The sequence below is a fragment of the Bacillus sp. AFS029637 genome, from assembly GCF_002584985.1.
Classification (GTDB): domain Bacteria; phylum Bacillota; class Bacilli; order Bacillales; family Bacillaceae_G; genus Bacillus_A.
In genome coordinates this window covers 1-57,671 of the sequence record NZ_NUPZ01000004.1, presented here as the reverse complement: position 1 = coordinate 57,671, position 57,671 = coordinate 1, and the positions used below count along the sequence as shown (strand labels likewise).

The following is a 57,671-nucleotide window of genomic DNA, read 5'->3' as shown; positions in this document are numbered from 1 at the left end:
CGGCATACCAGCATTTCCGTAAACAATTAAATTATACAAACTCCAGACTGTTAAACTAATCGCTAAAAACAACCCTACATATTTAAACGCTTTATCTGACTGAAATCTCTCAAACTCATCCTGCATTTTTCGTCCCTCCTATCGCTATGCTCGTTTTCCTGCCATTTTCTATCCCTTTACTCCAGCGTAAAGATTTCCTCCACCTTCATCCCAAAATATTTGGCGATTTTTAAGGATAGCTCTAGACTCGGATTGTAATGGTGATTTTCAATCGCCACGATCGTCTGCCGCGTTACTTGCATCACCTTTGCCATTTCCACTTGCGTTATATGATGTTGCTTTCTTAATTCTTTAATTTTATTTTTCACACCCATAGGATCCACCTTCAAAAGTAAAGATATCTTTACTTGAATTATAAATATTTTCCAATTACAAGTAAAGATATCTTTACAAAAAAATGTAAAAAAAGAGACATCTAATAAGATGCCTCTTTGCTACTACATAAATCCTAATCCCCATACGAGAACATAACCAAGAACCGATAGACAAACCGAGCCAATCAAACCTGCCACGAATGCTTTACTTCCTAATTTACGGAACGTTTTAAACTCTACATTTAAACCAAGCCCTGCCATCGCCATTGCGATTAGCATATAAGCGATCACTACAATGTATCCCGCAACAACTTCTGGAATCACGCCAAGCGAATGCACCGCGCTCATTGCTAAAAATCCGAAGATGAACCATGGAATCGGAAGGTCGCGCCACGATCCTTTTTCTTTGCTTCCTTCACTCTTACCAAACCATAATCCGATTAAAATCGCTACTGGCACGAGCATCGCAACGCGCGTTAATTTCACGATAACCGCAATGTCTACAGCCGTGCTACCACCTGGCGCTGCAGCCGCGATAACATGAGCGATTTCGTGCAACGTCGCACCCGAAAATACGCCGTAACCGTACGGAGAAAAGCCAAGCACTGGGTATAATAGCGTATAAATAAGTGTAAATATTGTACCTAAAATTGCAATGATCGCTGCCCCAACTGCCGTTTCCTCATCCTTCGCTTTCACTTGCGGTGCAATTGCCACGACCGCTGCCGCTCCGCAAATTGCCGTCCCGCACGCCGTTAAAATCCCAAGTTTCTTGTCCACTTTAAATACTTTCGTGAGTCCATATACAACGAAAATCGTAAATGTAATAACAACCGCTGCGATGACCAATACTTTTGGCCCCGCCTTCACAATATCAACAAGATTTAATCGCATTCCAAGTAAGATAATCCCCAAGCGAAGCAACTTCTTACTCGCGAAATTCGTTCCAGCTATCGCTTCTTGCGGAACTCCAATAGCCGCTCGCCAAACCATCCCAATTAGAATAGCAATTACTAATTGTCCCATAATATTTAAAAATGGAAGCTCTGCTAAATATTTCGCGACAATGGCGATTAATAACGTAATCCCAATTCCTTGCGAAAATCCAAAGCCCTTCTTCTTTTGTATAACAAGTGTTTGTTCCACTTTGTACCACCCCAATAATCGTATTGGAACATGCATGTTCTTTCTAATTACATTATAAGAGAGTTTCTATAATAAGTTTAATACCAATACCAAATCTCTATCATCAGAAATACTTATGATAAAATGAAAGAAAAACGAAAGGAGCTTTGCAAATGAACGTAGACATTTTAAAGATTTTTGTTACGGTCGTTGAACAGAAACACTTCTCTCGTGCAGCGGAATTATTAAATCTTTCACAGCCTGGCGTAAGTATGCACATTCGCAACTTAGAAAACGAATTTGGAACTACACTCATTCAGCGCTCCCCGAAACATGTCCAAGTTACGGAAGCTGGAAACATTCTATACATACATGCGAAGCAAATGCTCTCTCTTTACGAAGATGCGAAGCAAGAAATTAACGAATTACATAACGTTGTAACAGGAACACTTCGCATCGGCGCTAGTTTTACAATTGGCGAATACTTACTTCCAAAAATACTCGCTAATTATGCCAATGAAAATCCACGTGTCGAGGTTCATACTTTTATCTCAAATACAGAAGAAGTTTTGCAAAGTCTTCGCTCCAATCAAATTGATATCGGCTTAGTGGAAGGGCAAGTCGTATACGCTGACGTAGATGTTGAAACATTTATGCAAGATGAAATGAAGCTCGTCGTTCCGCCAAATCATCCACTGCTCCATGCCGAGGAAATAAATGAGAGCACACTCCAAGACCAAGTATGGGTATTAAGAGAAAGTGGTTCTGGTACACGTGCTTATAGTGATCGCTTTATTCATCAACACCATTTAAAAATGAAGCGATTCTTTACATTTAGTAGTATCCAAAGTGTAAAGGAAGCAGTCGCTGCCGGGCTTGGCATCGCTATACTTTCCGATTGGACTGTACGAAAAGAGCTACTAGCAAAAGAGCTATTTCACGTCGAGATTCCGAATGAAAGGCTATTCCGCCCATTCTCCATCGTGCGCGGCAAATATTTTATTCCATCTAAAGCTATTCAAGTGTTTTTAAATCATGTAAATTCTTTCGCGAAAAAACAGAGTTGACCTTCACATTAGTGTGAAGGTTTACAATACATGTAAAAGGAGTGAAACACATTGCGAATCGGGGAGTTATCAAAAGAAACTGGCGTTAGCGAAAGATCACTAAGACATTACGAAGAAAAGGGGTTACTTCCTTCGAAGCGCCTCGCAAATGGCTACCGTGATTTTGATGAAAGTGCTATTGAAAAAGTAGAACTCATTCAAATGTACTTACAAATTGGTTTAAATTTAGAAGAGACGGCAAGGATGCTGCGCTGCCTTGAAATCGAGCCGCACCTGTACGAAAATCCTTGCAGCAGTATCCTTGCACTTTATGAAGATAAACTCAATGAAGTAACAAAGCAAATCTCCTTACTTTCCAGCATTCAAACGAATTTGCAAAAACACGTTTCACTCCTAAAACAAGCAAAAGAAAAGGGATGATTACATGTTTGTTATACATGGCAGTTCTAGACAAAACGGAAATACAGAAACTCTAACACATACGATGATTCATGGGATTGAAACAGAACAAATTTACTTACGAGACTATACAGTCCATCCTATTACAGATCAACGTCATGATGCAGAAGGATTTCAACCTGTAAACGATGACTACGAGCAGTTAACCAAACGCATGCTAGAGCACGACACGATTATCTTCGCTACACCGCTATACTGGTACGGAATGAGCGGTCATATGAAAAACTTCGTTGATCGCTGGTCACAAAGCTTGCGTGATACATCTCTTCATTTCAAAGAGAAAATGAAAGAGAAAAAGATGTACGTTGTCATCGTTGGCGGAGACAATCCGAAACTGAAAGCATTGCCACTTATTGCTCAGTTCCAATATATCTTTGATTTTGTTGGTTCATCATTTGAAGGGTATATTATTGGGGATGCGAATGGATTAGATGAAATCAAAAATGATGCTGAAGCACTAGCAAAGGCACAAATTTATAATAACGAATTCAAAAATTACAAACAGAAATAAGTTTGACAATCTCATTTGTATGCGCATACAATAAAAGTAATATTATGAAAGGAAGGTACTTTGACCAATGAAGTTCTAATTCTCTTATTTATTTCATCCATCACAAATAGTGAACAAAAATGATGAAAACTAGCAGGGGATTAGTCTGTCCATTAGTCGATACTTTCTTTCGAAGCGATCATGTAAAAAATCGTTTATTTATGTACGATTTTTACATGTAAGGACGACGTTTATCCTCTCTAGTGAAACTAGGGAGGTTTTTTTATGACTATTTTATTTGCACGTAATATCGAAAAGAGCTTTGGTGATCGCACACTATTTACGTTACCATCACTAGAAATTCGAGCGCAGGATCGTATAGGAATTGTCGGAGTCAACGGAGCTGGAAAATCTACGTTACTACAAATATTAAGTAAAGAAATAGAAGCTGACGAAGGTATAGTAACTCATCATAGTTCTATCGCCATCATTCCTCAGCTTAGCGAAGAACTACCGGAAACCGCTTCTTCTCTCGCAAAAGGAAAATGGAGCATTTCAAACGTTACAGATTCAATGAGCGGCGGTGAACGCATGCGCCTAAAAATTGCCCACGCTCTCGAACAGGATGCAGGCATTTTATTTGCTGATGAACCGACTAGCCACTTAGATATGTTCGGTACAGAGCAATTAGAAAAGACACTTTTATCTTATAAAGGGGCCATTGTTTTAATATCACATGATCGTGATTTTTTAGATGCGATATGTACAAAAATCATTGAAATCGAAGACGGTACGATTCAAGAATATAAAGGGAATTATTCCAACTATCGAAAGCAAAAAGAACGTGAGCGAATACAAAAACAAGCGGAATATGAGCAATATGTACAAGAAAAAAATCGTTTAGAACAGTCCATTTTACAAAAAAAGCAACGTGCTTCTAGCATGACAAAAATCCCAACACGGTTCAGTTCATCTGAATCTAAACTTTATAAGTTAAGTGGGGCTCATGGCCAAGAACAGGTTAGCAAAGCAGCGAAAGCATTAGAGACACGTCTCGAAAAATTAGAAAAGAAAGAAAAGCCAAAGGATCTTTCTCAAGCTCAGTTTGACGTGCAATACCATACTCCTATTCATAGTAAAGTGGTGATGCAGTTCAATAAAGCCACAAAAAAAATAGGTGACCGCACACTATTTAAAAATATGAATGGAACTATTGCACCTGGTGCAAAACTTGCTATTTTAGGGGCAAACGGAAGTGGAAAAACAACTCTGTTCAACATGCTTCTCGCAAAAGAGCGCGGCATTCAGCTTTCGAAAAGTTGTAAGATTGGGTACTTTGAACAAACACTATCTATTTTAAAAACAGATCAAACAATTTTAGAAAATGTTCTAGAAGAAACAAACTATACGGAATCGTTCGTTCGAACAATACTTGCACGGCTTCTATTCCGCCGTGAAGATGTTCATAAACCTGTGCACGTTCTAAGCGGGGGTGAGCGAATGAAGGTTGCACTCGCAAAAGTATTTTTAGGAAACTATAATATGCTTCTGCTTGATGAACCGACAAACTATTTAGACTTAGCAACGCAAGAAGAATTAGAAAGCATGTTACAAGAATATCCGGGCACTATACTTTTCATTAGCCATGACCGCGCCTTTATTCGTTCTGTTGCAGACCATATTCTACAAGTGGATGAAAACGAGCCAAGAATATTCCATGGCAATTACGAGCAATACACAAAACGAACAACCGGGGATTCTGTAAACGTTACTGAACAAGAATTATTACGGTTACAAACAAAATTAACTGAAATCATCGGCCGAATTTCTATACCCAATCATCACGATGACATCACATCTCTCAACCAAGAATACGAAACATTATTAGTTCAAATCCGGAAATGTAAAGAATCGCTCTAATGTCTTCCCTATATATCGACGGGACCTTCCACATTTCCCAAGAAATATCGAGGCTTCGACATAGCATAGCATCAATAACAGCAAAAAGCCGTGCATCAGCACGGCTTTTCACTTTATATACGGACAGCAGTCCCGCTCACCGCAACCATTAGCATCCCTTCGCGAACGACTTCGTAGTCCACGTCAATACCGACAATTGCGTTCGCATTTTTTTGTCTTGCGAGAGTTTTCATCTCTTCCATCGCGATATCGCGCGCTTCTTTTAATTTACTTTCATAAGCGCCAGAACGACCGCCGACTACATCACGGACAGAAGCGAAAAGGTCACGAACGATATTCGCACCCATAATCGCTTCACCATTCACGATATCGACATACTCAATAATTTCTTTTCCTTGAATTGTAGACGTTGTTGTTATAATCATACTCTTTAGCCTCCCATATAAGATTTCCATCTACTTATATGGTGTGCTAATTCAGCAGAAATTATATTTACGAACTAAACTGTGCTTCGTATAACCTGCTATATCCTCCGCCACGCTCAATTAATTCATCATGTGAACCTTGCTCTGCAATACCGTCTTTATTTACAACGACGATACGATCTGCATTTTTAATCGTTGCAAGTCTATGTGCAATTACTAATGTTGTACGACCAACGGCTAATTCTGCAAGTGATTTTTGAATCGCAAGTTCCGTCTCTGTATCTAACGCAGAAGTTGCTTCATCTAAAATTAAAATTGGCGGGTTTTTCAAGAACATACGGGCAATCGCTAGACGTTGCTTCTGTCCACCGGAAAGTTTCACGCCGCGCTCACCGATAACTGTATCTAAACCGTCCGGCTGCGAGTAAATTAAATCTTCTAACTGCGCTCTCTTTACTGCCTGCCAAATATCAGCTTCTGACGCTTTTAAATTTCCGTAAGCAATATTTTCACGAATCGTTCCTGAGAATAAGAACACATCTTGTTGCACAATTCCGATTTGCTTACGAAGTGATGATAATGTCATCTCTTTCGTATCAATACCATCAATTTGAATGGAACCAGATGATTGCTCATAAAAACGTGGTAGTAAACTACATAACGTTGTTTTTCCAGCCCCTGATGGACCAACGAACGCAACTGTTTCACCTGCATGTATTTTCAAACTAATATCATGTAAAATCGGTTCTTTATTTTCATATCCGAACGTAATGTTGTTATATTGAATATCACCATGTACATGTTTTACTTCTATCGCATCTTTAGAATCTACAATATCAGGCTCTGTTTCAAGAAGTTCTACATATCTTTTAAAACCTGCGATTCCTTTCGGATAACTTTCAATAACCGCGTTAATTTTCTCAATTGGACGGAAGAAAATATTCGTTAATAAGACGAAGCCAATAAATCCACCGTACGTTAATTCACCTTGCAGAACAAACCATGTGCCGCATATTAATACGAAGAGCGTTACGAGACGCATAAGCATATAACTAATTGACGAATTTAGCGCCATAATTTTATACGCCATTAATTTCGTTGTACGAAAACGAGCGTTGTTTACAGCGAACTGATCTTTCTCAAACTTTTCATTTCCGAATGCTTGTACAACGCGAATACCACCGACGTTATTTTCAATACATGCATTGAAATCAGCAACGTCTGAGAATAACCGTCTAAACGTACCTGTCATTTTTTTGTTGAAGTAAAGTGCCAACCATAATAAGAATGGAATGACGAAGAATGTTAACAGCGCTAACTTCCAGTTAATCATCATCATAAATGAAAACGCCCCGACTAAAGTCATAACAGCGATGAATAAATCTTCTGGCCCGTGGTGGGCAATTTCTCCAATTTCCATTAAATCGTTCGTAAGGCGTGAAATTAAATGACCTGTTTTATTATTGTCAAAAAATCTGAATGATAGCTTTTGAATGTGATCAAATAATTTCTGCCTCATATCTGTTTCAATGTTAACACCAAGCATATGTCCCCAATATGTAACGACATATTGCAGGCCTGCGTTTAACATATACACTGCAAGTAAACCGAAACAAGCCCATAAAATAAGCGTCCAGTTTTGCCCTGGCAATAACTTATCGATAAATTGGTTTACGATAAGCGGGAAGCCAAGTTCTAGCAATCCTGCGACAACTGCGCAAGAAAAGTCGAGTATAAATAAACCTTTGTACGGTTTATAGTACGAAAAAAATTTACGTAACATATCTTCCCTCCATTTTCCAAAATTAAAAAGACTCCCTAAATGATAACCATTATCAAATGAATATTCAAGTTATCCGTCTATGAAACTATAAATAAGGTTTGCGATAGTTATCGTTTTTTGCCGGAAAGTCGATATATTCGGATAATCGCCGATATAAATTTCATGTACTAACTACCCTCCCCCAAAAACAAAAAAGGTACCACCACAAGGTGATACCTCACTTCTATTATATAGCTTCCGAATCCCACTCATGATCCTGCTGAACAAACACAACACCTAATTCGTGATGTCCCCCAGCATATAATGCTGTTTGAGCAAGGCGAAGCTCACCGTTTGTATCTATTACTTCTAATTTACAAAACGCTCCTGTCGTCTTCGTTTGAAGCGCATCATAAAATTCCTCGGCACTTCTTGGAACGACTCCATTTACTTTCGTAATAACTTCGCCAGGTAGTAAGTTTAGCTCTGCCCCAATTGTATTTGGAATTGTATCTAATACAACTAGTCCCTCACTACGTGCAGCAAAATAGGCTTGTCTTGTCTCATCTACAATTTTTTCTTGCATCGAGATTGTAAAACGACCAAGTATTGCAACTCCCATCGCGATAATTGCCAGTACGTGCCACCAGTAACTTGCGATTCCTAAAACAAGCACAAGTCCTGCTAATCCGTAGACACGTCTTCCTGTAAATAATAGAGCTTCCGTCGGTTCATAACTTCTAATCTGTCTCATAAATCCAATTAAAAATGGAACGAGGAATAGAGAATATGTATTTGAACCTATTGAAACGACAGGCCACCATGAAATGAACTGCGTTACCGCATCACCTGGTACAAGAATAAAAATAGGAATGATCCATAAACGCTTCGATTCGTGTAAACCGATCTTTAACCCACGTTTTCCCTTCCTAATTTTTGGTGTAGAATATCCCACCGCATTTTTAGAAATCAATAAGCCTTCTACAATAAGCATGACGCCTAGTAAAATAGCAAGAGATACAATCGTACCCTCTTCCCCTTCTCTAAGCTGTAAGAAGGAAACTGGTAGCTTAGAAGATAGTAGAACACATACAATCGCAATACTAAACGTATAAGCCGCCGATAAATATCGATACATAGCAGTTAATCCAAATAGCAGCGTCCAAAGTAAAATTACCCATAAACTCGCTTTCGAAACAACAAGTCCAAGTCCAATCGTAATAACAGATACGATTAATCCGTATCCAATCCCTGCAAATAGAGATGTTCGCAGTTCAAACCAAATATCATAAACTTTAAAAGAAAAATCTTTTCTCTCTCGTAATATACGTAAGTATCCAACGAAGATACTACTTATTAAAAATACATAGACAGCAGGGTGTAAGAAAAAACGTCCAACTGCCCGCATTATTTCAAAAATCCATGCTTCCACGAACTCACTCACCACCATTTATATCATTCTTTCTTTTTATCTTATCATAACTGGAGAAACGTGTGTTTAACACAAAAAAATACAGGCAATAAAATGCCTGTATTTCTTCTTATTTTGCCATTAATTTTAATGCTGATTGTAATTGCAAATCATTTTCTCCAGAACGGATTTTTTCAATGATTTTCGTTTGGATTGCTTCAGCTGTCTTTTTATCAAGCTGTCCTGTCGCTTCCATCTCATTTGCATTTTGGAATGCTTTCAGCGCTGATTCTGTCTCTTTACTAAAGTATCCATCTTCACGACCCGGTACATATCCTAAGCTTTTTAGCATTTCTTGTGCATGCTTTACTTGCACATCATTTGAATTGTATGAAAGTGTCTTTTCAATTTGAATTGGCGTCGCATGGTAGTAATCTGGTTGTTTCACTTCTACAGTTGGCTTGATTCCTTTTTTATGAATCCAATTTCCATCTGGAGTTAACCATTTAAACATCGTTAATTTAATGTTACTTCCATCTTTAAATGGAACCGCTTGTTGAACAGTTCCTTTACCAAATGTTGTTTCACCAATTAAATCGTAACCTTCTCCTTCTTGCAGTGCACCAGCTAAAATTTCTGAAGCAGAAGCACTTCCTTTATCAATTAACACTGAAATTGGATATGGTTTTCTCTCTTTTCGTTCTGTGGAGAATTTCTTTTTCTCCCCATTTCGTTGCTCTACTTGTAGCATCGGTTTTTTATTTGTCATAATTTCTCCTAGTATATCTTCTACACTATTCAAATAGCCACCAGGATTACCACGCACGTCAATAACTAAACCTTGTATGTTTTTCTTCTCTAACTCTTTTAACTGATCCTTAAATTCTTTCGCCGTATTTTCAGCAAACGAAGTAATTTGCATATAACCGATATCTTTTCCGCTTTCTTGCTTCACAGAACTAAACACCGTGAAAATCGGAATTTTTTCACGCTTAATTTTAAATACAATCGGATCAGCCACTCCTGCACGTTTAATTTCAATCGCGACAGTCGTTCCTTTTTTACCACGAATTTTTAGCACTGCTTCTTCACGTGATAAGTCTTTCACACTGTTTCCATCTACAGATAAGATTTGGTCATTCGGTTTAATTCCTATCTTTTCTGCTGGTGAACCTTTAATTGGAGATACGATAATAAGCTTACCGTCCGTCTTGTTCACCTCAGCCCCAATCCCCTCTAACTCTGGATCAAGCGATTCACTAAACTGTTTGGCTGTTTCTTTATCCATATACGTGGAATAAGGGTCCTTCAGCGTAGACAACATACCTTGTATTGCACCTTCGACTAACTTGTCATCTTTCACGTCTTCCACATAACGTGAATCAATTAGTGCATACGCCTCATTAATTTTTGCCAAATTCCCTTGCGTTGTGCTAGCGTTTCCACTCGAAATTGTTTGCGTTACTTCTGCTGGGTTAACCCCAAATACAGACATTCCTGCAAACATTCCGCCAGCACCAATTAAAAATGCAACAACCATTCCAATAATCGCAACTCTACGTTTCAATGCGGAATTCCCCTTTCCAAAACACACAGGTGGTGTAGCAAAAGGCATCACACAGCGTGTGATGCCTTTACCTATTTCTACTATATGATAAGCTTGTACGAATTATGTTTGCAACTTTTTACACTTTTAAGAAGCGACGAATTGACATTACACTTCCCCACATACCGATTAATGCACCGATTAACACTAATAAACCAGCTAATTGGAATACGAATGGGTTGTATGGTAGAAGCTCGAAAATTGTTCCGCCAAGTTTTTCATTAAACACACCTTGTAATGAATTATACATAACTAAGATTATGCCAATTGGAATAATTGATCCTAATACTCCTAGGAATAATCCTTCTAACAAGAATGGCCAACGAATAAACCAGTTTGTTGCACCTACAAGTTTCATAATTTCAATCTCAGTACTACGAGCATAAATTGTAATTTTAATTGTGTTAGAGATTAAGAACATCGCTGTGAATAGAAGACCAGCAATTAACAGAATCCCGATGTTACGACCAGTTTTTACAGTATCAAATAACTTTTCAACTTGACCTTTACCGTATTGAACGGTACTTACAAACTGCATCTTTTCAATCTTTTTCGCAATTACTGCTGTATCTGTTGGCTCTTTCGCCTTTACAACGAATACGTCTTTCAGTGGGTTATCTTGCTCAAATAACTCGAACGTTTTTCCACTATCGCCTAAACTTTTAATTAAACGTTTCAATTCTTCTTCTTTAGAAGAATATTTAATAGAATCTACTTTCGCAATCTTGCTCATATCTTCTTCTAATTTCTTTTGATCAGCTTCTTTTGCTGCTGGATCAATATGCACACGAATTTCCACATCTTGCTCTACTTTCGTCGCAAAATGATTCATATTCATAATCGCTGTTAAAAAGACACCTACAAGTAGTAATGTAACCGTTACTGCACTTACAGAAGCAAATGTCATCCATCCGTTACGGGATAGATTTTTTACACCTTCTCGCAAATGTCGACTAAGGGTTTTAGTCTTCATATCCGTATCCTCCCTCAATCTCGTCTCGAACAATTTTTCCGCCTTCAATCGCGATTACACGATGACGAATTGTATTTACGATATCTGCGTTATGCGTCGCCATAACAATCGTTGTACCACGCTCATTAATGCGTTTGAAAATCTTCATAATATCAAGAGCCGTTTCAATATCTAAGTTACCTGTTGGCTCATCGGCAATTACAACCTTTGGTCTATTTACAATTGCTCTTGCAATCGCAACACGTTGTTGCTCTCCACCTGAAAGTTCACCTGGAAGTGCATCTGCACGATCTTCTAGACCTACAAGACCTAACACTTCTGTCACACGTTCACGAATTGCTTCTGGCTCTTCTTCAATTACTTCTAGAGCAAACGCAACATTCTCATATACCGTTAATTTAGGTAGCAATTTAAAATCTTGGAAAATTACGCCTAATTGACGGCGGAAATATGGAACATCTCTTTCTGCCAATGTTTCAATTACAAGTCCATTTACGTTAATAGATCCTGTAGATGGTTTTTCTTCACGATACATCATTTTAATAAATGTAGATTTTCCGGCTCCACTCGGTCCAACTACATATACGAATTCACCTTGTTTAATGGTAACTGTGAGACCAGCAATGGCTTTCATACCATTCGGGTACTCCTTATAAACATTCGTCATTTTTATCATTATTTATCACCCAATACTTAATGATTTTTTTCGAAATACTTTTCTGTACATTTGAAAATAAAAGTTAGCCTCTTACTCCCATGTAACAACTCTTGTTGAAGGTAGTTTACTGACACTCTTTGTATAAACTACTCTATGTAATATATTTCAGCAAAATTCTACAAACCTCATTGTAACATCAAACGGTTTCCAATTCGGATACAGTTTTGTTACAGTTATGTTACATCCCCGAAAAAGGGAAACGAGCTGCTGTAATTTATTAACCCGAAATGCTTTTTGGGCAACTTATACACTCAGCTCGTTTATTAAACATTTTCTTATTTATGTTCCGCTAACCATTCAGCTACTTTTTTCGCGTCCTCACCTTGAATAAGTCCTGGTGACATTGAACCGCGGCCCTTTTTAATAATTTCTTCGATATCTGCAGCATCATACTTACCGCCTACTTTTCTTAAATCAGGTCCAGTTGCCCCCGATAAATCTGTCGCGTGACATCCAGCACAACTTCTTTGGAAAATTTGTTCCGCGCTATCTGTGCTTGCAGATTGTTTCGAAGATTTACTCTCTTCTTTATTTCCGCACGCCCCTAAAGCAAAAACGACTGATGTCCCTAACGCAATAGCCAACAATTTCTTTTTCACTTCTATCGCTCCCCATCGTTGATATTCTTTTCATTTCTAACACACTCATTTTCATTATAAACATTATCTTTATATAGAAAAACTCAGGTATATTTCATCTTCTTCAAAAATGTAGTGAGAACCCTGATAGAACAAAGATTTCCTAAGTTGTTTCAATTATGTGAACATCGTAGAAACTTCAGCAAAGTACCTTTTTCCAAAAATCAAACTAGAAAAACTCCGTATAAAGTCCTACTCTATTACCGCTCTATTTTACTATTCTCTACTTTTTACAAAACAATATACACCATTGTATTCTACATATACTCCCATCAAAAAGAGAAGTTGTCGTTTCCAACTTCTCTTCCTCGGCACTTCATCCATATAAATAAAGTAATACTCTTTATATCCTCTATGCCCCCATTATGTGCCGACAATTTTGTTGGCCTTTTTTCTTATCCCGCAGTAGCGGGCAGTAAGATCCCCACCTCAAAATTCAGCGAGAGCTGAGAAGTTAGGTGGGGAATGCTCCCCACTGATTAAAGTTTCACTTTATTAGATACGAGAACGTAAGTAAGCATCAATAAATGGATCAATTTCTCCATCCATAACAGCTTGCACGTTACCAACCTCTGTATTTGTGCGGTGATCTTTTACAAGAGAATATGGGTGGAATACGTACGAACGGATTTGGCTACCCCATCCGATTTCTTTTTGCTCCCCGCGGATTTCATCTAACTCCGCTTGTTGCTCTTCTAGTTTCTTTTGATATAATTTCGCTTTTAACATTTTCATCGCATGCTCACGGTTTTTAATTTGAGAACGCTCTGATTGACATGTTACAACCGTATTTGTCGGTGTATGTGTAATACGAACTGCTGAATCCGTCGTATTAATGTGCTGTCCACCAGCTCCACTTGCACGGTACGTATCAATTTTCAAGTCTTCTGTACGCACTTCAATTTCAACTTCATCATTAAACTCCGGTACAACTTCACAAGATACGAACGATGTATGACGGCGACCTGAAGAATCGAATGGTGAAATACGTACAAGACGATGTACGCCTTTTTCTGCTTTTAAGTAACCGTAAGCGTTATGACCTTTAATTAATAAAGTAACGCTCTTAATACCAGCTTCATCACCTGGTAAGTAGTCAACAGTCTCTACTTTAAATCCACGTTTTTCAGCCCAGCGTGTATACATACGTAATAGCATAGAGCCCCAGTCTTGTGACTCTGTTCCACCTGCACCTGGGTGTAATTCTAAAATCGCATTATTTTTATCATAAGGATCACTTAATAGTAACTGAAGCTCATACTCATTCATTTCTTGAATTAAGCCTTTTACTTCTGATTCTAATTCCTCATGTAAATCTTCATCATACTCTTCTTTTAAAAGCTCATGCGTTATTTCTAAATTTTCGAATGTCTCATCTAACTTACGGAACTTTCCAACCATATCTTTTAACGCATTTGCTTCGTTAATGACAACTTGTGCGCCTTGTTGGTCATCCCAAAATCCTGCAGCCATCATTTTTTCTTCTAATTCTGCAATTTGTTTCTCCTTAGTAGGGAGGTCAAAGAGACCCCCTAAAAGCCGCTAATCTCTTAGCCATTTTCTCTAATTCCTGTCTAATTTCTACTAATTCCATTTCCTTCACCTCTATGTAATTGCTGTTACTTTCGTATGAAAACAAGGGAAACTCTCTCCACTTATTACGGAGAGAGTCCAGTCCTTCTTAATTATACATTTTTAATGTAAAAGTTTGCAAAACAGTCTAGGCTACCGACTTTTATTACTTCCCAATACCACAACAGTTTTTATACTTTTTACCACTACCACACTTACATAAATCATTGCGGCCCACTTGGTCACCTTTTACAACTGGCTTTTTCTTCGCTTCTTCGCCATCGCTAGATGGATGAATAGCTTCACCTTGAGCAACTTCTTGACGTTCTAAGTTTTGTTCAATTTCAGCTTTCATAATGTAACGAGAAATTTCTTCTTCAATAGAAGCAATCATTGACTCGAACATTGCGAATCCTTCCATTTGATACTCACGAAGTGGATCGATTTGACCGTAAGCACGTAAATGAATACCTTCACGAAGGTGATCCATCGCATCAATGTGCTCTGTCCATTTCGTATCTACAACACGGAATACAACAACTTTTTCGAACTCACGCATTTGCTCTTCTGGCATAAGCTTTTCTTTGTCGTTATAACGCTCTAATAATTGTGCAATGATTGGTTCGCTCATTTCTTCTGGAGCAAGGCGACGTAACTCTTCCTCTTTTACATCTCCTTCTTGCAGAAGGTTTGTATTTAAGTAGTCAACAAGACCTTTAATGTTCCAATCCTCTTCAATTTCCTCTTGTGTATGAAGCGCAACTGCACGCTCTACTGTAGATTTCATCATACCTTCAATAATGCCGCGTAAGTTCTCAGACTCCATTACTTCTTGACGCTGTTTATAAATAACTTCACGTTGCTGACGAAGTACATCATCGTATTGTAGTAACTGCTTACGCGCGTCATAGTTATTTCCTTCTACACGTTTTTGCGCAGATTCTACCGCACGAGAAACCATTTTACTTTCGATTGGCTGTGAATCATCCATACCAAGACGATCCATCATAGATTTCATATTATCTGAACCGAAGCGGCGCATTAATTCATCTTCCATTGATAAGTAGAACTGCGTAACACCAGGATCCCCTTGACGACCAGCACGACCACGTAACTGATTATCAATACGACGGCTTTCATGACGCTCTGTACCGATAACTGCAAGACCAACGTTTTTAATATCGTCCCCAAGCTTAATATCCGTACCACGACCAGCCATGTTTGTCGCAATCGTTACAGCACCTTTAATACCAGCTTCTGCAATGATATCTGCTTCACGCGCATGGTTTTTTGCGTTTAAGATGTTATGACGTACACCTTTACGTGTTAACATTTTTGAAATAAGCTCTGACGTTTCAATTGCAACTGTACCAACAAGAATTGGTTGCCCTTGTTTATGACGATTTACAATATCCTCAACAACTGCATTGAATTTACCTTCCATTGATTTGAAGATTAAATCCGCACGGTCATCACGAATAATATCTTTATTTGTTGGAATTACGATAACATTCATATTGTAAATACTACGGAATTCTTCTTCTTCCGTTTTCGCTGTACCAGTCATACCAGATAACTTTTCGTACATACGGAAGTAGTTCTGGAACGTAATTGTTGCAAGCGTCATACTTTCATTTTGAATTTCTACGCCTTCTTTTGCTTCAATAGCTTGGTGTAAACCTTCGCTATAACGACGACCTTTCATAAGACGACCAGTGAATTGGTCTACAATTACAATTTCGCCTTCTTGTACAACATAATCTGTATCAAGGTGCATAACAACGTGCGCACGAAGTGCCTGATTAATATGGTGAAGAAGTGCTACATGTTTTAAATCGAATAAATTTTCAATATGGAAAGCTTTCTCCGCTTTCGTAATACCATCTTCTGTTAACATTACATTTTTCGTCTTCACATCAAATGAATACTCTTTTTCATTTTCTAACGTACGAACGAATGCATTTGCAAACATGTATAACTCTGCTGATTTTTGAGCTTGTCCAGAAATAATAAGTGGCGTACGTGCTTCATCGACTAAAATAGAATCGACTTCATCGATAATAGCAAAATGAAGTGGACGTTGAACGCGCTGCTCTTTATATAACACCATGTTGTCACGTAAGTAATCGAATCCAAGTTCATTATTTGTGCTGTACGTAATATCAGCAGCATAAGCTTCTTGTTTCTCTTCGCGTGACATACTGTTTAAGTTAATTCCTACTGTTAAGCCTAGGAACTCATGAAGTTGTCCCATTTCGCTCGCATCACGTTGCGCTAAGTATTCATTGACTGTAACAACGTGAACACCTTTTCCTGTTAAAGCATTTAAATATACAGGTAATGTCGATGTTAACGTTTTACCTTCACCCGTTTTCATCTCAGAGATATTCCCTTCATGCAGGGCAATACCACCCATTAACTGCACACCATACGGACGCATTCCAAGAACACGAGTCGCAGCTTCACGAACAACCGCAAAAGCTTCAGGTAGTAGATCATCTACTGTCTCACCTTTTGTTAGACGTTCTTTAAATTCAAGCGTCTTTCCTTTTAATTGTTCATCAGTTAAAGGCTTAATAGATGATTCTAATGCATCAATTTGCTCAACTGTCTTCTGCATACGTTTAATTTGGCGTTGATTTACATCAAATACCTTTTTTAAAATACCGATCATAGGAAATACGCTCCTCTTTTTATTAAAATAAAACTTCCGATTGTTTTTCTTTTTCTCTATTACAATCAGTCGTTATAAAAATCAAATATATGTTATGCCAATTTTTCTCCTAATTAAAAAAACTAAAATGTATATACCTAATGATAATTGTAACACTTGTCTTATAACTATGACAACAATCGGCGGAATGTCGAGTTCTAAATTAGGAAAAGTTTTTTAAAAATCTATTTGTAGCAAAAAAAGCGCAGCCTCTTTCGGCTGCGCTTTCGAATTATTATTTAGTTTCGATTAAACCGTATTTCCCATCTTTACGGCCATATACAACATTAGTTTCATTTGTATCAGCATTTGTGAAGACGAAGAAATTATGTCCTAGCATATCCATTTGTAGGATTGCTTCTTCAACGTCCATCGGTTTTAAATCGAATCGTTTTGTACGTACAAGTTCTAATTCATCCTCTTCTACCTCATCCAAAACAGCTACTGCTTGTGGAAGGATAAAGTTCGTTTTCACAGAACCTTTCTCACGTAATTTACGATTTACTTTTGTTTTATGTTTACGAATTTGTCGCTCAATTTTATCAACTACTAAATCGATAGCAGCGTACATATCGCTATTAGATTCTTCTGCACGAAGTAATAAATCAGTAAACGGAATTGTTACCTCGACACGTTGCTTGTCAGAGTATACTTTTAAATTAACTTTAATCTCTGGAAATGTATCAAAATAACGCTCTAACTTACTTAATTTTTTCTCTACATATTCCTTTAATGCTGGAGTTACTTCAATATTTTCACCACGAATGTTGAATTTCATAGATGAATTCCTCCTTTCAAGCCTATGTACTATAATTTCGACACTGGCTTAAAAACTCCTTCTAACTTTTTTAAAAAAATTAGTGGAATTGCGATTTTTTTATCGTTTTTTGTTGAAATGAAAAGATGCATCGTTTCTATCTTTATTTTATCCTATTTACATCGTGAATAACGAATATAACTGTGGACAATTCGTTACAGAAATGAAACAACTTTTTGACAACGCTACTCATAACAAAAACCCCTTGCGAAGAACAAGAGGTTCTACTATATATAACGTTGCCACAAACGCAGCTTTCTCTTCCCAAAAACAATATCCCTACAGTTTTACAACATTAGCTGCTTGTGGTCCGCGTGCTCCATCTACAATGTCAAACTCGACTTGTTGCCCTTCTTCTAACGACTTATATCCATCTTGTTGAATAGCAGAAAAATGAACAAACACATCATCACCATCTTCACGCTCAATAAACCCAAATCCCTTTTCTGCATTGAACCATTTCACTCTTCCTTGCATGTTCATTCCATTCCCTTCACTCTAAAAATCAGGGCATTTGCCCCATAATTTGACTATAACGAATGACAACATATGAAGTCAAAGAAGACTTATCGTCTTTTTATTATCTCTTTCGACAGTTACAGATTAACTTCTACAGAGCGTCAAACTAGAAACTTCTCTCGCTCCTCTATCGTATAAAAGCCTCCCAATTTGTCTAACGGTAATTCCTGTCGTATATACATCATCAACGAGTAAAATATGTTGTCCATGAAACATCTCTTCTCCCTGAAAATAAAAAGGATTACTTCCCGACACCCTTTCTTTACGCGTCTTTTTACTTTGCTTCTCTGTTTCTATTCTGCTTAACGATGTATGAGACACACTAACAGGTAAACAAGCTGCCAATAACTCTGCTTGATTAAAACCACGCTCATATTCTCGTTCCCTACTAAGTGGAACAACCATAACAACTGAAACATGTATAAAGTACTTTTGAAAAAGACTACGAAAAGGTTGATAAAACATATGAAATAACTCAGCGTCACCACGAAACTTAAACTGTGCTAGTATACGTTTCATCTCATCATCGTACACGTACAACGAGCGATTTTTAAACGGACGATATCCCTCCTCATTTATCCACCTTACACAATCCATGCAAATGTCATTTTCTTTATATCGAGTAGGCAAGTCATTTAAAGGACGACCACAATCCATGCAAATGTCTCCTATAATATAGGAAAGTTTCCGCTCACATCTATCACACATATGTTTTCTATGAAACTTTACAAAAAAAGTGTACCAACTAACTGTTTCTACAATACGCTCATCACAAAGTAGACAATGCATTAATCGATCAACCCTTGTTCTTTCGCATTTTTGTTCATACTTTGAATATGCTTTTTCGCACGTACCATCGCCTCTGTCTTACCGTAATGAAAATAAACGACCTCGCCATACGGTTCCTCAAAACTTCGACCTACCCGGCCTGCAATTTGTACGAGCGCACTTTCTGAAAATATTTCTTCTTCCGCCCCTAAAACCGCAACTTGTAAATTCTTCACAGTTACTCCTCTCTCTAAAATTGTCGTTGTAACTAATAACGGAATTTCTCCCTTTCTGAACGCTGCGACTTTCTCTTTTCTCATCGAATCTTCTGCATGTACACCTTCAACTTTATTGTGCAACGATTTCAATAACGAGCTTATTTCTTCTATATATCGTACATGGGGAACGAATAAAAAAACGGGATACTTTTTGTTTAAGTATATGTTTAACCATTGTAGTAAAACTCGGGGAATTCTTTTACGATTGAGGCTTTTCTTCCAATTTCCGCACCAGCAAAATAGGGGAACTGGCAACGGATGACGGTGGTATCGACCTGAGACAATGATACCCTTTTGTTTACCCTTTCTGAAATTGCGCTTCCACTTTTCATCTGGAGTCGCCGTTAAATAAATACTTGCGGCATTTTCTTTCATCGCTTGTTTCACTGCATAGTGCAGCATTTGGTCTGCATAATAAGGAAAAGCATCTATCTCATCTACAATCATGACATGGAACGCTCTATAGTAACGCAGTAGTTGATGAGTCGTCGCAACGACTAATGCGGCATCTTTTTCCCGTTCTGCACTACCTCCATATAAAGCAGCTACATGTATATTCGGGAACACTTCTTGTATCCTTGGTGCTAATTCAAGTACAACATCCGTCCTTGGTGTTGCGATACAAACTCTTTCTCCCTTTTGAAGCGCCTCTGCAATACCGTAAAATAACATTTCTGTTTTTCCAGCCCCGCACACAGCCCAAATAAAAAACGATTCTTTCTGCTTAACAGCATCCAGGGCACCTTTTGCCGCTAACTTCTGGCCAGTAGACAAGGTGCCTTTCCACTGTAGTGGATTCAGATCACTTTCTCCTTTCCTTTCAGCAATCCCGCGAACAAGTACAGCACATTCACTTACCCTCCCCATCGTTATACACTTCCGGCAATACGTGCAGACTTTATTGCACCTTTTGCACAGAAATGATGCAAATAGCCGCTGCTCTATATTTCCACATCGCTGACACATATATTTAGAACCCTTCTTTTTTATACCTTGTACACATGTAACCTTCCCTTTCTTTTTCAAACCATCTAAATTATCCCGCACATCTGAAGAAAGCTCCTCTAGTAATAACTGTTTCCCAGCTTGCATCAACAACCACCTCCAGCTCCACTATAAATCTTTCTCATACTCTCGTAAAAACTCAAAAAAGCCGATAACCTACTTATAAAATAGTAAGCTATCGACTTTATACACATTATTTATTCAATTATAAATCCTATAATCTACCATAACCTAAGAAATGTTTTTGGTTGTATGAGCTATTTACGCTACCGTAAGTAACACCTGTTGATTCATCAGCAGCATGAATCATTTGACCGCCACCAATGTAAATACCAACGTGAGATACGCCTGCTCTGTAAGTACCTTGTAAGAAGATAAGATCTCCCGGTTTCGCTTCAGATGGGCTAATCTTTTGTACTGAACTCCATAAACTTCTAGTATCTTGACGACCTAAACCGTAAACGTAAGAGATTAATCCACTACAGTCAAAACCGCCGTTTGAAATTGACGAACTACCCCATACGTATTTTAGACCTACTAAACCTTTAGCTTTTTCAACAACATCTTGTCTTCCGCCACCATCATTACTTGGTGCTGGAGCTGGAGTTGGTGCTGGAGCTGGTTTTTTCGCTTCTTCTTTTTTCGCTTGTCCATTATTGTTTGCTGGAGCTGCTTGTGTTTGTGCTGGTTGAGCTGGAGCCTGCGCTGGTTGAGCTGATTGAGCAGCTTGCTCTGCTTGTTTTTGAGCAGCAGCTTCTTGTGCAGCTTTTTCTTGCGCTTCTTTTTCAGCAATTTGTTGTAATTTTAACGCTTGTTGTTCAAGCTCTTTTAATTGACTTTCTGTGCTTGTCATCGTAGTTACAACTGTTTCCATTTTACCGCTTAAATCATTTACTGCAGTTTCTTTTTTTGCTTTTTCAGCGTCAAGTTCTTTCTTAGCAGTTTCAATTTGAGCTTGTGCTTCTTTTAATTCTTTTTGCTTTTCTTTTACCATTTCAACATCTTTTTTCACGTTCGCTTGATCTTCTTGTTGTGTTTTCATGATATCTTCGTCAGACTCAAGAATTTTAGAAACAGAATTTAAACGATCAACTAAATCTGCAATGTTTTTAGAGTTTACAAGAACTTCTGTTACAACGTTCGTATTTGGTTGTTCTTGAAGTGCAACTAAACGCTTTCTTAATAACTCTTCACGTTTTGCAATCTTTGTTTGTAATTCTGCAATATCTTTATTTTTCTTTTCGATTAATTGCTCAGTATCAGAAACTTTTTTCGTTGTTTCATCAAGTTTTGCAGCATTTTCTTGAACAGACTTATCTAAACCTTGAATTGTTTTGTTTAAGTCATTCATTTGTTTTTGTAATTCATCACGCTCTTGTTGTTGTTTATGTAAATTGTCATTTTGTGTATTAATTTGTGATTTCACATCTGAAATATTATCTTCTGCAAATGCACTTGGTGTTAGTCCTGAAAACATTAACCCTGCAACTAATGCGCAAGATGCCATTTTTAGCTTTTTCATTTTATTTTTTACACCGCTTTCTTTTTTCATTTTCCGTATATAACCTATAAATTTTATACCATAATTCGGGATTTTTTTTACCAATGTTACGCTTTTGTAAAACAAATGTAATATTATATGTAACTCTATCGCAAAATACGTATAATTTTGTATGTATGTGTAGAATTTTAAAAGGTTCAACCCACTTTTCATAAACAAAGAAAAAACGTAAGGAATCCCTTACGTTTTGTTACATATACAAATGAAATCGAAATGCTATTTCATCCATTTCTCAGCCCAATTTTGGACTTCATCCATAACACTTTCTAACGCTTTTCCTTTGTCAGTTAAGCCATACTCAATTCGAACCGGTACTTCTGGATAAACATTACGAACTACAATGCCTTCGCTCTCCAATTCCTTTAAACGCTCTGACAACATACGATCGCTCATATTCGGTATAATATCTGCGATTTCTCTAAAACGTTTCGATTCTTCAAGCAAAGATTTAATAATTAAGCCAGTCCATTTTTTACTAAGCAAAGTAAAAGCAGACTCAAACTTTGGACATAAACAAGAATTATGCTCCATATGTTTCACCTCTCCTCTATTATAATATAGTTTCTTGTAAAAAGTAAGTTATAAAACTTTTCTCGTTATTTTATTTTACGTACATTTTATCATTTCCAAATATTAACTTGTCAACTATACGCAAAATATCCGTAAAAAAACCCTCTTCAAAAAGAGAGCTTTTTATAACTTATTACTTCGTGTACCATCCAAGACCTAGTGCACCTTCACCTAAATGCGTACCAATTACAGCACCAAAATAACCTATGCGGATTGTGACATGAGGATATTTTGCTTCTAATTCTGCCTTCCATTCATTCGCTTCCTCTTCACGCTGCGCATGAATGATAACAGCTTCCATAGGTACACCTTTACTTGCTTGCTCATCAAAAATTTCAACAATGCGTTTTAACGCTTTTTTACGCGTACGAATCTTTTCAAAAGGAATAATGATTTTATCTCTGAAATATAAAACGGGCTTCACTTGTAACAAACTACCAATGAAAGCTTGCGCACTATTTAATCGTCCGCCACGTTGTAAATGATGTAAATCATCCACTACAAAATAAGCGTCCATCGTTTGCTTCATTTCATCAAAACGAGTAATGATCTCTTTCGGATCCTTTCCTTCACTTGCTAGTTTTGCCCCTTCACGTACATAGAATCCTTGCACTTCACAACTAATTTCAGAGTCGTACGTATATACATCAATACCCTCTACCATTTGTCCGGCTGTCGTTGCAGTTTGGTATGTACCACTAATCCCACTTGAAAGATGGATGCTAATAACCGCATCATAATCCTTAGATAGTTCTTCAAATAACTCAACAAACTTTCCGATTGCTGGCTGAGAAGTTTTCGGAAGTTCTTCTTGCTCACGTACTTTCACATAGAAATCATCTACTGAAATTTCAGCTTCTTCTTGATAAGATTCTGTTCCAAACACAACGTTTAATGGAATCATATATATATTGAGTTCTTCACGAATATGCTTCGGTATATATGCTGTACTATCAGTAACAATAGCTGTTTTCATTTTCGTACCTGCCTTATAAAAAGTTTTTATTCCCTAAGTTTACACGAAAACTAAAAATGGTGCATCCATACATAAAAATGCTAGTCAAAAATTATACTCACCATCCCGACAAATTACAACAAAAAGGTGAAATACTCATCAAAAATTTCAACAGTTTTGCAAAAAATGTTTGAATATAAAAACGCCCGCTTTTAAAATGTAAAGTACTAGTCATTTTGATAGATAGGGGCGTATACGAGTGCTATTACAATATTTTACAATCAAAGACTACGGCGAACACGAAATTGTCATTCAAAAATCAAGATTTATCTGTTACATTAGCCGAGCTACAACCGAAGAAGAAGCTCAAGAATTTATACAAAAAATCAAAAAACAAAACTGGAACGCAACACATAACTGTTCCGCGTATTTAATTGGCGAACAAGATCAAATCCAAAAAGCAAATGATGATGGCGAACCTAGCGGTACAGCTGGCGTTCCTATGTTAGAGGTGCTAAAAAAACGCGATCTAAAAGATACCGTCGTTGTCGTTACACGCTATTTTGGCGGCATTAAACTTGGTGCAGGTGGATTAATTCGTGCATACGGAAAATGTACAAGCGAAGGTATTAATTATGTCGGTGTTGTCGAGCGAAAACTAATGCGTGTTATGCAGACCGAAATTGATTACACATTACTTGGTAAGTTAGAAAATGAATTACGCAATTCAAAATATGCCATTAAAGAGATTCATTATCTAGAAAATGTCACATTTGATACGTATGTAGAAGAAGATGGAAAACAATCATTCACGGATTGGATGATTGAATTAACAAATGGGAAATGTACAATTACAGAGGGAGATATGTTGTACTTAGAACAAGATGTTCTCTAAGCATAGCTAGCTTATCCCCCTTTAAAGATTAATGTAGTGAATTACCTTCCTACAAATGAACTAAGGAGATTATATATGGAAGAACGTTATTATCATCTCCAAAATAGCAGAATAAAAAAGAAACGTAGAAGGAAGTTTTTCTACTTCCTTATTTTCGCATTTTTATTTGGCAGTGTAGGCCTTTATATATTAAATTCCTACACTTCTCTCATGGGGATGTATAGTGGTTTTACTCGTGAAAAATCGGATTTAAGAACCGAAGATGTCGAAATTACAAAGGAACCTTTTACAGTCCTCATTATGGGGATAGAGGATTATGCAACAGACGGACAAAATGGTCGTACAGACTCATTAATGTTTGCAACAGTCAATCCGAAAACGCAAAAGGTATCGCTTATGAGTATCCCTCGCGATACGCGCGTTCCCATTGCCGGGAAGGATAAAGAAGACAAAATTAACGCTGCACATGCTTACGGCGGAGAAAAAATGGCAATTAAAACTGTCGAAAACTTTCTAAAAGTTCCTGTAGACCATTACATCAAAATTGATTTCCAAGGCTTCAAAGGTATCGTTGATGCTGTTGGCGGTGTTACCGTTGATGTCCCCTTCGATTTTTGGGAACGTTCTGACGTGGATTACTACAAAAAAATCGAATTTAAGCAAGGGCAACAACAATTAAATGGTGAAGAAGCACTCGCATACGTACGTATGCGAAAACAGGATCCAAACGGCGATTATGGCCGCGCAACTAGACAAAGACAGTTACTAGCAGCTGTTGCTCAAAAACTAAATTCGGCCTCTACTGTATTTAAAATTAAAGATTTAACAGATGTCGTTGGAAAATATATAAAAACCGACATTCCTGTTTCTGATGGACTTGCTCTTTACAATAAACTCTCTGGTTTTGATCCTTCTACAATCCAAACGCTAAAGCTTGAAGGAGAAGACAAAAAAATAGGCGGTATTTATTACTTCCTTCCAGATCCAATTAGTGTAGAGACGACACGTAAGGAAATTGAAAAAGAACTAGGGGAAAAAGAAACACCTTCAACAGATTCAACTAGCTCAAATTCCGACTCAAATGCTCACTCTAACGAAAAACCAAAGAAAGACACGAGTGAGAATAAAACACCAACTGAGCCACCGCCTTCTACAAATGCTCATGCAGAGTGGATTATGAGAAATCAGCAATAACAAAAAGAGCCAAATCGCATAAGATTTGGCTCTTTTTTGTTTACTTATTGAAGTATTGTAAAATCGCTTCTACAATACGTTCTGATGCATGACCGTCACCGTAAGGGTTAGATGCTTTCGTCATCTTATCATGAGCTTCTTTATTTGATAACAACTCATCAGCAAGATTAAAGATTGTCTCTTCGTCTGTTCCTGCTAATTTCAATGTACCTGCTTCAATCCCTTCTGGGCGCTCCGTTGTATCACGAAGAACAAGAACTGGTACACCAAGTGATGGTGCTTCTTCTTGTACACCGCCAGAATCCGTTAACATTAAGTATGAACGAGCTGCAACGTTATGGAAATCAATTACGTCTAACGGCTCAATTAAATGAATGCGGTTATGTTCGCCTAAAATATCATTCGCCGTTTCACGAACAACAGGGTTCATATGAACCGGATACACAACTTGTACATCTTCATGCTTATCAACAAGACGCTTAATTGCACGGAACATATTACGCATCGGTTCACCTAAGTTTTCACGACGGTGAGCTGTCATAAGTACAAGACGATCACTTCCAAGTTTCTCTAGTACAGGATGACTATATGTTTCTTTTACAGTCGTTTTTAATGCGTCAATCGCTGTATTTCCTGTTATGAAAATGCGTGACTCATCTTTATTTTCTTTCTGTAAGTTCTTTGCTGATTTTTCTGTCGGTGAGAAATGAAGATCCGCCATTACACCTGTTAATTGGCGATTCATCTCTTCTGGATATGGAGAATACTTATCCCATGTACGAAGTCCTGCTTCCACATGACCTACTGGAATTTGATTATAGAAAGCAGCTAAGCTTGCAATAAATGTTGTCGTTGTATCACCATGTACAAGTACAATATCGGGCTTCGCTTCTTTCATTACTTTATCCAAACCTTCTAAACCACGTGTTGTAATATCAATTAAGGTTTGACGATCTTTCATAATATTTAAATCGAAATCTGGCGTAATTCCAAAGATATTTAATACTTGATCTAACATTTGACGATGTTGTGCTGTTACAGTCACAATCGATTCAATTTTTTCTGGGTGTTTTTGCAACTCTAATACAAGAGGTGCCATTTTAATTGCTTCTGGACGTGTCCCGAAAATTGTCATTACTTTTAAACGTTCAGTCATTTCATTGCCTCTTTTCTTTCACTAGTTACAACTTCTATTATGACATATAAGAATATGCATGGATACATGCCTTTTTAACGAATAACAGAAACATTTCTATTACAAATGCTTTGTCTGCCAATCGAGTAATAATCAATCGATTGCTTCTTGGCATCCTCATCAGTATAACAATTTCTCCCATCAAATAAAATAGGCTCTCTCATAAGTTGTTCGTACTTTTCTAACGGATAAGCTCGAATAGCTTCCCATTCTGTTACGATGAAAGCTGCACTCGCTCCCCTAATCGTTTCATCTATACATTCACTATATTGTATAGTCTCCCCAAATATATTTTTTACATTTCGAGTCGCCTTTGGATCATATAGAACTACATCCGCACCTATATTAAGTAATTCCCCTATTATAATAAGAGATGGTGCTTCTCTAATATCATCCGTATTCGGCTTAAATGTCGCTCCAAGAACCGCAATCCGCTTCTTATTCATATTTATTACTTCCTTCGCCTTTTCAACCAATAACAACTGTTGTTTATTATTCACTTCAATAACTGCTTTTAACAAGCGAAAATCATGCGCCACATTCCCTGCAATTTGCACAAGCGCTTTCGTATCTTTCGGAAAACACGATCCTCCATAGCCGATGCCGGCATGTAAAAAGGATGCACCAATCCTCTTATCCATTCCCATTCCTTTTGCAACATCTAATACATTTGCGCCTACCTTCTCACATATATTTGAAATTTCATTAATAAAACTAATCTTTGTAGCTAAAAAGGCATTCGATGCATATTTAATCATCTCTGCACTTTTAATATCCGTAACATACGTTTGTAAGCTTAATTCACTATACAAACTCCCCACTCTTTGCGCCACTTCCTCATTATCTGCGCCAATTACGATACGATCTCCCTGAAAAAAATCGTAAACACCTGAACCTTCCCGTAAAAATTCTGGATTCGATACGATATGTAATGCATGCCTCCCCCGTAACTTCTCCTCAATCCATCCTTTTATAGCGTCATTCGTCCCTACAGGAACCGTACTTTTCGTAACAACAATAATGTCGTTCGTCACATATGTCCCAATATCATCACAAGCACTTTGAATGTATGTTAAATCTGCTGTCCCATCTAATAAAGATGGCGTTCCAACTGCAATAAATATAATCTCTGCATCGTGAAATGCCTGAACTTTATTTGCAGTAAAAGTTAAGCGATCCTTCTCACATGCATCATGTATTAATTCATGTAAGCCAGCTTCATAAATAGGCAGATTCCCTCGTTTTATCTGTTCAATTTTTTCATCATTTATATCAAAACACGTAACTGAATGTCCCAATATTGCCAACCCTACACCTGTAATCAAGCCAACATATCCAGTCCCTATTATCGTAATTTTCATTTCCCTTTCGCACAGGAATATACAGTAGAAAATATACGAATACATAGCGTGCTCCCTGCGCTTCCCCCTCTCACATTAAAAATGAGAAAACCTTTTTACTCCTTTATTATATGAATTACTTTCTCCATTCTTTTTTAAGTTTTTGTAAAATTAAAGGAAGACTTTAATCAGTCGGATTTTTGTCCATTCCCTACTGATTATTAGCCCACACCAATCAGACTTTTGCGGGTAACACACAAATAGCGAGATAAATTCCCACATTTTAACACGGAACTTACTCATTTCTACGTGTAACACTTATAATACTGAAATAAAAGTATTCACTGCCTAAGAAAAATAGGACATGTCATATTCCAAAGCCTGATACGAATAACCTTCCCAAATGATCTAACATTGTGTATACGATTGTCATATATTCTATCCGCTTCCATTTACCGTAAAAAGAAAAAAAGATTGAATTCTAATCTTTTTGTGATACCATATGTTATGAGCCTGTAAATAAACATCATAATTTTCAGATAAATACATTTAAAAAAAATTACGTTAGACTATAAAAGGGTGGGGTATTAATGGACTCACAAGTGATTTATGCCATTTTGGCATCATTCATCACTGTACTCGTCGTTACTCCTTTAGTTATTAAATTAGCTTTTAAAATAGGAGCAACAGATAAGCCAAACGCACGTAAAGTACACCAAAAAATTATGCCTCGTCTTGGCGGGTTAGCAATATTTATCGGTGTAGCTGTAGGATTTGTGGTCGGTGGCTTATATGAACAAAGAATGTTATCGATAACGTTAGGTGCAATCATCATCGTAATCATTGGGATTTTAGATGATATGTACGAGTTATCTGCGAAAGTAAAATTCGGTGGACAACTATTAGTTGCCATTATGATTGTAAAAAGTGGATTATTAGTGCAAGTATTATATATTCCAATTCTCGGGGATACTGAACTTGGATGGCTTGCTTATCCAATTACAGTATTTTGGATTGTAGGTATTACAAATGCAATCAACTTAATTGACGGCTTAGATGGATTATCTGCTGGTATTTCATCTATCGTACTAGCAACGCTAGCATATATGGCCTTCACTAGCCCATGGGGTACTGGAACAGCAATTATTTTACCTCTAGCATTAATTGCACTTGCAAGTACACTTGGATTTTTATTCTATAACTTCCATCCAGCAAAGATTTTCATGGGAGATACAGGAGCACTATTTTTAGGATACTGTATTTCTGTTATATCGTTACTTGGATTATACAAAAGCGTAACGTTATTCAGTTTTATCGTTCCAATTATCATTTTAGGTGTACCTATATTTGATACGACATTTGCAATTATCCGTCGTATCGTAAATAAAAAGCCTATTTCCGCACCAGATAAATCGCATTTACATCACCGTTTACTTGCAATGGGCTTCTCTCATCGTAAAACGGTACTAATTATATACGCATTCGGTATTTTCTTTAGTGTGAATGCTATTATTTTCAGTAGTGCGACATTATGGTTATCCATTACTCTTCTGTTCGTTTTAATCTTCTTTACAGAAATTATTGCTGAAGTAATCGGACTTGTACACGAGCGTTACAAACCAATTATTTCCTTCTATAAAAAAGTGAAAAAACGCGAAGACTAATTGTAGTATAGCCTTTACAATTATGAAATATTCAAATAGCATCCTCTTTCTTTGAAGAGGATGCTATTTTTTATTTTTTATCCCTCACTTTGTATTTCCAAAATATAGATTGTTTGAGAGTGCCTCTATTGGAGAAAGATATACATAATAAGAAATGGATTACATTTTATTTTTTACATCTTGATTGTCAAACTGAGGGTGAATGTTATGATCAAGCGAATATTTCTATACATCATTTTATTTTTAACAATTACTATGTACGCGTCATCTCATGCAGAAGCAACTACAGTTATTCCTGCTGAACTTCATCCAAATAATGCAACTACCTCTCCTACCCAAAAAATTGCGTACTTAACATTTGATGATGGACCAAACAAATATACTACGCAAATTTTAAACATTTTAAAAGAAAAGAACGGAAAAGCAACTTTCTTTGTTATTGGAGGAAAGGTGCCGCACTACAAAAAGACAATGCAGCGCTTAGTTAAAGACGGACATTATATCGGACTTCATAGCATGTCACACGATGTAAAGCGCCTTTATACTGGGGACCCTTCTACTTTAATTACAGAAATGGAGCAAGCGCAAGACATTGTCCAGCAAATTACAAAGTTAAATACACATCTCGTTCGTGTCCCCTACGGTAGTATGCCTTACTTAAAACAGAATTACCGTGACGCACTTGTATCAGCAGAATATAAAATGTGGGATTGGACCATCGATACATATGACTGGAAAAGCTATGATAATCCTTCTGCCATACTAGAAAGAGTACGTAATCAGAGCGATGAACAAGTTGAAGTTATTTTAATGCACGATTCAAGTGTTACTGTACAAATACTTCCAAAAGTAATTGATTATTTACAGTCACAAGGATACAAGCTTCTTCCTTATAATCCATCTTCTCATCTCGCAGTGAATTTCTGGAAAGACACAAGATTGTAACAGCTTTGGTGCTTATGTACTAAGGCTGTTTTATTTTTCTCTTTCCACCCTTCCCATTTTTGTGTAAAATTTTAAATAGTGATGAAGTTTCGAGGTGAATAGAAATGAAACGAATAGATCTCATTTTTAACGCAATACAAGAAGGAAATTATACAGAAGGTGTAACCGCATCAGAACTCGCTACCCTTCTAAAACTGGATCGTGCCAATGTAAGTAGCGATTTAAACAAACTTGTAAAAGATACGCGTTTATTAAAAACAAATACGCGCCCTGTTCGTTTTTATATAGAAACGAACACTTCGTTGGAAACGCATTCAAAAGATGTCACTTCATTAGATACATTTGCAATTGAAAATACAAGCCTTAAAATCGCAATTGAAAAAGCGAAAGCTTCTATTCTCTATCCTCCAAACGGTATGCATACTTTATTGCTAGGAGAAACAGGGGTCGGAAAATCTATGTTCGCTTCTTTAATGCACGAATATGCAATTGAAGTTGAACAGCTTCCAAAAAATGCGCCCTTTATCGTCTTTAACTGTGCTGATTATGCAAACAATCCACAGTTACTACTTGGACAGTTATTTGGGATTAAAAAAGGGGCTTACACGGGGGCAAGTGATCAAAAAGGGTTAATTGAAAAAGCACATGAAGGGATTCTTTTCTTAGATGAAGTACATCGGCTTCCTCCAGAGGGACAAGAAATGCTTTTCACCTTTATTGACCGCGGGGTATACCGCCGCCTTGGAGAAACAGAAAACGAGCGGAAAGCAAAAGTATTAATCATTACAGCAACGACAGAAGAACCAAATTCATTTTTATTAAAAACATTTACAAGACGTATACCGATGACTGTCACGCTCCCACCACTTCGTGAGCGTACACACAAAGAACGTTTTGCTTTACTACAACTATTTTTTACAAATGAAGCAATTCGCCTGAGAAAAGAAATTCATGTTAGCCCAAATGCAATGCGTGCTTTCGTCTTTTACAATTGTCCCAATAACATCGGTCAATTAAAAACGGATGTCCAAATTGCCTGTGCGAAAGCCTATTCTGATTTCGTGACAAAAAAACGTGACTCTGTCTACGTTTCAAGTACAGATTTACCTTGGTATATGAAAGAAGGACTGTTTATTGAAAGAAAGAGCCGCCACCTGTACCAAATACCGAATGAAACATTTGTATTTACAAGTGATGAAGGCTGGAGTAACCATAAAACAGAAGATGAAAAACGTTCTTCTATTTACGATTATATTGATTATAAATATGAAGAACTTCAAGCACGCGGTATTGAAGAGGAAGAATTAGAACTACTAATAGAAAATGATATCCAAAGCTTTTTCGTACAATATTTTAACCAAATGTCCAAAAAGACAAGTCATGAAAATGTTTTTAAAATTGTGGATCGTAATATCGTTTCCGTATGTGAAAAAATAGCGGAACTCGCTGAAAAACATTTATCTAAGACGTTTGATGAAAAAGTATTTCTCGCTTTAAGTTTACATGTACAGACAACTCTACAACGTTTACAAAGTGGGAAACAAATTCATCATCCACAATTAAATCAAATTCGTACGAAATATAAAGAAGCTTTTTCCGTAGCTATGCAATGTATTCAGCTACTAGAGGAAGAATTACAAATAACAATGCCAATTGATGAAGCAGGCTTTTTAACAATGTTCTTCGTTGTTGATCCAATTCCTGCCTCACAAACAGAAGTAAAAGTACTAATATTAGCGCACGGTAATGGCATCGCAACAGAAATGGCAAACGTGGCAAACGAACTTCTCGGCATTGAGGACGTAACCGGTATTGATATGCCGTTACATGAATCACCGAAAGATTTCTTAGAGCGTGTCAAAGTGTATATGAAAACACTGCAAAATGTAAACGGACTTCTCTTACTTGTTGATATGGGATCGCTCGCTTACATTGGTGATATATTAGAAACTGAGTTCAAAATTCCAGTGCGTATTCTTTCTATGACAAGCACACCACACGTATTAGAAGCGGCACGGAAGGCTCAGCTCGGGTATTCATTAGATGCACTATATGAAACAGTAAAAAATTTAACACCGTTTTACTTAAACGTACAAGAAGAAAAGAAAAAGCCACTCTCTCCAATGAAGTCTGTTATTCTGACAGCTTGTTTAACTGGGGAAGGAAGTGCTTTAGCAATTCAAAAAATGTTAGAGAACTATTTACGATTTGATAAAGAATTAATCGAAATTATTCCGATTAGTATCGTCCATGAAAAAGATTTAACAAAAATGATTGAGAACATAAAAAAAGAACGTAATATCATTTGTATCGTCACGAATTTCGATGTACAAGTACCGTGCTTAACATATCATTTTCAAGACATTGTAAACTACACAGCCATTCAGCCAATTCAAGAATTGATTACGTATGAAGAAACATATGCAAAAATGGCTGATATTCTTGAACAACAAATGCAACGTAACGACGGGGCATTACTCATTAAAACAATTCGTTATGCATTAAATACAATTCAAGAATTAATTTCCTTACAGCTAACCCCAGATAGCTTAATGGGTGTAATTCTTCATATGAGCTGCATGGTTGACCGTCTTCAAAAAGGGGAAAGTCTCCTCCCTCATCCTGACAAAGAGAAACGACGACAAGATGAGTACTGGATGTATATGAAAGTGAAAAAAGCACTACAGCCGATTGAAAATACATTTGAAATACAAATACCCGACGACGAAGTATTTTATGTCATGGACTTCTTCATAAAAAATCAACCTGTAAAAAATTAAACGAGGCAGTTTTTGAAATATATCAACCGTAACGCGAATTATATCAGCGATTTACCGGCAATAATCGCTAAAATTTGTGACCTATATAAGAAGAAAAGGCTGTTCCAAATGGAAACAGCCTTTTCATTTACTTCTTTACTTTTCTAATCCGTCCTCTTATTTCTCCTCTTTTATGTGATTTCGTATGAACATTTACATATACATTTGCTTGAATGATTTCTTGAAGAAAGTGAACAAATGATTTTCCCTGTAAAGGCCCTTCGAAATCCTCCGCATTCATTACACCGGTAATACTCCCCTCATTCAAACTAATCCCCTGTTCTAGTGGGCCGTACAAATAAAAAACAATAGGACCTATTTGAGCGGAATTTCCTAAATGAATTTGACACGATGTGACCTTTTCTATATTTTTTAGTATGACTCTGTAATGCAATTTCGTTAAATCATCACTAAAAATAAACTCCGCAACCCCAAAAGCTTCTGTATTTACAGGAGGCACTTCCCTCTTACCTGTCAACCTCGCAAAAAAGTGTGTTGTCATAAGGCATTCTCCTTATATAAATTTCCCAGCACTACTTCTACTACTTTATGGTTTAGACATAATCATTTATGACTTTTTCAATTTTAATTACGAAGAAAAGATTCACACAATCTTTACATTGAAATCATTCCTTTAGATTTACATTCTCTTGTATAATGCACATAGAAAAAACATTATAGGGGGTCCCTTTGAAAAACAACAAATACACTTTTCACACATTATTAGAGATTTTTCTCGTTTCATTTAAATTAGGACTTACTTCATTTGGAGGTCCTGTCGCTCATCTCGGTTATTTTCATCATGAGTACATCCAAAAGAGAAAATGGATGGATGAACGAAGTTATGCTGATTTAGTCGCACTATGCCAATTCCTTCCTGGACCTGCTAGTAGTCAGGTCGGTATGGGGATTGGGTTAGTACGCGGCGGGTTATTAGGAGCTATTATTTCATGGATTGGATTCACTCTACCATCTGTTCTCGTTTTAGTATTCTTCGCTTCACTTCTTAATCAATTTGACCTTGGAAGTACTGGATGGATTCACGGACTAAAGCTCGTAGCAGTCGCAATTGTCGCTCATGCAATATGGGGAATGGCACAAAAATTAACGCCAGACCGCAATCGTGCAACGATTGCTATTGTAACCGCCGCAATCGCATTACTATGGCCAAGTAGCTGGACACAAGTTATTCTCATTATACTATCTGGCTTTATCGGCTGGTTTTTATATCGCAACCAACCAATTAGCCAATCTCAAAATATAAAAGTACCTATTTCAAAAACGATAGCAGTTTCTTGTCTCGTCTTATTCGTCGGCCTATTACTACTGCTACCAATGTTAAGACCATTCTCGTATTACATCGCTTTATTTGATAGTTTCTATCGCTCTGGCGCACTTGTATTCGGAGGCGGACATGTCGTTCTTCCCCTTCTTGAAGGTGAGTTTGTACAAAATGGAATGATGACGAAAGAGCAGTTCCTAGCTGGATACGGATTAACACAAGCAGTACCAGGACCACTATTTACATTCGCCTCTTATATAGGAGCAGTGCTAAACGGGACACCCGGGGCCATACTCGCAACAATCGCTATCTTTCTTCCTGCCTTTTTGCTTGTTATCGGTGTTTTACCATTTTGGGACAGTGTAAGAAGGATATCCTACATACAAGGTGCACTACTTGGAGTCAACGCCGCAGTTGTCGGCATTTTACTAGCAGCGTTTTACGATCCGATTTGGACGAGTACAATTATGAATTCTGTAGATTTTGTCTTTGCTTCTCTTCTATTTTGCTTACTAGCTTTTTGGAAAACACCACCTTGGGTCATCGTTATAATCGGGGCCTTCGGCGGATATATTTTATCCATTGTGTAAGCACAAAAAACGACGGCATTATGTAGCCGTCGTTTTTCTATTAAAACTTCACAAGCTCTATTCCATCAGGCAACTTACTCTCTGTTAAAATACGCAATTCCTTCACTCGATCCATTACGTAAGAAGAACGTTTTACAAGCTCTGGATCAATATAAGCTGGATGAACCATAATTTCTACCGATTGTTCATCTTGTACTCTTTCTTTTAACTTCACAAAGTAATCTTCCGTCACACCATCCGCATAAAAATCACTGTAAAACACATCAGAAAATGGGCGCACTGCTCTCTCTTCCTCACAACGACGAATCGGAACGTTATATTTAGCCGCTAATCTTTCAAGAACATCGTGTAAGATTGGTAAACTATGCACATGATGATGACTATCTAAATGAGTCGGTATTAATCCGTAAGATAAAAACTTCTCGATTTGAGCAGTCCATTCTCTCTCAACTTCTTCTGGATCTATATTCCCTTCCCGTACGACACTTTGTTTATGAAATGCTCCATCACTACCCACAAGTGATGGAACGTCTGTAAGAAGTGGTTCTCCTGCCGTTAATACGAGATGCACGCCTACCCCTAACGTTTTATACGCTTTCGCTAAGTGTACAGCATGCTCTGTCCCTGGCATATTCATCATCATCGTCGTTGAATTTACAAGCCCATTTATATGTCCATCAATAATGCCGTAATTCGTACCTTCCGTAAGACCGAAATCATCTGCATTTACAATTAACTTAATCATCCTACTACCTCCTATCGAAATAAAAAAAAGCGGGCTAAATAGCGCCGCTTTTTACTTCTCTACCTTTTTAAAGAACTGTGGAAGATATTCTTTATGTGCTTCCAACATTTCATCTAAAATTTGTTTTGCAACTTTATCTGATGGTACAAGTGGATTGATTGTCATCGCAAGCAGCGCCTTATGATAATCACCTGTAACCGCAGCTTCAATTGTTGTGCGCTCAAATGATTTAATTTGTTGTACTAAACCGCGAACTGGTACTGGAAGATCTCCGACCGCAATTGGTTTTGGACCCTCTTTCGTAATAATACAGTTCACTTCAACAGCAGAATCATGTGGCAAGCTTGCAATTGTTCCGTTGTTTCGTGTATTAACAGGCTGGATATCACCTTTATTATTGTAAATAGACGTAATTAAGCTACATGCTGCATCACTATAATAAGCTCCGCCACGTTTTTCTAATTGTGGTGGCTTAATATCTAAATTCGGGTCTTTATATAACTCGAATAAATCATCTTCTAATTGTTTTACTACTTCTGCACGTGTGCCTTTCTCGATTGAAGCTTCTTTCTCTTCTTCTAACATTTCACGTGTTTTGTAGTAGTAACGGTGGTATGGACATGGAATTGCACGAAGGCCTCGAATAAAGTCTGGCTCCCAGTTAAGCGCTGCGATGTTTTCCATCGTAATTTGCTTTTCTGGATCTGTTACAAGCTCTAACACGCGATCCATTACGCTTACTCCATCTAAATATACGTCTAGTCCATATACCATGTGATTTAAACCGGCGAAATCTACATGTACACGACTTGCATCTACTTCCAGTAATCTCGCAAGACCCATACGAATTCCGATTGGAACGTTACATAGACCAACTACTCTTTGAATATTTGTATAGCGAAGGACAGCTTCTGTTACCATACCTGCTGGGTTCGCAAAGTTAATTAACCATGCATTCGGACAAAGCTCCTCCATATCCTTACAAATATCTAAAATAACAGGAATCGTTCTCAGTGCTTTAAACAAACCACCAGGACCATTCGTTTCCTGACCAATTACATCATATTTTAAAGGAATCGCTTCATCTTTTGCGCGTGCTTCTAATAAACCAACGCGAAGCTGTGTTGTTACGAAATCAGCATCCTTTAATGCCTCGCGGCGATCAAGTGTTAAATGCACTTCGATTGGTAAACCTGATTTTTTCACCATACGTTTCGCTAAGTTACCAACGATTTCTAACTTTTCTTTTCCTGCCTCAATATCTACTAACCAAATTTCACGAACAGGAAGCTCATCATAACGTTTAATAAACCCTTCAATTAACTCTGGTGTATAACTAGATCCACCACCGATTGTAGCAATTTTAATTCCAGTCATGCTTTATTCCCCTTTCGCTTCTAACTTTTTATAAAGGTCAATAAATTCTGCTGCTAATTCTTTCACTGTAATCGCATTCATTAAATGATCTTGTGCGTGAATTAAAAGAACACTAATCTCTGTCTTTTCTCCTCTTGCTTCTGATTGTATGAGCTCTGTTTGGAAATGATGCGCTTCATTAATCGCTTCTTTCGCCTTTACCATCGCTTCATCAGCCTCTGCCATTTTCCCCTGTTTGGCAAATTGAAGTGCCTCCATTGCAAAGCTTCGTGCATTACCACTATTTAAAATCAATTGGAATGGAATTTGTTCTGCTGTAGTCATCATAATTACCGCCCTCTCTATTATGGTTCAACCGATTGAAATACCCCTTCAGTTTGAACATTTCTATTACATTAATATTTTATGAATGATAGTTTGGTGTTCTTATAGATGTATTCCATCTTTCTGAACATGATATAAAGGTAATTGTTCTCACAGATCATGTTATCTGTGAGAACAATCCCTATGTTACATAGGTACAGAGTTGTTATTTCCTTGCGCTGCTGCTTTTTCCGTACGAACAACAGAACGGTCGCATAATACAACGAATGGATAATAGATTACCATCGCAATTACAAAGTTGAATAACTGTAGAATTGCACCAGAAATATGTCCACCTGTTACAAGATAGCCACTAATAATTGGTGGTGTTGCCCATGGAATCATCACAACTGTTTTTGGTACCCAACCAATAGATATAGCTGTATAAGAAGTAATTACTAATACAATTGGTGTTAGGATAAACGGTAAGAATAAAATTGGATTTAAAATAATTGGTGTACCAAATATTACTGGTTCGTTAATATTGAATGCACCTGGTCCAATTGATAAACGAGATACACCGCGTAATTGTGCGCTCTTCGCTACAAGTAATACCACTACTAAGAACGCTAATGTTGCACCAGAACCACCAAGATATACGAAAGTATCGAAGAATGGTTTTGTAACAATGTTTGGAACATCAAATGCAGATGTTCCACCTTGGAATAACTTCATGTTTTTCTCTAATGCCGGTAAGTATAATGGCTCAATAATACCACCAACGATATTTGGACCATGTAAACCGAAGAACCAAAGAAGATGAACGAGAAGTACAATGACAATTGCACTTGGTAATGTCCCTGCTAAACTTTGCAGTGGTGATTGAATCGTATTAAAGATAAATTCATGAACACTTGTACCAGCTAATTTCACTGCTAATTGAATACCTGCAACTACTGTTAAGATAACAAATGCTGGAACTATAGCTGCGAAAGATCTTAAAACTGCTGGTGGTACTCCATCAGGCATTTTAAAAGTAATGTTTCTTTGTACAAAGAAACGGAATACTTCAGTAACAAGGAGTGCCACAATAATTGCTACGAATAACCCTTGTGCACCTGTCCAAGCTAAGTTCAATCCGCCTTCTTTCGGTGTTGTTGGCGTAAGAATAATTAACGCACCAAATGAAATAATACCTGCTGACAAACCATCAACGCCGTAAGATTTTGCTAAGTTATAACTTGTTGTAAATGCTATGATTAATGCTAGAATTGCGAAAGAACCAGTCCACATTCCACCGCCAACTTGTTTCCACGTTTCACCAAACAAACCTTTCATGAAATCTTGGAAAGCTTCAGATGGAAAACCATTAATTAATGATGCAAGTGCACCAACTAAAATAAGTGGCATAACTGCAATAAATCCATCACGGATCGCCGCTAAGTGACGTTGCGATCCAATTTTACCAGCGACAGGAACAATATATTTTTCCATGAATGCAATAAACTTTTGCATTTCGCTTCCCCCCCTAATTATTTTTTAAGTGTTAGTGCGTGATCTAAAACTGCTTCTCCATTCATCATGCCGTAGTGCATTGGGTTAATAACATCGATTCCAATGTTCTTCTCATCAGCAAGCGTTTTCATAGAAGAAAGCATGTAACGAACTTGTGGTCCTAGTAATAATACATCTGCTTGATCGATATTATTTTTTACTGCATCCCCAGATACAGCCCAAATCTTTCCTTCTAAACCACGAGCTTTTGCAGCCGCTTCCATTTTTGTAACTAGTAAACTTGTAGACATCCCTGCTGAGCAACATAATAAAATATTCATTTGAAAATCCCCCTTGTATAGTATAAAAAATTTATGTTATTTATTTTTCTTTACGCTATTTATTAATGCAATTAGCGTGCCAACTTTTTAAAACCAGTAAAATCAGCACTTTTTCGAGTATTTCCTTTGTGTGTTAACGCTTTCAATTAGTGTGTCACTCAAAAAACACACAGTGTGTTATAAAACAACACGCTTTTAACACATAACTGTATGAAGATAGATTAGTGTTTAGTTGTCTAGTTATGTTTAACATAAAAAAACACTAAAAAAATTTTTTAGCGTGAAAACAGAATAACGAAAAATATAATATTTCGACTCAAATCAAAAACAAATACCTACTCAAGATACTCGTCTAACTATCGTCCAGTCACAATCTATTAAATTACATAGAATAGAATAAAATAATACAATTCGAAAGGGGATTCCTATGCCAAAGCATAGAAAACTGAACAAAATAAAAGTTTATAGAATAACGAGCTTTAAAAAAGACAAGTCTTCTGAATTAGACTCTGACAAATTTGAGCTAGACAAGCAAGATACACAAAACAAACAGGACAAACAAGACAAACAAACACAATCGGAACCTATAATAGAAACAAATTCACACAACTTAGATATATGGGATGAAATTTCTTTAAAACAAATACAAGCTAGCGAGCATACGAGTTTATTTGAAGAAAAAAGCAATTATCAAAATATTAATTTGCTACAAGTAAGCGATATCCGTCTATATTTGGACAACCAACTACAATTTAGTTCCGTTGATGAACAAATTTATCATGAAGCGCTTGTTCACCCGATAATGTCCAAAGTCATTGATCCAAAACGTGTTCTCATATTAGGTGGCGGCGATGGCCTTGCCTTACGAGAAGTTTTGAAATATGAAACTGTGATGCATGTAGACCTTGTTGATTTAGACGAGGCGATGATTAATCTAGCTCGTAATGTACCAGAAATAGTCTCTTTAAACAAAAATGCATTTTTTGATGAGCGCGTAAATGTGCACGTATGTGATGCGAAAGAGTTTCTAAATTCTCCTTCCTCCTTATACGATGTAATTATTATTGATTTTCCTGATCCATCAACAGAATTATTAAGTACTTTATATACAAGCGAACTTTTTGCTCGTATAGCTACGTTCTTAACAGAAGATGGTGCTTTCGTCTGCCAATCTAATTCACCTGCTGATGCACCTCTTGTATATTGGAGTATCGGTAATACAATTGAAAATGCCGGATTAATTGTAAAAAGCTATCATATAATTGTTCCTTCTTTCGGAACGGACTGGGGATTTCATATTGCTGCTAACTCCTCACATGCACTCAATCAAATTGAACAATTATACGTAGTACCAACTCCTCGAACATTACCTTCTCTTCTTGCTCCTTTATTTCAATTTAAAGAAGAACATTTAGATCACCGTAACGATGCCGTTTTAAATTTAGAATCGAACCTTACCCTACATCATTGCTATCAACAAGAAATGCAATTTTGATGATATTTTAACTAAGGGGGGGACCAGCATATGGACTATTCTACGTTTGGCAGACATATAATAGTAGATTTATGGGGAGTAGATTTTCCCCTATTAAATGATATTCATTTTTTAGAGCATCATTTAGTTTCCGCTGCTGATTACTCTGGTGCAACTGTTTTAAGCGTAAACAAAAAAAAATTCCAGCCGTATGGCGTTACAGTATTAGTATTGCTATCCGAAAGTCACCTTTCTATTCACACGTATCCAGAGAAAAATTTTGCAGCAATTGATTGCTATACGTGCGGTACAACCGTTGAACCGCAAATAGCGATTGATTATATCGTAAATATATTAAAACCAAAAGAAATTCATATAAAAAAATTAATTCGTGGTATAGGAGACATCGTTACTACCGATTAACGATTACTCTTACTCATCCATGAAAAGGAGGATTGTAAATACCATCAGTGGAACGAAAGCTCCACTGATGGTACGCACACATACATAATTTTTTCATTTTAATTGATGATTTAATTTTTCTATTTTTCGTTTCCAATATAGTGTCATTACAAGCCATATAATGAAATAAATCATAATAAAGCTCCCTATACAAACAAGAATCGCACCGAAACGATTCGGAACCCACCCGATCCAAATGGCTGTAGGCAAAAATGTCCCTAGTAAAATGATAAAGTGAATACTTGTCTGTTTTACTATACTCCATTCTTCTTTTTCAAAAATAAATGAAGCAAAAGAAAAGATAAGCCCTACTATATTGGCTGTAACTAAATACGTAATTAATGTTTTCATTTCTACTGTTTCTACCCCTTTTACATAACCGATCCATAAAAACAATAGACTATATATCATCGCCATCCCTAATCCAAAAGCCGCTTTATTTATAACTCTATCAACCATCTCTTAACCTCCTCCTATATTTAAAGCCTCTTTAATAAGCGGTACATATTTCCTCGAAACATATTCTTTCGTTCCATTAGAAAAGTGAGCACACATGCTACCACTAAAAGACATTTCAAAGCTTTTTACATGCTCTAAATTCGCAAGTATCGACTTAGAAAACCTAGCAAAACGATTTCTAGCTAACTGTTCCTCTAATTCATATAAGCGAGCTTTCACCTCAAGACTCCCTTTCTTCGTTTGTGCCATAACTTTTCTTCCCTCTGTATAAAACCAATAAATATCATGTAAGTGCAACAAATAATATTGCTGATCTAACACACCAACAATTTGATTCGCATTTCCGCCTTCTATTATTTTTAAAAGTTGCTGAATTTCGTCCGTTACTTCTTTTGTTTTTATGATTATTTCTACATCTACTTGTGATGGGTCTAACTCGATGCGAACTTTCATCTATTCCCCACCCCCTTTATACTTTTATTTTTACATAAAATTGAAAATAATAAATGGAATCTTACGTAAGTGGTCTTCGTTTCGTCATAACAGTATCTTTTCAAAACATAAAAAAACCTTGCATACGCAAGGTTCATTCAGCTGCTGCCATCTTCCTATATAATTCTACAAATTCACTCGCTAATTCCTTTACCGTAATTGCATTCATTAAATGATCTTGTGCGTGCACCATCAGAAGGGTAACTTCTGTTTTTTCACCACCAGCTTCCTTCTGTATGAGTTCCGTTTGTACACGGTGTGCCTCTTGCAATTCATGTAAAGCTTCTTGCAACTTTGCCTCTGCTCCCTCGAAGTCTCCACGTTTTGCGCAATCAATTGCTTCCATTGAACAACTTCTTGCATTTCCTCCATGCAAAATTAAATGAAAAGTTTTCGTCTCTATCGTATCCATTTTAGTTCTTTACTCCCCCTGTTCTTCCGCCAATTTTTGTTTATCCCATATTTTTAAGAATGGTAAATAAATAAAGAATGCCAGTGCAAAGTTAATAAGCTGCAAAATAACACCAGAAATTTTACCCCCAGATGCTAAAGCATCCACTTTATAATACTCACCAAGTTTGTAAGCGATTCCAAAAACAGCTACTAAAGACATTATATTAAAAGTAGCACTGACTGGGTACCCTAAAGCTTTCTGCCACCACTAGGTTACAAATATATTTGTCTAGATTTCTAACTGTATGCCGAGCTCAAAAACAAAAATTTCTCGGTTTTCACGCTATTCCATCTATCGGTATTTTCCTAGTAAAGAAGACTCTAACTCGCTATAATGATTCAGTATGACTTTTTTTATAATCGATAGGAGGGTATATTTATGAAGGCATATCGCTTTCCACTTATTTTATTATCTTCTATCCTAATTGGTGGTTTCATTGGTTATTTCATGGGTGCTGATGCAGTTGTTTTAAAGCCGCTTGGTGACATTTTCTTAAACTTAATGTTTACGATTGTTGTACCTTTAGTGTTCTTTAGCATCGCGTCATCTATTGCTAATATGGATGGATTAAAACGTTTCGGTAAAATTATGTCTAGTATGGCTGGGACTTTCTTATTTACAAGTATTTTAGCTGCTATTTTTATGATTATCATCGTGAAAGTATTCCCGCCAGCACAAGGTGTTGTATTAGAACTAACACAACCTGATAAAGCTGAAAAAGCTGTTAGCGTTGCGGATCAAATCGTTGGTATTCTAACAGTATCTGACTTCTCGAAGTTACTATCTCGTGAAAATATGTTAGCTCTTATTTTCTTCTCTATCTTAATGGGGATTGCAACTTCAGCAGTTGGTGAAAAAGGAAAACCATTCGCTACATTCCTACAAGCTGGTGCAGAGATTTCAATGAAAGTCGTATCTTTCATTATGTACTACGCTCCAATCGGACTTGCTGCTTACTTCGCAGCATTAGTTGGTGAATTCGGACCACAACTTCTTGGAACTTACTTCCGAGCAGCAATGGTATATTATCCAGCTTCACTTATTTACTTCTTTGTATTCTTCACGTTCTATGCATACCTTGCAGGTCGCAAGCAAGGTGTTCAAATATTTTGGAAGAACATGGTCTCTCCTACAGTTACATCACTTGCAACTTGTAGTAGCGCCGCAAGTATTCCAGCGAACTTAGAAGCAACGAAGAAAATGGGTATTTCTTCAGACATTCGTGAAACAGTTGTCCTACTTGGGTCTACACTTCATAAAGACGGATCTGTTTTAGGCGGCGTATTAAAGATCGCTTTCTTATTCGGTATTTTCAACATGGAATTTGAAGGACCAAAAACATTAGCGATCGCACTTGTCGTTTCTCTATTAGTAGGAACGGTAATGGGCGCTATTCCAGGCGGTGGTATGATTGGTGAAATGTTAATCGTTTCTCTATACGGATTCCCGCCAGAAGCACTGCCAATTATCGCAGCAATTAGTACAATCATCGACCCTCCTGCAACGATGTTAAACGTAACAGCGGATAACGCTTGTGCCGTAATGACAGCTCGTCTTGTAGAAGGTAAGAACTGGATCAAAAATAAATTTGCTTAATAAATAGAAAGAGGATGCTCATTTTGGAGCATCCTCTTTTTGTCGTTATTTGTTGATAAGTCGATATCCCTTGTCGAAACGTCGATATATTGAAAAAATCGTTGATATATTTGAAGTTGTGATAGATATATCCGAAAAATCGTTGATATAATTTCATTCATCTCCTCCCGCCACAAATTTGTTAAAATCTTCACAAATATTCCACACCTCTCATCCATTCTCCGTACTATAATCATGTATGGAAAAGGAGATGGAGACCATGACACAAAGCGCACCAGAATTTAAAGTTTTGCAAAGCATTGCATTTCTTGCTGTCGTTTTGCAAAGTTCCTTATTATATACAATGAATCAAGGAAATGTCTTACTTGAACAATCCCTCATTATGGGTATGTTATTTAATCTCGCAAAATTTTCAGCACCTGCATTCATATTTATCGTTGGATTTCATTTAATTCGTCACTATACAAAGCAACTCGTATACAAAGAATATATTTATGAAAAAGCCACACACTTACTCATTCCTTATTTCTTTTGGTCTATTCTGTACTTATTAACAACAAACGACATGATTACATTACAAGGCGGAATAAAAAGTTTATTACTCGGAACGGCCGCACCTCATCTTTGGTACGTTATTATGATGTTCCAAATTCACTTATTGTTCCCTTTACTTTGCACACTATTTTATTGGTTTCAAAAACGAACAACAAATAAAAAAGACATATATAAATATATGACCATCTTTGCATGTCTATATTTCCTTTTAATGTGGTTCTCTTCCCACTACATTTTTAATGGAGAAAAATTAACGAGTTCGACCATTTTACATTATACAGATCGATCCTTTCTATTCTACTCATTCTATTTCGTTATGGGAGGCATTGCCGCTGTAGCACTAAAAACTTGGCGTCTATTCGTCATGAAACATATACCGCTTATCACAATATTATTTTTTATCTTATTTTTGTTTATCAATTATGAACTATTTAGCTTTTACGGAGCAAACTCTATTCATTTAACCGTTTCTACTTATTTAAAACCGTCCATGTTTTTATATATAGTCTGTGAAATTATGATACTGTACGTGTTATCTATTACAATTGTACAGCGCCGGGGTTTCTTATATAAAACGTTACGATTCATTGGAAACTACACGTATGGCGCTTATTTAGCACATTTTTTCTTCTTGCAACTATGTACAAAACTTCTTTCTTTATTCACACTGCAAGAAAATACTATATTATATAGCCTATTACTATTTGCATTAACAGCTGTTATATCTATTTCAACAATGGTCATTTGTAGCACACTACCATTTCATATATGGATTACAGGACCTTCTCCTACGACAAATATAAAATGGGCGAAGATTGCACTCCGAAAAAATCATGAAAAACTATTCAAACCATATATTTGATATAATTATACGCATATAAGAAAAGAAAGCAGGAGACATCTATGATTAATCAAGTTGGACAAATTATGCTATATGTAAATAACCAAGATGAAACCGTACAATTTTGGACAGAAAAAGTAGGGTTCCAAATCATCGCAGAAGAAAATAACGGAAAAGGATTTCGCTGGATTGAAATTGCACCAGCAAAAGAAGCCGGCACAAGCATCGTCCTTCACGATAAAGCGTTAATTGCGAAGATGCAGCCTGAATTAAATCTTAATACCCCTTCACTTATGTTCTTCTCTAACAACTTAGATCAGCTGTATAAAGATCTTTCTGAGAAAAACGTAACAGTTGGACAAGTTGTAGATTTACCTACTGGTAGAGCGTTCAACTTTGCAGATAATGAAAATAATTACTTTGCCGTAATGGAACGCAAATAAAAAATGGTTATCCTTTCACATATATATTTTGAAAGGATAACCATTTTATTTTTTACTCTTCTCTAATTCTATTTCAGCTAAAAGCGGCAAAACATTATCAAAAATATGTGTATTATTATTTTCACCTGTCACGTATCCACCGTAATATCTACTAAACACATTATCATTTCGGAATGTAGTCATTTGCTCATATAATTCCTTCGCAAAATTTGTATCACCTGTGTGTAGTACGTATAAAATTGTTAGCCCGTAAGCAGCTGGCGATTCATAATTCACCGTTTGTTTTCCCGTTTCTAAATTGTATCGACCGTATAACTTCCCGTCCTCCTGGAACTTCTTCTTTATAAATTCCAAATATGCATCTGATGAAAGACCACCTAAACTACGATGGTAAGCAACGTATGATTGGTCAATCAGATTCACTTCTTTATCGTATGTAAATGTACCACCTTCTTTATACTCTTTTGGGAATGCCCATCCATTTCTCGGATAATCAGCTAAAAACTGAATTACTTCTTGATACTGCTGAGCAGAAATTTTCTCGTACTTTTTCATATAAAAAAATGCGTGCGGGTTTATGTAAGATGTTGTTACAAAATTATTTTGTTTACCTGTATTTGCATCATAATAATCAACGTAATAATTACCTTTTTTATTATAACGAAGTACAGCATCACTCAATTGATCTGCAAGGTTTTTATAACGCTCTTCCTTGTACATTTCATAAGCACGATATAATTGTTCTATAATACGAAGATCATCTATAAGAGCATTTGTAGCTGACTGCATTTCTCCCTTTTCAGAGATTTTCCATACAACGATGCGATCCTTATGTAAAAAGTTATTTTGAATGACCTTTACTTGTTCATCAAATAACGCTTGATCGTCTTTATCAAGAGTATATTGTAGCCATAGTCCTGCCGATTCTGATAAAGCTTCACGGCCTTTTGCTTCCCCTATGCCAGCCTTTGTATCTGCTAAACGATATGTAGCAAGCGTCCCATTTTCATTCACCATATGTCTTAAAATAAAGTATTCTGTACGGTTTCCTTGTAAGGCTGACCAAAATACAATTCCACCTAAAGCGACTAAGAGCATAACTCCAATCCCTATATATATACGTTTCCGCAATCTTTTCACCTCCCTAATAAGGCTAACCTTAATTTTAACAGAACATACGTCAATTAAAAAAAGACAATCTATTAGATTGTCTCCCTCACCTTATCCCTCGTAAGCCTCTTTAGAAGGTCTATATAGCGATTCCACAAGCCGATCATATTCACGACGCGTAATTTCTTTATTGTACAACTTTAATAATAAATCTCTATGCTCTTTTGAAAATGCCATCTTTTTAATGACTTCAGGATACATAAAACACCATCTCCATTTCACATAAACTTCTTCATCCCGGAAACAGAACTCACGTTCGCATAAAAGATTATAAAAGATTCCTAAACAAAAAACAAACAAAATATTATCAAATATTCATTTCTTTTTCTTTGGAATATTCGAACACTTTATTACCATATTCACTTTTTAAATACACATATATTTTTGGCAGTTTATTGAATAAATCTTCCAATTCAATCAGAAAATAATGGTAAAAAAAGAAGAGGAGTTTACATATGGATACCGTAACATTAGCAAGAGCATTTTTTGGTTCTTCATTAGCATTCCACATTATCTTTGCAACACTTGGAGTCGGGCTTTCATTAATGATTTTCGTAAGCGAAATACTCTATCACTGGAAGAAAGATTCCGACTATGCCATTATGGCAAAAAGATGGACAAAGGCATTTGCAATCCTTCTTGGTGTAGCAATTCCAACTGGAACCATTGTCGGTGTACAAATCTCACTTCTGTGGCCCGGTTTTGCCAAAATTGTTGGACAAGTTATTTCTGTTCCCTTTCAAATTGAGATTTTCGCCTTCTTTCTAGAGGCTTTATTCATGTCTATTTACGTATATGCAGCTGATAGACTACCTCCATTTATGAGATTAGTATCACTCTTTTTCGTAATGCTTGGTGCCACGGCATCCGCCGTGCTTATTACATCAGCAAATACATGGATGAATACACCTGCAGGCTTTTCAATGGGGCCAGATGGGTCAGTTTTTAACGTGGATCCGTGGAAAGCTTTCTTTAATCCAAGCTTTGGCACAAGTGCATTCCACGTTGTTATTACGGCCTATGCAGCTGGGGCAGCTGTCATTGCCTCTATCGCTGGATTTAAATTATTAAGGAGAAATATAAGCGAACGTGAAATTGCTTACCATAAAAAAGGATTACTATTAGGACTTGTCGTTACATTCATCACAGGTGCTACGATGTGGATTTCAGGACACGAATCGGCGATCGCCTTACATAAGCACTCACCTGAAAAACTTGCATCTGCTGAAGCTTTGTTTGAAACGACATCGCACGCTCCTTTATCAATTGGTGGGGTTGTTGATCCGAATACACTTGAACTAAACTATGCACTCGAAATTCCAAACCTGCTCAGCTTATTAGTAGGGCTCGATCCTAGTACTGTCGTAAAAGGACTAAATGAATTCCCACAAGAAACGTGGCCACCATTTTATACACATACACTTTTCAACTTAATGGTCGGAGCTGCCTCCTTTACCTTTGCAGTTGCAGCAATCGCTCTCTTATATTGGTACTTTGTTTATCGAAAAAAAGGGACAGCGTTACCGAAGTGGCTTCTTTGGAGCACTGCCGCATGCGGGCCAGTTATGATGCTCGGCATTGAGTTCGGATGGATTTTCAGTTGTAGCGGTCGCCAGCCATGGACCATTTATGGGATGCAACGGACGATGGATGCTTCTACACGTGCTGATTTCGTCGGTCCTTTATTTGTTCTATTCATTATTTTATATATCGGACTCGCTATTTTAACCGTCTTTGTACTACGGACATTCTTTAAGAAACACCCGTTAAAGAATGATTTACATAACCAAGGAGGCGATTCTCGTGCATGAGGAAAGTATTGCAATCATCATCTTATGGGCTCTTATTTTTGTTTATAGTATATTAGGGTCCATTGATTTTGGGGCTGGTTTTTGGGGCATGGTATACGCGAAACATCCAACGCTTGCTGCGAAACTTGCGAATCGATACTTATCACCCACTTGGGAAGTAACCAATACCTTTCTCGTCTTTGTTGTTGTCGCTTTTCTCGGTTTCTTTCCGAAAGCAGCCTTTACCCTAGCAACCGTTATGTTCGTACCAGTTATGCTCATTCTAATACTCGTTGCCATTCGCAGTACATTTATGGTATTTGCTTATTCACTGCCAAAATACCAACATCTTCTTCGTATTATTTCAGGTATTACAGGGCTTTTAATTCCAGCTCTATTAATTACCGTTCTACCTGTTACAGAAGGTGCTTATATTACAATGTCGGAAGGAAAAGAAGTACTCCTTTATGGAAAACTTCTTTCTAGTCCTGTTATTTATTGCTATATGCTCTTCGGACTAACTTCGGAACTATTTCTATCCTCTCTCTTTCTTGCTGATTTTGCGAGAGAACAAGGTTCAGAAGATGCATATAAAATTTATAGAAGAAATGCCATCATACTCGGTCCTGCAACGCTCGTTACGGCTATTATCGCCCTCGTTGTAATGGACCCAGAAACACACTGGCTTATGGAAGGGCTAATAAAGCAATTCCAATGGTTTACCGTTTCTATCGTTTTATTCGTTATCGGGTACTCTTCACTTTGGTGGACAAACAAAAAGTACGACACACTTGGATTTCCGCGCATCGCCGTTTTAGCTGTCGTTGCTCAATATGGATTTGCAAGCTATGCTTACGGCATCGCCCATTTACCGTATATCATTTACCCGGACGTAACTGTATTTACAAGCTTTACGACACCTGAAACATTCTATGCACTGCTTATTTTATACGCAATTGGGATTGCAATTTTACTCCCAGGATTCATTTTCTTCTGGAATTTATTCTTGAAGGATCGAACTTTTTTAAAGGAAAAATAATATAGTGGGGGAGTCTGTTCCAAGAGGTATTTTGGGATAGACTCCCCTTGTCATGTTTTATCGGTAAATCGCTGGTATATTTTGAGTTACGCCGATATAAAATCCACTTACTATCCGACTGTCCACCAAATTTATAGACTCCTCTCACAATAGTTATTTCACTACTCGTGATACTTGTCCTATAGCATAAAAAACACATATTCACTTCATTCCATTATACGTCTAGTTCCTCTTATTTTTCACTGAATATACTACCAATATAAACCTTGAGACAAGCTACATTCGTTCAAGGAAAAATAGAAAGGTAGGCAAAATATGAGTACTGAAATATGGATTACTATTATTGTATTCTTCTTAACGATGATTGTTATCTTTTGGCGACCTCGTGGTTTAAATGAGGCGTGGCCAGCAGCAATTGGCGCTGGTATTATCCTGATTACTGGCCTTGTATCAAAACCAGACGTCATGGACATTATAAGTAAAATCGGAGGTGCCTCCATAACAATATTAGCGACCATCGTTATGGCGGTTATATTAGAAAGCTTCGGCTTCTTCCATTGGTCCGCAGCAAAACTAGCGAATTTAGCAAAAGGATCCGGTCACCGTTTATACTGGTATATTCAATTACTATGTTTCCTTATGACCCTTTTATTTAATAATGACGGCAGTATTTTAATTACAACTCCAATTTTAATTCTTCTTCTAAGAAATCTTCAATTAAAGCCTCATCAACAAATTCCTTATTTATTAAGTGGCGCTTTAATCGCTACTGCATCCAGTGCACCAATCGGTGTAAGTAATATCGTAAACTTAATTGCATTAAACATCGTCCATATGACTCTTTATATGCATACAGCTATGATGTTTGTACCAGCAACATTAGGACTACTGTTTATGTCATGGCTTATGTATACAGTTTTAAAGAAAAAACTTCCGAAAAGATTACCTGTTTCTTCATATGATATTGAAGAAATTTTCTTCACAAAGAACTTCCATCCACTTAAAGGAAAAAATTCTGTTGATACAAAACAAAAACGTACAAGATTTATGTTAAAAGTATTAGGTTTCGTCTTCCTTATGCGCTGTCTTCTATTCGTTGCATCCTTCTTATCGATCCCAATCGAAATTGTTGCTGTACTCGGTTCACTCGTTCTTCTCATTTGGAGATGGTACTACTTACGAACAAACCCAGTCGATATTTTGAAAAAGACACCGTGGCACATTTTAATTTTCGCTTTCTCTATGTATGTAATTATTTACGGGCTTCACAATGCAGGATTAACAGCAGCACTTGTAAATTGGCTCGAGCCAGTTGTAAATCAACATCTACTCTATGCAAGCTTTGCGATGGGTGGACTTGTATCTATCCTCTCCAACCTCTTCAATAATCACCCTGCCCTTATGATTGGTACCATTACATTAACAGAAATGGGATTAGATCCAGTCACATTAAAAACTATCTATCTCGCAAATATCATTGGTAGTGACATCGGTTCACTATTATTACCAATCGGTACGCTAGCTTCTCTCATTTGGATGTATATACTAAGACAAAACAAAATTAAAGTGAAATGGAAAGACTATTTAAGCGTATCTCTCATCGTTATCCCACTCACAACCGTCGTCACATTATTCCTCTTATACTACTGGGTACACTTATTCTTCACCTTATAAAAATAGAAGCCCCCTTTGCTACCGTCTTAGCAAAGGGGGCTTCTTCTATATAATTAAGTTAGGTACTACAGTGTGATCAATCAAGTAAAGAGGTGTAACGTGTTATTGATATAAATGACTACCAGTATCTTTAAATTCTTTCGCTTTCTCTTTCATCCCTTTTTCAATGGCTTCTGTCGTTTCTAAATCATTTTCTTTCGCATATTCACGAATATCATGTGAAATTCTCATACTACAAAACTTCGGTCCACACATCGAACAGAAATGAGCTGTTTTCGCTCCTTCTGCCGGCAACGTTTCATCGTGATATTCCATCGCGCGTTCAGGATCTAAAGATAGATTAAATTGATCACGCCAACGGAATTCGAAGCGTGCTTTTGAAAGTGCATCATCACGCTGATGAGCCGTTTTGTGCCCTTTCGCAAGATCAGCCGCATGTGCTGCAATTTTGTACGTAATAACCCCTGTGCGAACATCATCTTTATTTGGCAATCCTAAATGTTCTTTCGGCGTTACATAACAAAGCATCGCCGTTCCGAACCAGCCAATCATTGCAGCTCCAATTGCCGATGTAATATGGTCATAACCTGGTGCAATATCTGTCGTTAACGGTCCAAGTGTATAGAATGGCGCGCCCTGACAAATATCAAGTTCTTTCTCCATATTCTCTTTAATTAAATGCATTGGTACATGCCCAGGTCCTTCAATCATAACTTGCACATCATGCTTCCAAGCAATTTTCGTTAATTCACCAAGTGTTTCAAGCTCAGAAAATTGTGCTTCGTCATTTGCATCTGCAATCGACCCTGGACGTAATCCATCTCCTAGAGAGAACGAAACATCATACTGCTTCATAATTTCACAAATCTCTTCAAAATGAGTATAGAGGAAGTTTTCTTTATGATGGAATAAACACCACTGCGCCATAATTGAACCACCACGCGAAACAATACCTGTCGTACGCTTTGCCGTAATTGGAATGTAACGAAGTAATACACCTGCGTGAATCGTAAAGTAATCAACGCCTTGCTCCGCTTGCTCAATTAACGTATCACGATACACTTCCCACGTTAAATCTTCTGCAATTCCGTTTACCTTTTCAAGCGCTTGATAAATCGGCACTGTTCCAACTGGTACCGGTGCGTTACGAATAATCCACTCACGCGTCGTATGAATGTTTTTACCTGTAGATAAATCCATAATCGTATCTGCACCCCAGCGAGTCGCCCACGTCATCTTCTCTACTTCTTCTGCAATAGAAGAAGATACAGCAGAGTTTCCGATATTTGCATTGACCTTCACGTGGAAGTTACGCCCGATAATCATCGGTTCTGCTTCCGGATGGTTAATATTCGCTGGTAAAATAGCGCGCCCTTCTGCGATTTCCTTACGAACAAACTCAGGCTCTACTCCTTCACGAATCGCAACGTATTCCATCTCAGACGTAATAATACCGTTACGCGCATAATGCATTTGCGTTACATTGGCACCTTGCTTCGCTCTAAGCGGCTGGCGATTCATTTGCGGGAAAACAGGTGTATGTTTCGAAGCCACTTTCACACCGTCATCCTCTGGTTTCACCTCACGCCCTTCGTATGCCTCTACATCCCCGCGCTCCACGATCCAAGAATGGCGCGGCGCCTGCAACCCCTTTTCCAGCTCCACTTTATACTCGGGATCCGTATAAGGACCGCTCGTATCATACACACGGATTGGTGGATTTTGGACGCCGTTCGTTTCGCTTTGTTCAATCTCACGCATCGGCACTTTCATACCTGCGCGCGGTCCATCCACATATACTTTCTTACTCCCTGGTAAACTCGATTTCAATTCAATTTGCTCAGCCGAAACAGATTGTTTCATAACTTTTGTTGCCCCCTGTTCGTGACAAGGACGAGATATGGCCAGCGCATGCCAAAATAAAAAGAGCCAGGTCCATAAAAAAATAAGGACCTGGCTCATAAAAGACATCATTATGTAAAGCCGTTAACTTCCCTACGCTGGTACGAGCCAGATCAGGTCCAAAGGGTTAAGAAGTTCACACGCTTCTCTCTCAGCCTACGCATACGTTAGGCACCCCTAGTTTATCACTGATTTAATTTTCAATACTTTCCCATCATACACGATAATCCGAAAAATGCAAACTTTATTTCTTTTGTCACTTATGGAATCATCCACGTTAAATAATATGCTTGAACATACGTCATAATACCAACAATAATGACGAAGAACAAACTATGTTTCACCGTGAAGCGGAACAAGTCTGATTCTTTTCCAGCAAGTCCAACTGCCGCACAAGCAATTGCAATCGATTGCGGAGAAATCATTTTCCCTGTTACACCGCCCGTTGTATTTGCTGCAACGAGAAGTACTTCAGATACACCGACTTGCTGCGCTGTAATTGCTTGTAAATTCGAGAACAGTGCATTCGCTGACGTATCGGAACCTGTTAAGAATACGCCAATCCACCCTAAGAATGGGGAGAAGAACGGGAATAATCCGCCAGTTCCAGCTAGTGCTAATGCTAGTGTAGAAGATAGACCAGAATAGTTTGCGATAAAGGCAAACCCTAATACGAATCCGATTGATAGAATTGGCATCTTAAGTTCGTTTAACGTTTCTTTAAATGTCGCTACTGCATCTTTTGCACTCATTTTCAAAATAAAGATAGAAATGATACAAGCAATTAAGATTGCTGTTCCTGTTGCTGATACTACGTCAAACTTCAAAATTGCCTCGTAAGGCGTCGGTTTATTTACAATTGGCTCCGCCTTCATTACTAAATTGTGTAAACCTGGTACCTCAAACTTAAATACAAGACTCTCTAATGCGCCCCCCGGAGCGAATAACGATTTAAAGAAACTTTGGCTCCAAATGACTACCATCACAGTTAAAATAATGAACGGAGACCATGCTTTTACTACTTTTCCTACTGTTAGTTTCGGCATATCTGCCGTCGTTGTTGCTGCTGCTACTTCACCATCCGCTTGCTTCGATTGATAAATCTCTTTCGGCTGCCAAACTTTTAAGAATAGCGATAAACTTACTAAACTTACAAGCGCTGATGTAATATCCGGAAGTTCTGGTCCTAAGAATGTCGCTGTAATGAATTGTGTAATTGCAAATGAACTACCCGCTACAAATAACGCAGGCCAAGTTTGTTTTACACCTTTAAATCCATCCATTAAAAATACGATAAAGAACGGAACAAATAATGATAAGAACGGTAACTGATGTCCAGCCATTTGTCCGATTTTATGCGGATCAATACCTGTTACTTGTCCAGCAACTGTAATTGGAATTCCCATTGCCCCGAACGCTACCGGTGCCGTATTTGCAATTAAACAAAGACCAGCTGCATATAAAGGATTTAATCCAAGACCTGCAAGAAGCGCCGCCGTAATCGCTACTGGGGCCCCAAACCCTGCTGCTCCTTCCAAAAATGCTCCAAATGAAAATCCGATTAAAATAACGAGTAAACGGTGATCATTTGTAATAGATAATACAGATGCACGAATCACATCGAATTGACCCGTTTTCACAGAAATTTTATATAAAAATACCGACATAATGATGATCCAAGCAATTGGCCATAATCCGTATAAGAAACCGTATCCGGTCGCTGCCATCGCCATCGTGAACGGCATCTTATAAGCGAATAACGCTACTAAAATCGTAAGTACAACTGTAATAAATCCTGCCACATACCCCTTCATGCGGAAAACTGCTAAAGCTAAGAAAAAAAAGATAATCGGAATAAGTGCGACCGCCGCCGAAATCCAAATGTTGCCGAACGGATCATAAACTTGTGTCCATGTGTTCATTGTTCTCTCCGATACGATAAACTTAACTAAATCTATACAATTCAATCAAATTTATACAAGTTAGTGCTTCATCGTGTTCTCGCAGCCCCAAAGGGACGAGGGGTATAACACTCCACACGAGGCAGTATCGTTACCTCCTATTATCAAGCATTTATTTTACCCATCTTGATAAATTTATCGCAGCATTTACATCCCTATCGTGATAACTATTGCATGAAGCACAACGCCATTCACGAATCTTTACACTCCACTGTCCTTCTGGTTGAACTGAATGGTCGTATTTAACGCCGCAACATGAGCAAATCTTGCTTGAAGCGAACCATTTATCAGCTTTTACATACGCAATGCCGTACTTCTCGCACTTGTATGACAAACATTGAAAGAAGAAGTTTAATTTTTGAAATGAAAATGCTTTCGATAGTTTTTTGTTTTTTAACAGGTTTGAAATAGATAAGTCTTCCACAACAATCCTCATTGGTTTGGTTTTCACCAATTTAGCTGTTGCTTGATGGATATGGTTATTTTGGATATTCGTAATTTTCCTAGATAACCGCAGGTGCTCCGCTTTCGCTTTTTCATATCCGGCAGATTGAATTTTCACACCTTTTTTAAATCTCTTAGACATATCTCTTTGCGCTGACTTTTTCCTTTTCAAAAGCTTTTTAACCTTGGCGTCTTTGTTTATATTTCGTTCTTTCGTACCATTAGAAGCTACAAACAGCTCTTTTAAACCAACATCCACACCGATTGACTCATTGGTTAGTTCTTGTGATTCAAAGTCTTCTTGGAACCCCACACTAATCCACCAGTGACGACCATCAAATGTAACTCTTGGATTGGATGGTTTTTTATTTCTTGGTAGTTGTTGGCTTGTTTTCACTTCTCCAATAGACTGAATATGAACGACTTTTTTTCCTATAATCAGTCTTTCATAATTGGCATAAAATCCTTGGATCAAATCTTTTTTGGATTTATAAGAAGTGTGAGAACCATTTTTGTACTTTTTGAACGAATTTTTTCTAGCCGTATCAAAATCTTTTGAAGCCTGTTTAGGAACTTGTGCATTAATGTCTTTTAACCACTCATATCTCTTTCGCTTCTTGATCTTTGTAAATCGTTTCTGTAAAGCTAACTGTGAAACAGATTTTCCAAATAGCTTATAGTATCTATCACTCATTCTTTTACAATAGTTATAAGCGAATCTTGCAGCGCCAGCATGATTTCTAAGCACCTTTTCTTGTTCAGGCGTTGGAATTAGTCTAACTTTCTTCGCCAATATCATCAGAATGTAACTCCTTTAATGAAAGATTTGTTCTTCTGAATCGTAGCGTGTTCCACCAGCGTTCTCCTGAGACTACTTGGATGCAAACCTGTTAATTCTGATACTTGACTAACTCGTAAAAACTTCATTATTATTCTTACCTCATTGAATCTAACATAGCACGTACGTTCGATAGATTCAATGAATTTTGATAGATTTAATTAAAT

Annotated in this window: 54 protein-coding genes and 1 riboswitch (1 of these 55 running past the window's edge); of the genes, 18 read left to right on the top strand and 36 right to left on the bottom strand. The window is 37.3% G+C overall.

Features of this window, described 5'->3' with window-relative positions:
- The 3 genes from COE49_RS00940 to COE49_RS00930 form a co-directional block, all read right to left on the bottom strand.
- Positions 1-126: the 5' portion of a hypothetical protein gene (locus COE49_RS00940; RefSeq protein ID WP_088233270.1), read on the bottom strand. It extends 96 nt beyond the left edge of the window; only the first 126 of its 222 coding nucleotides appear in the window; the start codon lies at positions 124-126; its stop codon lies off the left edge, out of view.
- A 50-nt stretch (positions 127-176) separates the two neighbouring features.
- Positions 177-374 carry a helix-turn-helix transcriptional regulator gene (locus COE49_RS00935; protein WP_088233269.1) on the bottom strand — a complete coding sequence of 66 codons (198 nt, stop codon included), beginning with the start codon at positions 372-374 and terminating at the stop codon, positions 177-179.
- A gap of 123 nt (positions 375-497) precedes the next feature.
- Positions 498-1,520 (bottom strand): YeiH family protein, encoded by a 1,023-nt coding sequence (locus COE49_RS00930; RefSeq protein WP_098253041.1) that lies wholly within the window; start codon positions 1,518-1,520, stop codon positions 498-500.
- Between the two features lie 152 nt (positions 1,521-1,672).
- Here COE49_RS00930 and COE49_RS00925 point away from each other — a divergent pair, with 152 nt between their 5' ends.
- The 4 genes from COE49_RS00925 (at position 1,673) to abc-f (ending at position 5,435) form a co-directional block, all read left to right on the top strand.
- Positions 1,673-2,566 carry a LysR family transcriptional regulator gene (locus tag COE49_RS00925; protein ID WP_088233267.1) on the top strand — a complete coding sequence of 298 codons (894 nt, stop codon included), beginning with the start codon at positions 1,673-1,675 and terminating at the stop codon, positions 2,564-2,566.
- 51 nt (positions 2,567-2,617) lie between these two features.
- Positions 2,618-2,986 carry a MerR family transcriptional regulator gene (locus COE49_RS00920; RefSeq protein ID WP_088233266.1) on the top strand — a complete coding sequence of 123 codons (369 nt, stop codon included), beginning with the start codon at positions 2,618-2,620 and terminating at the stop codon, positions 2,984-2,986.
- Positions 2,987-2,990: 4 nt separating this feature from the next.
- Positions 2,991-3,536, top strand: coding sequence for a flavodoxin family protein (locus COE49_RS00915; protein WP_088233265.1), 546 nt, complete (start codon positions 2,991-2,993; stop codon positions 3,534-3,536).
- A gap of 264 nt (positions 3,537-3,800) precedes the next feature.
- Positions 3,801-5,435, top strand: coding sequence for a ribosomal protection-like ABC-F family protein (gene abc-f, locus COE49_RS00910; protein WP_088233264.1), 1,635 nt, complete (start codon positions 3,801-3,803; stop codon positions 5,433-5,435).
- 113 nt (positions 5,436-5,548) lie between these two features.
- On the opposite strand, the gene COE49_RS00905 is transcribed toward abc-f, so the two are convergent.
- The 16 genes from COE49_RS00905 to COE49_RS00825 all read right to left on the bottom strand — a co-directional run bounded on the left by COE49_RS00905 (position 5,549) and on the right by COE49_RS00825 (position 23,747).
- Positions 5,549-5,860 carry a YbjQ family protein gene (locus COE49_RS00905; protein WP_000587632.1) on the bottom strand — a complete coding sequence of 104 codons (312 nt, stop codon included), beginning with the start codon at positions 5,858-5,860 and terminating at the stop codon, positions 5,549-5,551.
- A 67-nt stretch (positions 5,861-5,927) separates the two neighbouring features.
- Positions 5,928-7,643, bottom strand: a complete 1,716-nt coding sequence (locus COE49_RS00900) for an ABC transporter ATP-binding protein (RefSeq protein WP_088232973.1) — start codon at positions 7,641-7,643, stop codon at positions 5,928-5,930.
- A gap of 226 nt (positions 7,644-7,869) precedes the next feature.
- Positions 7,870-9,054, bottom strand: a complete 1,185-nt coding sequence (locus COE49_RS00895) for a PDZ domain-containing protein (RefSeq protein WP_140417512.1) — start codon at positions 9,052-9,054, stop codon at positions 7,870-7,872.
- A 109-nt stretch (positions 9,055-9,163) separates the two neighbouring features.
- Positions 9,164-10,600, bottom strand: coding sequence for a S41 family peptidase (locus COE49_RS00890; RefSeq protein ID WP_088232971.1), 1,437 nt, complete (start codon positions 10,598-10,600; stop codon positions 9,164-9,166).
- 118 nt (positions 10,601-10,718) lie between these two features.
- Positions 10,719-11,612, bottom strand: a complete 894-nt coding sequence (ftsX, locus tag COE49_RS00885; protein WP_088232970.1) for a permease-like cell division protein FtsX — start codon at positions 11,610-11,612, stop codon at positions 10,719-10,721.
- Complete coding sequence (ftsE, locus tag COE49_RS00880; RefSeq protein WP_088232969.1) at positions 11,602-12,288, bottom strand: cell division ATP-binding protein FtsE; 687 nt, start codon at positions 12,286-12,288, stop codon at positions 11,602-11,604. Before ftsE ends, ftsX begins: the two co-directional genes overlap by 11 nt.
- 317 nt (positions 12,289-12,605) lie before the next feature.
- Positions 12,606-12,929: a cytochrome c551 gene (cccB, locus tag COE49_RS00875; protein WP_087994224.1), complete on the bottom strand. Its 324-nt coding sequence runs from the start codon at positions 12,927-12,929 to the stop codon at positions 12,606-12,608.
- Positions 12,930-13,463: 534 nt separating this feature from the next.
- A protein-coding gene (gene prfB / locus COE49_RS00870; protein WP_098253034.1) for a peptide chain release factor 2 occupies positions 13,464-14,562 on the bottom strand; the annotation gives its coding sequence in 2 pieces (ribosomal slippage) (positions 13,464-14,489 and positions 14,491-14,562; 1,098 coding nt in all).
- A gap of 144 nt (positions 14,563-14,706) precedes the next feature.
- Positions 14,707-17,214, bottom strand: a complete 2,508-nt coding sequence (gene secA, locus COE49_RS00865) for a preprotein translocase subunit SecA (RefSeq protein ID WP_088232967.1) — start codon at positions 17,212-17,214, stop codon at positions 14,707-14,709.
- Between the two features lie 274 nt (positions 17,215-17,488).
- Entirely contained in the window at positions 17,489-18,031 is a 543-nt protein-coding gene (gene hpf, locus COE49_RS00860; protein ID WP_088232966.1) for a ribosome hibernation-promoting factor, HPF/YfiA family, read from the bottom strand.
- 318 nt (positions 18,032-18,349) lie between these two features.
- A complete protein-coding gene (gene cspC / locus COE49_RS00855) occupies positions 18,350-18,547 on the bottom strand; it encodes a cold shock protein CspC (protein WP_001990088.1) in 198 nt (65 codons plus the stop codon).
- 126 nt (positions 18,548-18,673) lie between these two features.
- Positions 18,674-19,378, bottom strand: a complete 705-nt coding sequence (locus COE49_RS00850; protein ID WP_088232965.1) for a ComFC family protein — start codon at positions 19,376-19,378, stop codon at positions 18,674-18,676.
- Complete coding sequence (gene comFA / locus COE49_RS00845) at positions 19,378-20,727, bottom strand: ATP-dependent helicase ComFA (protein WP_088232964.1); 1,350 nt, start codon at positions 20,725-20,727, stop codon at positions 19,378-19,380. The genes COE49_RS00850 and comFA overlap by 1 nt, the downstream gene beginning before the upstream one ends.
- 127 nt (positions 20,728-20,854) lie before the next feature.
- Positions 20,855-22,267: a C40 family peptidase gene (locus COE49_RS00840; protein WP_098253043.1), complete on the bottom strand. Its 1,413-nt coding sequence runs from the start codon at positions 22,265-22,267 to the stop codon at positions 20,855-20,857.
- A 150-nt stretch (positions 22,268-22,417) separates the two neighbouring features.
- Positions 22,418-22,732, bottom strand: a complete 315-nt coding sequence (locus tag COE49_RS00835) for a winged helix-turn-helix transcriptional regulator (protein WP_000400857.1) — start codon at positions 22,730-22,732, stop codon at positions 22,418-22,420.
- Positions 22,733-22,904: 172 nt separating this feature from the next.
- Entirely contained in the window at positions 22,905-23,747 is an 843-nt protein-coding gene (locus COE49_RS00825) for a DegV family protein (protein ID WP_088232963.1), read from the bottom strand.
- Positions 23,748-23,985: 238 nt separating this feature from the next.
- Between COE49_RS00825 and COE49_RS00820 the strand changes: the two genes are divergently transcribed.
- Positions 23,986-24,621, top strand: a complete 636-nt coding sequence (locus tag COE49_RS00820) for a YigZ family protein (protein WP_088232962.1) — start codon at positions 23,986-23,988, stop codon at positions 24,619-24,621.
- Between the two features lie 75 nt (positions 24,622-24,696).
- The gene (locus tag COE49_RS00815) at positions 24,697-25,815 is read left to right on the top strand and encodes an LCP family protein (protein ID WP_088232961.1); all 1,119 of its coding nucleotides are present in this window, start codon (positions 24,697-24,699) and stop codon (positions 25,813-25,815) included.
- A gap of 40 nt (positions 25,816-25,855) precedes the next feature.
- Here COE49_RS00815 and wecB read toward each other — a convergent pair whose 3' ends face one another.
- Positions 25,856-26,971: a non-hydrolyzing UDP-N-acetylglucosamine 2-epimerase gene (wecB, locus tag COE49_RS00810; protein WP_088232960.1), complete on the bottom strand. Its 1,116-nt coding sequence runs from the start codon at positions 26,969-26,971 to the stop codon at positions 25,856-25,858.
- Between the two features lie 74 nt (positions 26,972-27,045).
- Positions 27,046-28,416: a UDP-glucose dehydrogenase family protein gene (locus COE49_RS00805; protein WP_140417511.1), complete on the bottom strand. Its 1,371-nt coding sequence runs from the start codon at positions 28,414-28,416 to the stop codon at positions 27,046-27,048.
- A 524-nt stretch (positions 28,417-28,940) separates the two neighbouring features.
- Here COE49_RS00805 and COE49_RS00800 point away from each other — a divergent pair.
- The 3 genes from COE49_RS00800 to COE49_RS00790 all read left to right on the top strand — a co-directional run bounded on the left by COE49_RS00800 (position 28,941) and on the right by COE49_RS00790 (position 33,739).
- Positions 28,941-30,014, top strand: coding sequence for a glycosyltransferase family 4 protein (locus COE49_RS00800; RefSeq protein ID WP_088232958.1), 1,074 nt, complete (start codon positions 28,941-28,943; stop codon positions 30,012-30,014).
- A gap of 207 nt (positions 30,015-30,221) precedes the next feature.
- Positions 30,222-30,959 (top strand): polysaccharide deacetylase family protein, encoded by a 738-nt coding sequence (locus tag COE49_RS00795; protein ID WP_088232957.1) that lies wholly within the window; start codon positions 30,222-30,224, stop codon positions 30,957-30,959.
- Between the two features lie 104 nt (positions 30,960-31,063).
- The gene (locus tag COE49_RS00790) at positions 31,064-33,739 is read left to right on the top strand and encodes a sigma-54-dependent transcriptional regulator (protein WP_088232956.1); all 2,676 of its coding nucleotides are present in this window, start codon (positions 31,064-31,066) and stop codon (positions 33,737-33,739) included.
- Positions 33,740-33,866: 127 nt separating this feature from the next.
- On the opposite strand, the gene exsM is transcribed toward COE49_RS00790, so the two are convergent.
- On the bottom strand, positions 33,867-34,280 hold the full coding sequence (gene exsM / locus COE49_RS00785) for an exosporium regulatory protein ExsM (protein ID WP_088232955.1): 414 nt from the start codon (positions 34,278-34,280) through the stop codon (positions 33,867-33,869).
- Between the two features lie 188 nt (positions 34,281-34,468).
- Here exsM and COE49_RS00780 point away from each other — a divergent pair, with 188 nt between their 5' ends.
- A complete protein-coding gene (locus tag COE49_RS00780; protein WP_088232954.1) occupies positions 34,469-35,650 on the top strand; it encodes a chromate transporter in 1,182 nt (393 codons plus the stop codon).
- Positions 35,651-35,690: 40 nt separating this feature from the next.
- On the opposite strand, the gene chbG is transcribed toward COE49_RS00780, so the two are convergent.
- From chbG to COE49_RS00755, 5 genes are all read right to left on the bottom strand, one after another.
- Positions 35,691-36,395: a chitin disaccharide deacetylase gene (chbG, locus tag COE49_RS00775; protein WP_088232953.1), complete on the bottom strand. Its 705-nt coding sequence runs from the start codon at positions 36,393-36,395 to the stop codon at positions 35,691-35,693.
- Positions 36,396-36,446: 51 nt separating this feature from the next.
- The gene (gene celF / locus COE49_RS00770) at positions 36,447-37,772 is read right to left on the bottom strand and encodes a 6-phospho-beta-glucosidase (RefSeq protein WP_000145754.1); all 1,326 of its coding nucleotides are present in this window, start codon (positions 37,770-37,772) and stop codon (positions 36,447-36,449) included.
- 3 nt (positions 37,773-37,775) lie between these two features.
- Positions 37,776-38,099, bottom strand: coding sequence for a PTS lactose/cellobiose transporter subunit IIA (locus COE49_RS00765; RefSeq protein WP_000989050.1), 324 nt, complete (start codon positions 38,097-38,099; stop codon positions 37,776-37,778).
- 183 nt (positions 38,100-38,282) lie between these two features.
- Positions 38,283-39,590 carry a PTS cellobiose transporter subunit IIC gene (celB, locus tag COE49_RS00760; protein WP_088232952.1) on the bottom strand — a complete coding sequence of 436 codons (1,308 nt, stop codon included), beginning with the start codon at positions 39,588-39,590 and terminating at the stop codon, positions 38,283-38,285.
- A 17-nt stretch (positions 39,591-39,607) separates the two neighbouring features.
- Positions 39,608-39,910 carry a PTS sugar transporter subunit IIB gene (locus tag COE49_RS00755; RefSeq protein ID WP_071710056.1) on the bottom strand — a complete coding sequence of 101 codons (303 nt, stop codon included), beginning with the start codon at positions 39,908-39,910 and terminating at the stop codon, positions 39,608-39,610.
- Between the two features lie 427 nt (positions 39,911-40,337).
- On the opposite strand from COE49_RS00755, the gene COE49_RS00750 reads away from it, so the two are divergent.
- Together COE49_RS00750 and speD are read left to right on the top strand one after the other, a co-directional pair.
- Positions 40,338-41,405, top strand: coding sequence for a polyamine aminopropyltransferase (locus COE49_RS00750; protein ID WP_098945652.1), 1,068 nt, complete (start codon positions 40,338-40,340; stop codon positions 41,403-41,405).
- 30 nt (positions 41,406-41,435) lie between these two features.
- Positions 41,436-41,807 (top strand): adenosylmethionine decarboxylase, encoded by a 372-nt coding sequence (gene speD, locus COE49_RS00745; RefSeq protein WP_088232951.1) that lies wholly within the window; start codon positions 41,436-41,438, stop codon positions 41,805-41,807.
- Between the two features lie 93 nt (positions 41,808-41,900).
- On the opposite strand, the gene COE49_RS00740 is transcribed toward speD, so the two are convergent.
- The 4 genes from COE49_RS00740 to COE49_RS00725 all read right to left on the bottom strand — a co-directional run bounded on the left by COE49_RS00740 (position 41,901) and on the right by COE49_RS00725 (position 43,356).
- Entirely contained in the window at positions 41,901-42,305 is a 405-nt protein-coding gene (locus tag COE49_RS00740; RefSeq protein WP_088232950.1) for a DUF3021 domain-containing protein, read from the bottom strand.
- Positions 42,306-42,308: 3 nt separating this feature from the next.
- On the bottom strand, positions 42,309-42,758 hold the full coding sequence (locus tag COE49_RS00735) for a LytTR family DNA-binding domain-containing protein (RefSeq protein WP_088232949.1): 450 nt from the start codon (positions 42,756-42,758) through the stop codon (positions 42,309-42,311).
- A 133-nt stretch (positions 42,759-42,891) separates the two neighbouring features.
- Positions 42,892-43,209, bottom strand: coding sequence for a PTS sugar transporter subunit IIA (locus COE49_RS00730; protein WP_088232948.1), 318 nt, complete (start codon positions 43,207-43,209; stop codon positions 42,892-42,894).
- Between the two features lie 9 nt (positions 43,210-43,218).
- Complete coding sequence (locus COE49_RS00725; RefSeq protein WP_176550885.1) at positions 43,219-43,356, bottom strand: hypothetical protein; 138 nt, start codon at positions 43,354-43,356, stop codon at positions 43,219-43,221.
- Positions 43,357-43,629: 273 nt separating this feature from the next.
- On the opposite strand from COE49_RS00725, the gene COE49_RS00720 reads away from it, so the two are divergent.
- From COE49_RS00720 to COE49_RS00705, 3 genes are all read left to right on the top strand, one after another.
- A complete protein-coding gene (locus COE49_RS00720; protein ID WP_088232946.1) occupies positions 43,630-44,847 on the top strand; it encodes a dicarboxylate/amino acid:cation symporter in 1,218 nt (405 codons plus the stop codon).
- A gap of 259 nt (positions 44,848-45,106) precedes the next feature.
- Positions 45,107-46,264 (top strand): acyltransferase, encoded by a 1,158-nt coding sequence (locus tag COE49_RS00710; RefSeq protein ID WP_088232944.1) that lies wholly within the window; start codon positions 45,107-45,109, stop codon positions 46,262-46,264.
- Between the two features lie 41 nt (positions 46,265-46,305).
- Positions 46,306-46,686, top strand: a complete 381-nt coding sequence (locus COE49_RS00705; protein WP_088232943.1) for a VOC family protein — start codon at positions 46,306-46,308, stop codon at positions 46,684-46,686.
- A gap of 45 nt (positions 46,687-46,731) precedes the next feature.
- Here the strand turns inward: COE49_RS00705 and COE49_RS00700 are convergent, their stop codons facing one another.
- Both COE49_RS00700 and COE49_RS27470 read right to left on the bottom strand, forming a co-directional pair.
- On the bottom strand, positions 46,732-47,817 hold the full coding sequence (locus COE49_RS00700; RefSeq protein WP_098945651.1) for a transcriptional regulator: 1,086 nt from the start codon (positions 47,815-47,817) through the stop codon (positions 46,732-46,734).
- A gap of 90 nt (positions 47,818-47,907) precedes the next feature.
- On the bottom strand, positions 47,908-48,057 hold the full coding sequence (locus tag COE49_RS27470) for a hypothetical protein (RefSeq protein WP_000283175.1): 150 nt from the start codon (positions 48,055-48,057) through the stop codon (positions 47,908-47,910).
- Between the two features lie 254 nt (positions 48,058-48,311).
- Here COE49_RS27470 and cydA point away from each other — a divergent pair, with 254 nt between their 5' ends.
- From cydA to COE49_RS00680, 3 genes are all read left to right on the top strand, one after another.
- A complete protein-coding gene (cydA, locus tag COE49_RS00690) occupies positions 48,312-49,667 on the top strand; it encodes a cytochrome ubiquinol oxidase subunit I (RefSeq protein ID WP_088232941.1) in 1,356 nt (451 codons plus the stop codon).
- Positions 49,660-50,685 (top strand): cytochrome d ubiquinol oxidase subunit II, encoded by a 1,026-nt coding sequence (locus tag COE49_RS00685; RefSeq protein WP_088232940.1) that lies wholly within the window; start codon positions 49,660-49,662, stop codon positions 50,683-50,685. The genes cydA and COE49_RS00685 overlap by 8 nt, the downstream gene beginning before the upstream one ends.
- A 315-nt stretch (positions 50,686-51,000) precedes the next feature.
- Complete coding sequence (locus tag COE49_RS00680; protein ID WP_088232939.1) at positions 51,001-52,359, top strand: arsenic transporter; 1,359 nt, start codon at positions 51,001-51,003, stop codon at positions 52,357-52,359.
- A 102-nt stretch (positions 52,360-52,461) separates the two neighbouring features.
- Here the strand turns inward: COE49_RS00680 and thiC are convergent, their stop codons facing one another.
- From thiC to COE49_RS00665, 3 genes are all read right to left on the bottom strand, one after another.
- Positions 52,462-54,222 carry a phosphomethylpyrimidine synthase ThiC gene (gene thiC / locus COE49_RS00675; RefSeq protein ID WP_088232938.1) on the bottom strand — a complete coding sequence of 587 codons (1,761 nt, stop codon included), beginning with the start codon at positions 54,220-54,222 and terminating at the stop codon, positions 52,462-52,464.
- A gap of 112 nt (positions 54,223-54,334) precedes the next feature.
- Positions 54,335-54,450, bottom strand: a riboswitch (TPP riboswitch).
- A gap of 71 nt (positions 54,451-54,521) precedes the next feature.
- Positions 54,522-56,183 carry an L-lactate permease gene (lldP, locus tag COE49_RS00670; protein ID WP_088232937.1) on the bottom strand — a complete coding sequence of 554 codons (1,662 nt, stop codon included), beginning with the start codon at positions 56,181-56,183 and terminating at the stop codon, positions 54,522-54,524.
- Positions 56,184-56,334: 151 nt separating this feature from the next.
- Positions 56,335-57,465: an RNA-guided endonuclease InsQ/TnpB family protein gene (locus COE49_RS00665; RefSeq protein WP_098945650.1), complete on the bottom strand. Its 1,131-nt coding sequence runs from the start codon at positions 57,463-57,465 to the stop codon at positions 56,335-56,337.
- Positions 57,466-57,671: the final 206 nt, after the last annotated feature.

What these genes read in the sequence shown, in the direction of transcription:
- COE49_RS00765 (WP_000989050.1), bottom strand. Translation starts at nt 38,099, where the DNA reads ATGATGACTACAGCAGAACAAATTCCATTCCAATTGATTTTAAATAGT.
- COE49_RS00935 (WP_088233269.1), bottom strand. Translation starts at nt 374, where the DNA reads ATGGGTGTGAAAAATAAAATTAAAGAATTAAGAAAGCAACATCATATA.
- COE49_RS00755 (WP_071710056.1), bottom strand. Translation starts at nt 39,910, where the DNA reads ATGAATATTTTATTATGTTGCTCAGCAGGGATGTCTACAAGTTTACTA.
- COE49_RS00925 (WP_088233267.1), top strand. Translation starts at nt 1,673, where the DNA reads ATGAACGTAGACATTTTAAAGATTTTTGTTACGGTCGTTGAACAGAAA.
- abc-f (WP_088233264.1), top strand. Translation starts at nt 3,801, where the DNA reads ATGACTATTTTATTTGCACGTAATATCGAAAAGAGCTTTGGTGATCGC.
- COE49_RS00815 (WP_088232961.1), top strand. Translation starts at nt 24,697, where the DNA reads ATGGAAGAACGTTATTATCATCTCCAAAATAGCAGAATAAAAAAGAAA.
- ftsX (WP_088232970.1), bottom strand. Translation starts at nt 11,612, where the DNA reads ATGAAGACTAAAACCCTTAGTCGACATTTGCGAGAAGGTGTAAAAAAT.
- COE49_RS00730 (WP_088232948.1), bottom strand. Translation starts at nt 43,209, where the DNA reads ATGGATACGATAGAGACGAAAACTTTTCATTTAATTTTGCATGGAGGA.
- lldP (WP_088232937.1), bottom strand. Translation starts at nt 56,183, where the DNA reads ATGAACACATGGACACAAGTTTATGATCCGTTCGGCAACATTTGGATT.
- celB (WP_088232952.1), bottom strand. Translation starts at nt 39,590, where the DNA reads ATGCAAAAGTTTATTGCATTCATGGAAAAATATATTGTTCCTGTCGCT.
- COE49_RS00740 (WP_088232950.1), bottom strand. Translation starts at nt 42,305, where the DNA reads ATGGTTGATAGAGTTATAAATAAAGCGGCTTTTGGATTAGGGATGGCG.
- COE49_RS00735 (WP_088232949.1), bottom strand. Translation starts at nt 42,758, where the DNA reads ATGAAAGTTCGCATCGAGTTAGACCCATCACAAGTAGATGTAGAAATA.
- ftsE (WP_088232969.1), bottom strand. Translation starts at nt 12,288, where the DNA reads ATGATAAAAATGACGAATGTTTATAAGGAGTACCCGAATGGTATGAAA.
- cydA (WP_088232941.1), top strand. Translation starts at nt 48,312, where the DNA reads ATGGATACCGTAACATTAGCAAGAGCATTTTTTGGTTCTTCATTAGCA.
- COE49_RS00710 (WP_088232944.1), top strand. Translation starts at nt 45,107, where the DNA reads ATGACACAAAGCGCACCAGAATTTAAAGTTTTGCAAAGCATTGCATTT.
- COE49_RS00905 (WP_000587632.1), bottom strand. Translation starts at nt 5,860, where the DNA reads ATGATTATAACAACAACGTCTACAATTCAAGGAAAAGAAATTATTGAG.
- celF (WP_000145754.1), bottom strand. Translation starts at nt 37,772, where the DNA reads ATGACTGGAATTAAAATTGCTACAATCGGTGGTGGATCTAGTTATACA.
- chbG (WP_088232953.1), bottom strand. Translation starts at nt 36,395, where the DNA reads ATGATTAAGTTAATTGTAAATGCAGATGATTTCGGTCTTACGGAAGGT.
- speD (WP_088232951.1), top strand. Translation starts at nt 41,436, where the DNA reads ATGGACTATTCTACGTTTGGCAGACATATAATAGTAGATTTATGGGGA.
- COE49_RS00665 (WP_098945650.1), bottom strand. Translation starts at nt 57,465, where the DNA reads ATGATATTGGCGAAGAAAGTTAGACTAATTCCAACGCCTGAACAAGAA.
- hpf (WP_088232966.1), bottom strand. Translation starts at nt 18,031, where the DNA reads ATGAAATTCAACATTCGTGGTGAAAATATTGAAGTAACTCCAGCATTA.
- wecB (WP_088232960.1), bottom strand. Translation starts at nt 26,971, where the DNA reads ATGACTGAACGTTTAAAAGTAATGACAATTTTCGGGACACGTCCAGAA.
- COE49_RS00680 (WP_088232939.1), top strand. Translation starts at nt 51,001, where the DNA reads ATGAGTACTGAAATATGGATTACTATTATTGTATTCTTCTTAACGATG.
- COE49_RS00915 (WP_088233265.1), top strand. Translation starts at nt 2,991, where the DNA reads ATGTTTGTTATACATGGCAGTTCTAGACAAAACGGAAATACAGAAACT.
- COE49_RS00800 (WP_088232958.1), top strand. Translation starts at nt 28,941, where the DNA reads ATGGACTCACAAGTGATTTATGCCATTTTGGCATCATTCATCACTGTA.
- COE49_RS00850 (WP_088232965.1), bottom strand. Translation starts at nt 19,378, where the DNA reads ATGCATTGTCTACTTTGTGATGAGCGTATTGTAGAAACAGTTAGTTGG.
- COE49_RS00795 (WP_088232957.1), top strand. Translation starts at nt 30,222, where the DNA reads ATGATCAAGCGAATATTTCTATACATCATTTTATTTTTAACAATTACT.
- COE49_RS00720 (WP_088232946.1), top strand. Translation starts at nt 43,630, where the DNA reads ATGAAGGCATATCGCTTTCCACTTATTTTATTATCTTCTATCCTAATT.
- COE49_RS00750 (WP_098945652.1), top strand. Translation starts at nt 40,338, where the DNA reads ATGCCAAAGCATAGAAAACTGAACAAAATAAAAGTTTATAGAATAACG.
- COE49_RS00825 (WP_088232963.1), bottom strand. Translation starts at nt 23,747, where the DNA reads ATGAAAACAGCTATTGTTACTGATAGTACAGCATATATACCGAAGCAT.
- COE49_RS00900 (WP_088232973.1), bottom strand. Translation starts at nt 7,643, where the DNA reads ATGTTACGTAAATTTTTTTCGTACTATAAACCGTACAAAGGTTTATTT.
- thiC (WP_088232938.1), bottom strand. Translation starts at nt 54,222, where the DNA reads ATGAAACAATCTGTTTCGGCTGAGCAAATTGAATTGAAATCGAGTTTA.
- exsM (WP_088232955.1), bottom strand. Translation starts at nt 34,280, where the DNA reads ATGACAACACACTTTTTTGCGAGGTTGACAGGTAAGAGGGAAGTGCCT.
- COE49_RS00705 (WP_088232943.1), top strand. Translation starts at nt 46,306, where the DNA reads ATGATTAATCAAGTTGGACAAATTATGCTATATGTAAATAACCAAGAT.
- COE49_RS00805 (WP_140417511.1), bottom strand. Translation starts at nt 28,416, where the DNA reads ATGTATTCGTATATTTTCTACTGTATATTCCTGTGCGAAAGGGAAATG.
- COE49_RS00790 (WP_088232956.1), top strand. Translation starts at nt 31,064, where the DNA reads ATGAAACGAATAGATCTCATTTTTAACGCAATACAAGAAGGAAATTAT.
- COE49_RS00835 (WP_000400857.1), bottom strand. Translation starts at nt 22,732, where the DNA reads ATGGAGCATAATTCTTGTTTATGTCCAAAGTTTGAGTCTGCTTTTACT.
- COE49_RS27470 (WP_000283175.1), bottom strand. Translation starts at nt 48,057, where the DNA reads ATGTATCCTGAAGTCATTAAAAAGATGGCATTTTCAAAAGAGCATAGA.
- comFA (WP_088232964.1), bottom strand. Translation starts at nt 20,727, where the DNA reads ATGCAAGCTGGGAAACAGTTATTACTAGAGGAGCTTTCTTCAGATGTG.
- cspC (WP_001990088.1), bottom strand. Translation starts at nt 18,547, where the DNA reads ATGCAAGGAAGAGTGAAATGGTTCAATGCAGAAAAGGGATTTGGGTTT.
- secA (WP_088232967.1), bottom strand. Translation starts at nt 17,214, where the DNA reads ATGATCGGTATTTTAAAAAAGGTATTTGATGTAAATCAACGCCAAATT.